This is a genomic window from Cuneatibacter caecimuris (genome assembly GCF_004216775.1).
Classification (GTDB): Bacteria; Bacillota; Clostridia; order Lachnospirales; family Lachnospiraceae; genus Cuneatibacter; species Cuneatibacter caecimuris.
The window spans coordinates 260567-318237 of the sequence record NZ_SGXF01000003.1 but is presented as its reverse complement, the minus strand read 5'-3'; the positions used below and the strand labels follow the sequence as shown (position 1 = coordinate 318237).

At 51.8% G+C, this 57671-nt stretch carries 51 protein-coding genes (2 of these 51 running past the window's edge); 12 read left to right on the top strand and 39 right to left on the bottom strand.

Going from position 1 to position 57671, the window contains the following annotated elements:
* Window positions 1-453: the end of a chloride channel protein gene (locus tag EV209_RS09700; RefSeq protein ID WP_130435254.1), read on the top strand. It extends 831 nt beyond the left edge of the window; 453 of the gene's 1284 nt are visible here — the last part of the coding sequence; its start codon lies beyond the left edge, outside the window; its stop codon occupies window positions 451-453.
* A 24-nt stretch (window positions 454-477) separates the two neighbouring features.
* Here EV209_RS09700 and EV209_RS09695 read toward each other — a convergent pair whose 3' ends face one another.
* The 21 genes from EV209_RS09695 to EV209_RS09595 all read right to left on the bottom strand — a co-directional run bounded on the left by EV209_RS09695 (window position 478) and on the right by EV209_RS09595 (window position 30424).
* Window positions 478-1002 carry an adenine phosphoribosyltransferase gene (locus EV209_RS09695; protein ID WP_130435253.1) on the bottom strand — a complete coding sequence of 175 codons (525 nt, stop codon included), beginning with the start codon at window positions 1000-1002 and terminating at the stop codon, window positions 478-480.
* Window positions 1003-1021: 19 nt separating this feature from the next.
* A complete protein-coding gene (locus EV209_RS09690; RefSeq protein WP_130435252.1) occupies window positions 1022-1861 on the bottom strand; it encodes a sugar phosphate isomerase/epimerase family protein in 840 nt (279 codons plus the stop codon).
* Entirely contained in the window at window positions 1862-3421 is a 1560-nt protein-coding gene (locus EV209_RS09685; RefSeq protein ID WP_130435251.1) for a glycoside hydrolase family 28 protein, read from the bottom strand.
* Window positions 3411-4526, bottom strand: a complete 1116-nt coding sequence (locus EV209_RS09680; RefSeq protein ID WP_207220596.1) for a glycoside hydrolase family 88/105 protein — start codon at window positions 4524-4526, stop codon at window positions 3411-3413. The genes EV209_RS09685 and EV209_RS09680 overlap by 11 nt, the downstream gene beginning before the upstream one ends.
* Window positions 4527-4546: 20 nt before the next feature.
* Complete coding sequence (recJ, locus tag EV209_RS09675) at window positions 4547-6280, bottom strand: single-stranded-DNA-specific exonuclease RecJ (RefSeq protein WP_130435249.1); 1734 nt, start codon at window positions 6278-6280, stop codon at window positions 4547-4549.
* The gene (locus tag EV209_RS09670) at window positions 6277-7521 is read right to left on the bottom strand and encodes a DUF1015 domain-containing protein (protein WP_130435248.1); all 1245 of its coding nucleotides are present in this window, start codon (window positions 7519-7521) and stop codon (window positions 6277-6279) included. Before EV209_RS09670 ends, recJ begins: the two co-directional genes overlap by 4 nt.
* A gap of 97 nt (window positions 7522-7618) precedes the next feature.
* Complete coding sequence (locus EV209_RS09665; RefSeq protein WP_130435247.1) at window positions 7619-8365, bottom strand: class I SAM-dependent methyltransferase; 747 nt, start codon at window positions 8363-8365, stop codon at window positions 7619-7621.
* Window positions 8366-8381: 16 nt separating this feature from the next.
* Complete coding sequence (locus EV209_RS09660; protein ID WP_130435350.1) at window positions 8382-9731, bottom strand: replication-associated recombination protein A; 1350 nt, start codon at window positions 9729-9731, stop codon at window positions 8382-8384.
* 7 nt (window positions 9732-9738) lie between these two features.
* Window positions 9739-10386: a hypothetical protein gene (locus EV209_RS09655; protein WP_130435246.1), complete on the bottom strand. Its 648-nt coding sequence runs from the start codon at window positions 10384-10386 to the stop codon at window positions 9739-9741.
* Window positions 10387-10649: 263 nt separating this feature from the next.
* A complete protein-coding gene (locus EV209_RS09650) occupies window positions 10650-11768 on the bottom strand; it encodes an Ig-like domain-containing protein (RefSeq protein ID WP_130435245.1) in 1119 nt (372 codons plus the stop codon).
* Window positions 11765-18328: a S8 family serine peptidase gene (locus EV209_RS09645; RefSeq protein WP_165388888.1), complete on the bottom strand. Its 6564-nt coding sequence runs from the start codon at window positions 18326-18328 to the stop codon at window positions 11765-11767. Before EV209_RS09645 ends, EV209_RS09650 begins: the two co-directional genes overlap by 4 nt.
* Window positions 18325-18975 carry a hypothetical protein gene (locus EV209_RS09640; RefSeq protein ID WP_130435243.1) on the bottom strand — a complete coding sequence of 217 codons (651 nt, stop codon included), beginning with the start codon at window positions 18973-18975 and terminating at the stop codon, window positions 18325-18327. Before EV209_RS09640 ends, EV209_RS09645 begins: the two co-directional genes overlap by 4 nt.
* Window positions 18976-19406: 431 nt before the next feature.
* The gene (locus EV209_RS09635) at window positions 19407-20564 is read right to left on the bottom strand and encodes a phosphoglycerate dehydrogenase (RefSeq protein WP_130435242.1); all 1158 of its coding nucleotides are present in this window, start codon (window positions 20562-20564) and stop codon (window positions 19407-19409) included.
* Between the two features lie 17 nt (window positions 20565-20581).
* Entirely contained in the window at window positions 20582-21667 is a 1086-nt protein-coding gene (gene serC / locus EV209_RS09630; protein WP_130435241.1) for a 3-phosphoserine/phosphohydroxythreonine transaminase, read from the bottom strand.
* A 134-nt stretch (window positions 21668-21801) separates the two neighbouring features.
* Window positions 21802-23490, bottom strand: coding sequence for a biosynthetic-type acetolactate synthase large subunit (gene ilvB, locus EV209_RS09625; protein ID WP_207220595.1), 1689 nt, complete (start codon window positions 23488-23490; stop codon window positions 21802-21804).
* A 14-nt stretch (window positions 23491-23504) separates the two neighbouring features.
* On the bottom strand, window positions 23505-25166 hold the full coding sequence (ilvD, locus tag EV209_RS09620; RefSeq protein WP_130435239.1) for a dihydroxy-acid dehydratase: 1662 nt from the start codon (window positions 25164-25166) through the stop codon (window positions 23505-23507).
* A gap of 15 nt (window positions 25167-25181) precedes the next feature.
* Entirely contained in the window at window positions 25182-26264 is a 1083-nt protein-coding gene (gene leuB, locus EV209_RS09615; protein WP_130435238.1) for a 3-isopropylmalate dehydrogenase, read from the bottom strand.
* Window positions 26265-26413: 149 nt separating this feature from the next.
* On the bottom strand, window positions 26414-27328 hold the full coding sequence (locus EV209_RS09610; protein WP_243647563.1) for an AEC family transporter: 915 nt from the start codon (window positions 27326-27328) through the stop codon (window positions 26414-26416).
* A complete protein-coding gene (locus EV209_RS09605) occupies window positions 27325-28128 on the bottom strand; it encodes a helix-turn-helix domain-containing protein (protein ID WP_130435237.1) in 804 nt (267 codons plus the stop codon). The genes EV209_RS09610 and EV209_RS09605 overlap by 4 nt, the downstream gene beginning before the upstream one ends.
* Before the next feature lie 16 nt (window positions 28129-28144).
* Window positions 28145-29167: an ArsR/SmtB family transcription factor gene (locus tag EV209_RS09600; protein ID WP_130435236.1), complete on the bottom strand. Its 1023-nt coding sequence runs from the start codon at window positions 29165-29167 to the stop codon at window positions 28145-28147.
* Between the two features lie 21 nt (window positions 29168-29188).
* Window positions 29189-30424: an MFS transporter gene (locus EV209_RS09595; protein ID WP_130435235.1), complete on the bottom strand. Its 1236-nt coding sequence runs from the start codon at window positions 30422-30424 to the stop codon at window positions 29189-29191.
* Window positions 30425-30670: 246 nt separating this feature from the next.
* On the opposite strand from EV209_RS09595, the gene arfA reads away from it, so the two are divergent.
* From arfA to EV209_RS09580, 4 genes are all read left to right on the top strand, one after another.
* A complete protein-coding gene (arfA, locus tag EV209_RS09590; RefSeq protein WP_130435234.1) occupies window positions 30671-32179 on the top strand; it encodes an arabinosylfuranosidase ArfA in 1509 nt (502 codons plus the stop codon).
* A gap of 78 nt (window positions 32180-32257) precedes the next feature.
* Window positions 32258-34417 (top strand): 1,3-beta-galactosyl-N-acetylhexosamine phosphorylase, encoded by a 2160-nt coding sequence (gene gnpA / locus EV209_RS09585; RefSeq protein ID WP_207220594.1) that lies wholly within the window; start codon window positions 32258-32260, stop codon window positions 34415-34417.
* Between the two features lie 18 nt (window positions 34418-34435).
* Window positions 34436-34747, top strand: a complete 312-nt coding sequence (rhaM, locus tag EV209_RS16500; protein ID WP_207220593.1) for an L-rhamnose mutarotase — start codon at window positions 34436-34438, stop codon at window positions 34745-34747.
* Between the two features lie 329 nt (window positions 34748-35076).
* Window positions 35077-36216: a glycerate kinase family protein gene (locus tag EV209_RS09580; RefSeq protein WP_130435233.1), complete on the top strand. Its 1140-nt coding sequence runs from the start codon at window positions 35077-35079 to the stop codon at window positions 36214-36216.
* On the opposite strand, the gene EV209_RS09575 is transcribed toward EV209_RS09580, so the two are convergent.
* The 13 genes from EV209_RS09575 to EV209_RS09520 all read right to left on the bottom strand — a co-directional run bounded on the left by EV209_RS09575 (window position 36213) and on the right by EV209_RS09520 (window position 43527).
* Window positions 36213-36497, bottom strand: coding sequence for a hypothetical protein (locus EV209_RS09575; RefSeq protein WP_130435232.1), 285 nt, complete (start codon window positions 36495-36497; stop codon window positions 36213-36215). The two genes, EV209_RS09580 and EV209_RS09575, sit on opposite strands and share 4 nt — an antisense overlap.
* A complete protein-coding gene (locus EV209_RS09570; RefSeq protein ID WP_130435231.1) occupies window positions 36494-37270 on the bottom strand; it encodes an ABC transporter permease in 777 nt (258 codons plus the stop codon). The genes EV209_RS09575 and EV209_RS09570 overlap by 4 nt, the downstream gene beginning before the upstream one ends.
* Window positions 37267-37983 (bottom strand): ABC transporter permease, encoded by a 717-nt coding sequence (locus EV209_RS09565; RefSeq protein WP_130435230.1) that lies wholly within the window; start codon window positions 37981-37983, stop codon window positions 37267-37269. The genes EV209_RS09570 and EV209_RS09565 overlap by 4 nt, the downstream gene beginning before the upstream one ends.
* The gene (locus tag EV209_RS09560; protein ID WP_130435229.1) at window positions 37980-38735 is read right to left on the bottom strand and encodes an ABC transporter ATP-binding protein; all 756 of its coding nucleotides are present in this window, start codon (window positions 38733-38735) and stop codon (window positions 37980-37982) included. The genes EV209_RS09565 and EV209_RS09560 overlap by 4 nt, the downstream gene beginning before the upstream one ends.
* 331 nt (window positions 38736-39066) lie before the next feature.
* Window positions 39067-39729, bottom strand: a complete 663-nt coding sequence (locus EV209_RS09555; protein WP_130435228.1) for an ABC-2 transporter permease — start codon at window positions 39727-39729, stop codon at window positions 39067-39069.
* Window positions 39722-40579, bottom strand: a complete 858-nt coding sequence (locus tag EV209_RS09550) for an ABC transporter ATP-binding protein (protein WP_130435227.1) — start codon at window positions 40577-40579, stop codon at window positions 39722-39724. Before EV209_RS09550 ends, EV209_RS09555 begins: the two co-directional genes overlap by 8 nt.
* On the bottom strand, window positions 40576-40953 hold the full coding sequence (locus EV209_RS09545; protein ID WP_130435226.1) for a GntR family transcriptional regulator: 378 nt from the start codon (window positions 40951-40953) through the stop codon (window positions 40576-40578). Before EV209_RS09545 ends, EV209_RS09550 begins: the two co-directional genes overlap by 4 nt.
* A 91-nt stretch (window positions 40954-41044) precedes the next feature.
* Window positions 41045-41308 carry a hypothetical protein gene (locus EV209_RS09540; protein WP_130435225.1) on the bottom strand — a complete coding sequence of 88 codons (264 nt, stop codon included), beginning with the start codon at window positions 41306-41308 and terminating at the stop codon, window positions 41045-41047.
* A gap of 28 nt (window positions 41309-41336) precedes the next feature.
* Window positions 41337-41582, bottom strand: a complete 246-nt coding sequence (locus EV209_RS09535) for a hypothetical protein (RefSeq protein ID WP_130435224.1) — start codon at window positions 41580-41582, stop codon at window positions 41337-41339.
* Window positions 41583-41624: 42 nt separating this feature from the next.
* Complete coding sequence (locus EV209_RS09530; protein WP_130435223.1) at window positions 41625-42110, bottom strand: hypothetical protein; 486 nt, start codon at window positions 42108-42110, stop codon at window positions 41625-41627.
* Window positions 42111-42172: 62 nt separating this feature from the next.
* A complete protein-coding gene (locus tag EV209_RS09525) occupies window positions 42173-42886 on the bottom strand; it encodes a hypothetical protein (protein ID WP_130435222.1) in 714 nt (237 codons plus the stop codon).
* A 24-nt stretch (window positions 42887-42910) separates the two neighbouring features.
* Window positions 42911-43081, bottom strand: a complete 171-nt coding sequence (locus EV209_RS16350) for a hypothetical protein (RefSeq protein WP_165388887.1) — start codon at window positions 43079-43081, stop codon at window positions 42911-42913.
* Window positions 43081-43527, bottom strand: a complete 447-nt coding sequence (locus EV209_RS09520; RefSeq protein ID WP_165388886.1) for a hypothetical protein — start codon at window positions 43525-43527, stop codon at window positions 43081-43083. The genes EV209_RS16350 and EV209_RS09520 overlap by 1 nt, the downstream gene beginning before the upstream one ends.
* Window positions 43528-44106: 579 nt before the next feature.
* Here EV209_RS09520 and EV209_RS09515 point away from each other — a divergent pair.
* From EV209_RS09515 to EV209_RS09495, 5 genes are all read left to right on the top strand, one after another.
* Window positions 44107-44814 carry a response regulator transcription factor gene (locus tag EV209_RS09515; protein ID WP_130435220.1) on the top strand — a complete coding sequence of 236 codons (708 nt, stop codon included), beginning with the start codon at window positions 44107-44109 and terminating at the stop codon, window positions 44812-44814.
* Window positions 44814-46211 carry a sensor histidine kinase gene (locus EV209_RS09510; protein WP_130435219.1) on the top strand — a complete coding sequence of 466 codons (1398 nt, stop codon included), beginning with the start codon at window positions 44814-44816 and terminating at the stop codon, window positions 46209-46211. Before EV209_RS09515 ends, EV209_RS09510 begins: the two co-directional genes overlap by 1 nt.
* Before the next feature lie 105 nt (window positions 46212-46316).
* Window positions 46317-47282, top strand: a complete 966-nt coding sequence (locus tag EV209_RS09505; RefSeq protein ID WP_165388885.1) for an aldo/keto reductase — start codon at window positions 46317-46319, stop codon at window positions 47280-47282.
* Window positions 47283-47303: 21 nt separating this feature from the next.
* Complete coding sequence (locus EV209_RS09500; RefSeq protein ID WP_130435217.1) at window positions 47304-49325, top strand: beta-galactosidase; 2022 nt, start codon at window positions 47304-47306, stop codon at window positions 49323-49325.
* Complete coding sequence (locus EV209_RS09495; RefSeq protein WP_130435216.1) at window positions 49325-51361, top strand: beta-galactosidase; 2037 nt, start codon at window positions 49325-49327, stop codon at window positions 51359-51361. The genes EV209_RS09500 and EV209_RS09495 overlap by 1 nt, the downstream gene beginning before the upstream one ends.
* A 7-nt stretch (window positions 51362-51368) precedes the next feature.
* Here EV209_RS09495 and EV209_RS09490 read toward each other — a convergent pair whose 3' ends face one another.
* From EV209_RS09490 to phoU, 3 genes are read right to left on the bottom strand one after another with little or no spacing between them, the layout of a single operon-like run.
* Window positions 51369-53027: a sensor histidine kinase gene (locus EV209_RS09490; RefSeq protein WP_130435215.1), complete on the bottom strand. Its 1659-nt coding sequence runs from the start codon at window positions 53025-53027 to the stop codon at window positions 51369-51371.
* A complete protein-coding gene (locus EV209_RS09485; protein WP_130435214.1) occupies window positions 53024-53710 on the bottom strand; it encodes a response regulator transcription factor in 687 nt (228 codons plus the stop codon). The genes EV209_RS09490 and EV209_RS09485 overlap by 4 nt, the downstream gene beginning before the upstream one ends.
* A 12-nt stretch (window positions 53711-53722) precedes the next feature.
* Entirely contained in the window at window positions 53723-54367 is a 645-nt protein-coding gene (phoU, locus tag EV209_RS09480) for a phosphate signaling complex protein PhoU (protein ID WP_130435213.1), read from the bottom strand.
* Window positions 54368-54658: 291 nt separating this feature from the next.
* Between phoU and EV209_RS09475 the strand changes: the two genes are divergently transcribed.
* Entirely contained in the window at window positions 54659-55177 is a 519-nt protein-coding gene (locus tag EV209_RS09475; protein ID WP_130435212.1) for a CarD family transcriptional regulator, read from the top strand.
* 108 nt (window positions 55178-55285) lie between these two features.
* Here EV209_RS09475 and EV209_RS09470 read toward each other — a convergent pair whose 3' ends face one another.
* Entirely contained in the window at window positions 55286-56662 is a 1377-nt protein-coding gene (locus EV209_RS09470) for an MATE family efflux transporter (protein ID WP_130435211.1), read from the bottom strand.
* Window positions 56663-56908: 246 nt separating this feature from the next.
* Here EV209_RS09470 and EV209_RS09465 point away from each other — a divergent pair, with 246 nt between their 5' ends.
* On the top strand, window positions 56909-57343 hold the full coding sequence (locus tag EV209_RS09465; protein WP_130435210.1) for a MarR family winged helix-turn-helix transcriptional regulator: 435 nt from the start codon (window positions 56909-56911) through the stop codon (window positions 57341-57343).
* Window positions 57344-57359: 16 nt separating this feature from the next.
* On the opposite strand, the gene EV209_RS09460 is transcribed toward EV209_RS09465, so the two are convergent.
* Window positions 57360-57671, bottom strand: the end of a protein-coding gene (locus tag EV209_RS09460; protein ID WP_130435209.1) for a flavin reductase. It continues 339 nt past the right edge of the window; only the last 312 of its 651 coding nucleotides appear in the window; the start codon falls outside the window, past its right edge; the stop codon is at window positions 57360-57362.

The window sequence follows — 57671 nt, the reverse complement described above, 5'->3', positions numbered from 1 at the left end:
TTCCTTTCAGGAACCAGGGACTATAACGGTGTGGGAATGAACATCATTGAAGGCGCCATTCACGGCAAAGCTGTGCGCCCGGAAGCCTTTCTTCTGAAATTACTTTTCACCGCGGTGACATTGGGCTGCGGATTTAAAGGAGGTGAAATCGTTCCTGCCATGTTTGTGGGCGCAACGTTCGGCAGCCTTTTCGGAGGCCTGCTGGGCATGGATACCGGCCTGGCCGCCGCCATCGGGCTCACCGCCCTTTTCTGCGGAAGCGTCAATTGCCCGGTGGCTTCCATCCTGCTGAGCATCGAACTGTTCGGTTCCTCCGGCCTCTTGCTGTTCGCGATCGCCTGCGCCGTCAGCTTCATGCTCTCCGGCTACTACGGGCTGTACAGCAGCCAGAAGTTTGTCTATTCCAAATTCCGGGCGAAATTCGTAAATAAATCCGGGCCGAAAACCCATTAAAGGGTCCGGCCCGGAAGCAATTATTTATTTCCCCTCATAAATGATCGCGCTGTCCACCGGACAGCCTTTCAGTTTTTCCCGGCCATTCAGCCCGGCCAGCTCCATGACAAAGCATGCCTTCACAACTTCGCCGCCCAGCCGGCTGATCAGGCGGATGATCGCCTCCGTAGTCCCGCCGGTGGCCATCAAATCGTCGATGATCACCACCTTCTGTCCTGGCTTGATGGCGTCTTCATGAATTTCTATTTCAGCAGATCCATACTCCAGCGCATAGCTTTCCGAAATGGTTTTCCGCGGCAGTTTCCCCTTCTTGCGCACGGGGACAAAAGATTTTTTCAGGTTATAGGCTACCGGAACTCCAAATATGAAACCTCTGGATTCCGGGCCCACCACCACGTCGAACTCCGTATCTTTCAGGAAATCCTGCAGCTGGTTTACTGCAAGCTGGAGTCCGTCCGGGTCCTGAAGGATTCCGGTCACGTCTCTGAAAATAATTCCCGGTTCCGGGAAATCCGGGATGCTGATCACATATTCCTCTAAATGTTTCACTTCTCTTTTCCTCCGTTCTTCAGGCTTCTTCGTATTTTTTCAGCACATAATCCCTGGCAGCAAGGGCGTTTTCCGGCACGGAATCCTCCAGGGTTACATGGATATGGGGCTTCATCTTTTTCACATAGTGCATCAGAAGGCTGTAATTCAGCTGACCGAAGCCGGAAGCCACGGACTCAAACTGCCCGTCCGGCCCGATCCTGTAGTCTTTGGCGTGGATTGCCGCGATCTCTTTGCCATACAAGGAAAAAGCCTCTTTGATGAGATCCTCATGGCCTTCGCAGTTTTCCGCGTTCAGCTGGTTTACAGGGTCGAAAATCACCTGCAGGTTGGGAGAGTTCACCGCGTCCAATACCCGTCGGCACCGTTCTCCATTGCAGACAATATGGGACCATACCGGCTCGATGGCAAAGATCACGCCCAGCTTCTCCGCATACTCCACCACCGGCTTCAGATTCTCAATAAAAATCTGAAGCGCTTCCTCAGATCCGTTGGCGGGCTCATAGCGGTATTCTGTATTCACTGCTCCCGTCTCTGTCCCCACCATTCCGCATCCCAGCAGGGAAGCAAATCGGATATGGGCTTTGTAGCTCTCAGTGATCTCCGCCAGCTGGGCGGGGTCCGGATTGGCCAGATTTTTATAGCAGCCCAGAATCGCCACATCCACCTGGTTTTTCTCAAATACCTTTTTCATGTACATCGCCAGTCCCGGCGTCATGGCCGCTGTGTCCACCGGAAAATCCCGAACGGCGCGGTACAGCGCCAGATGGCAGCACCCAAAGCCTTCTTCATGAATTTCTTTCACCAGTTCCTCAAAAGGAAGCGGCTTAACGTCATGCGCCCTGATTCCAAGATTCATTTAATCCTCCTTCTGCAGGCAGTCGATCTGATCCAGGATAAAATCCTGTCCTTTCTGCCCGCTTATCCGCACATTTTTTAAGATCAGTTCGTGAATATTCCGGGCAAATACCCCCATTCCCGTACAGGGCTCCACTCCATCCAGCATAGCCGGCACATCAGCCCTGGGCCGGGAGGCATAGTTCACTGAGACATTCTCCATGAGCACTCTCTCAATTTTTTTCTCAGGCAGCCCGTCCATAAATGCAGCGGCCACATGGCAGTTGTCAGCCCGGATGTCCTGAAACGCCAGGTTTTTGATCTCAGGCGTGCGCTCATCCGCCGGAAGCGCCTCATGGGCCCGCACATATTCCGTATGCCCGTCCGGATCGCAGTAGTAAAAACAGTTAATCACAAAAGGGGTCATTACTTGATCCATCCTGATGTGTTCAAACACAATATGATCAATCACCGCATCTCTGCCCCGGCCCCGCCTTGTCTTAATCCGGAGCCCCCTGTCTGTATGCAGGAACAGGCAGTCCTTTACCATGACGTTCCTGACTCCGCCGGCCATCTCGCTGCCGATGGTTACGGAACCATGACCATCCCTCATGCAGCACTGGCGGACATTAATATTTTCAGAAGGGGTTTTATACTTCGCTCCCATGTATATTTTGCCGGATTTTATGGCGATACAGTCGTCGCCAAGAGAAAAATAAATTCCGATAATATCCACATTTCTGCAGGATTCCGGATCCAGGCCGTCCGTATTGGGAGAAACCTTTGGATTGAGAATCCTCAGATTCAGGAATTTCAGGTTTTCGGAAAAATACGGATGGATATTCCAGCTGGGGCTGTTGGTTACCGTTATGCCTTCCACCACTACGTTTTCGCAGCGGTTCAGAAAAATCTGCCTCGGCCTCCAGGCTCCCTGCTTCTTCTTATGATCTCTCCACCAGTTATCATAAGAGGCATTGCCGTCTATGGTTCCCTGTCCATAGAGCACCGCGTCCTTCACATGAATCCCGGTAATGACGGAAGCATACATATCCAGCGGATTACCTTCCCAGGTGCCCAGGTTAAATTCCGACTGTTCATCCCAGCTCCGGACCATCCCCGGAAGCACAGGATATTTGCTGCGGTCGGGATCGGCGGCAAGCACCGCGCCCTCCGCCAGCTCCATTCTCAGGCCGCTTTTTAAAAACAGGCTGGTGATCCGGTAAATTCCCCGGGGCACCAGAACCCTGCTCTCCGGCGGGCAGGACAGAATAGCCGCCTGGACCGCCTGGGTATCGTCAGCCTTTCCATCCCCTCTGGCCCCGAACTTTCTCACATTCAAGGTCACAAATTCCCGGTCCGTACAAAATTCCGCAAAGGCTGCCTCTTCCCCCGGCTTTTCCACAGCCAATTTGTATTCCGTATCCGGCTGCAGCCCATACAGGCTCTGGACCGTACGCCGGCTCTCCTGCACCAGGCCACCGTCCAGAAACACACGGTAATCGCTTTCCGCCTCATAGATCTCCCCGTCCAGAATCTCAAACACCACATTTCTGGCTGTATGGAATAAAATATTAATCTCCATCGCGCAGCTCCTCCCCAATGCTCTTCTGATACATCAGCAGCTGGGCATAAGCCATCATAAAGGCGCCGGACCCCTTGTGGTCCTCATAGACCACCGGTTCAGACAGGTAGTATTCAATGCTGCCGTCCCGGGCGCTTCCCGGTCCCAGGCCCGCAACAGAACAGATGCCCCCCAGCTGCAGGCGGCCGTCTTTTTCTTCCAGCCTCCGATCCTCCAGGGAAAGAAGAATTTCTCTGCCCACATGGCCGTATTTCTCTTCTGAAAGAGCGCCCAGCCTGCAGCCCTTGAGCAGCGCGCAGGCCACCATGGCGGAGCCGGAAGTCTCCAGATAATTGCCCTCTGCCTCCGGATGATCCACCACCTGCCAGAACAGCCCAGTCTCAGGGTCCTGATACCGGAGAATCCCCTTTACGGCTTCCCGGAACAGGTCTTCCAGCGCCCGGTAATGCTCATAAATTTCTTCGGACATTTCATCCATGGTGTCGATCAGCGCAAGAAGGTACCATCCAATGGAGCGCAGCCAGAAGTTCGGGGATTTTCCCGTATTTTTATCGCACCAGAGCTGCGCTTTTGCTTCATCATAGGCGTGGCAGTACAGCTGTTTCTTCTCATCAAACAGATATTTCCGCACGTTCCGGAACTGCCTGACAATGTCACCATAATTTTCTTTCTGGTTATACTTTGTCTCATACATCATATAGAACGGCTGTGCCATATACAGGCCGTCCAGCCAGATCTGCCAGGGATATATTTTTTTATGCCAGAAATTCCCGCACTTCGTTCTGGGGTGAGTCCGCAGCTGATCCATCAGTTCTTCCACAGCCCTGCGGTATTTTTCTTCCCCCGTCTCTTCATAGAGGAAAAACAGCGCTTTCCCGGAATGAATGCTGTCAATATTATATTCTTCCCTGCAATATCGGTCTATGGTCCCATCTTCCCGTATAAAACCATCCATATATTTAATGATAAAATCTTTGTAAAATTTGTCTCCTGTGGCCTGATACATCATCACGCAGCCCATCAGCACGCAGCCGTCTTCATAGTTCCATTTATCCCCTGGAACAAAATACGACAGATGGTCCCGGATATACTGTTCAAATTTCAATTTTCTTTCCTCTTCTCTTGTTATAGGTATCGCTGGATCACAATCTGGATTCTCCGTCTGCCCTGATAGCAGTTGATATCCGGATAATATGCCACCATCAGACGGAGACTGTTCCTGTCTCCCCGGAATGCTTTCTCCACCTCTTCCCCTCCGAATTTCTCCCCATAGTATGCGCAGAATGCATCCCCGTCTCCAAAAAACAGCCCTTCCAGTTCCGCTCCCGAAGCATCGGAAAGGCTCAGCTTCAGCATGTTTCTGGACTTTCCGATCCTGCTCATCCTGTTTACCTGCACGTTCCGCGCGGCAAACACTGGTTTTTCATTCCCGTTCCCAAAGGGCTCCAGCAGTCTGCACTGCTCCGTCAGCTCCTCCGTGGCATAAAGAAAGGGCAGCTCCATATCGATCCAGACCGTAGGAACCAGGTCCTCTTCCCCCAGCCCGCATTCCTGGTTCAGCCTCTTTCGCAGTTCTTCCAGATTTTCTTCTTTCAGGGAGAGCCCTGCAGCCATGGGATGCCCACCGAATTTGGTCAGCAGTTCCCGGCAGCGGTTCAGCCCCTCAAACATGTGGTAGGCCGGAATGGACCGCCCGGAACCTTTCAGTCCCTCTTCTGTCCTGGTCAGTACAAACGCAGGGCGGCTGTACCGCTCCCGCAGCCTGCCGGCAATAATCCCGGCCAGGCTCTCGTGGCAGTCAGGCAGAAACACCACCAGCACCGGGTCCCGGAGCAAAGATGATTGTTCAATGATGCCCACAGCCTGTTCCAGTCCACGCAGCGTCATATCCTTCCGCTCTTCATTGAGTTCCCTTAATCCTCTTGCAAGAACCGGCGCCTCTTCCTCTCCGGCCAGCAGCACTTCCACCGCCCTTTTTGCGGTATCCAGCCTTCCCCCCGCGTTCAGGCAGGGCCCGATCACAAAGCCCAGATGGTAGGCGCTCAGATTCTCCGGCAAAATTCCGCTGCAGTCCATCAGCGCCCGCAGCCCGGGATTCGCGGTACAGCGCAGCTTCTTCAGCCCTTCCCGGACAATAATCCGGTTCTCACCCTGCAGGCTCATCACATCCCCTACTGTAGCCAGCGCGGCAAATTCCAGGTAATCCTTTGCTTTTTCTTCCATTCCCCTGCGGGCGAAAAGCACAGTCACCAGCTTCCAGGCCACTACGGCTCCGCAGATTCCGGGAAAGGGATATTGGTTATCCGCACGTTTTGGGTTCACCACCGCATCGGCAGCAGGCAGCTCTGCCTGCACCTCATGATGATCCGTCACCACCACGGCCATTCCCAGCTCTCTGGCTCTGGCGATCTGTTCTATCGCCGCAATCCCATTGTCACAGGTGAGCAGCGTATCGATCTGATCCGCTGCCGCTTCCTCCACCAGGCGCACATTCAGCCCATAACCGTCCTGCACCCGGTGGGGAATCCGCCAGTCCGCCCTGGCCCCCAGCTCTTTCAAACCCCTGTACAAAATATAGATGGAACAAACCCCGTCTATATCATAATCTCCGATAATCCGTATTGCTTTTCCTGATGCGATTTTTTCTTCCAGAAGCCCGGCGGCAGCTTCCATATCCGGCAGCAGCATAGGATCATTCAGGTCATCCAGTCCGCCGTTCAGATACTGCCTGATCTCTTCAGCCTCCGTCAAGTCCCGGTTTCTGATCAGCCGCGCCACGATGGGGCTGATCCCAAACTCTTTGCCGATTCTTTCAAAATCAGCCTTTTTTCCCTGCACTCTCCATTTCTCTTGTTTCATTCCTGCTCTCCCAGGCTGTGGATCAGCAGGCCGCTGCGCAGCTTCGGTTCAAACCAGGTGGACTTGGGCGGCATCAGAAGCCCCGCGTCCGCCACGGCAAACAGCTCCTGAATCGACGTGGGATATGTGGAAAATGCCACTGCCATATCTGTATGTACCCGCCGTTCCAGCTCCTTCACTCCCCGGATTCCGCCCACAAAATCAATTCTGGCATCCAGCCTGGGATCTCCTATCCCCAGCACCGGATGGAGCAGGAAGTCCTGGAGCAGGGAAACATCCAGCCCCTTTACCGGATCGCAGGACAAAATCTCCTGTTTTGCCGTCAGCAGATACCACCGGTCCTTCAGAAACATGCCAAACTGCCCTTTCTTCCCGGGCTCCACCGCGCCGTCCCGTTTTTCCACATCAAATACTTCTGAGATCCGTTCCAGAAACCCAGCTTCTGTCAGGCCGTTTAAATCTTTCACCACACGGTAATAAGGTAAAATTTTCAATTCTTCTTCCGGGAACAGCACGGAAAGGAAAAAGTTGAATTCTTCCTCTCCTGCATAACCCGGGCGCTCTTTCCTGCGTTTCAGCCCCACCTTCACCGCAGAAGCTGCCCGGTGATGCCCGTCTGCAATATAAGTACAGGGAATCCCTTCAAATCCCTCCCGGATTTCCTTAATCCGGCTCTCCTCCGAGATCCTCCATACCCTGTGGCGGATTCCATCCTCACTGACAAAATCGTACAGAGGATCTCCCTCCTTCACAGTTCTGACCACATTGCTGATCTTCTGATTCGAACGGTAAGCCAGGAATATAGGGCCTGTCTGCGCATTACAGGCGTCCACATGCCGAATCCTGTCCTGTTCTTTCTCTTCCCTTGTGTTTTCGTGTTTCTTTACTATCTGGCTGCAGTAATCATCAATGGACGAGCAGGCGCCGATCCCTGTCTGTGTCCGGCCGTCCATGGTCAGCTCATAGATATAGTAGCAGGGCTTTTCTTCCTGTACATAGACGCCTTCACTGATCTGCCTGGCCAGCAGGTCATGGGCTTTCTGATACACATGATCCCCATACATATCTGCGCCTTCCGGGTACTGCGTCTCCGGCCGGTCAATATTTAGAAATGATAACGGTTTTCCCTGTACTGCAGCTCTGGCTTCTTCCCTGTTATATACGTCATAGGGCAGGGCCGCCACCTGTTCCGCCAGCTTTGCGGCAGGACGGATTGCCCGGAAGGGCCTTACGATCGCCATATCTTTACCTCCTGTAATTCGCACTGATTTTCTGACTGCAATCTGCATGAAAAGTATATCATAGGCTGCTGCGCTCCGCAACAGGCAGACGCTTTGCTTATTTTTCTGCCAGGCTGGCCCAAAAACTGGGAATTCCCATCTCATGCAGATAACCGGAGCCATTGGTATCTTCATAGAGATCCAGCAGGCGGAACCCGGCCTTCAGCTGGCCCCGCAGCTGTTCTTCCATCGTATGGGAAAACTGTACGCCCCCATTCTCCTTTTCCAATTCTTCCATCAGGGCCCGGTCCTTCAGAGGGTTAAAAGGCAGACGGTGTACAATTCTTTTCTCAGTTTCATCCACAATATAGTTTATTCCATTATCCATTCCGGCCAGAAGCCGGCCTCCCGGCCTCAGAACGCGGTAGCATTCGCGCCACACCGGTTCCACTTTCTCAATATAGCAGTTGGATACCGGATGGAAAATAAGGTCAAAAGAACCGTCCTCAAATGGCAGCGGGTCTGTCATACTGGCCCGCACAATCTGAATCTCATATCCCTCCTGCCGGGCCATCGCCCTTTCGCTCTCCAGCTGTTTCTTGGAATAATCCAGGACAGTGCATTTTGCCCCAAGGGCCGCAAAAACAGGCATCTGCTGTGCTCCTCCTGCCGCCAGTCCCAGAATACGGCAGCCTTTCATTGGGAAAAACCACTCTTTGGGCACTGGTTTTACGGCAGTGAGCACCACAGACCAGCTGCCGGCCAGTGCTGCTTCATAGACTTCGTGAGAAACAGGTTTTCCCCATTCCCAGCCTCCTTCCACCCAGCGATCAATTGTTTCGGCATTCATATCTATATAATCCATTTCATCTCCTGTTTCTTCATGATTTGCTCTGCTCCTCTTCTCCTTTGGAGCTGCTCTCTGCTTTCCAGCCTTTTATTCTCTCCAGTTTCTCTTTGACCGCCCTTTCAGCCCCTTCTGTTCCCGGCCTGTAATAGACGCGCCCCGTCAAAGAATCCGGCAGGCACTTCATTCTGGCGACCTTTTCCTCCGTATCATGGGCGTATACATAGCCCTTCCCATAGTGCAGCTCTTCCATCAGCTTCGTAGGGGCGTTCCGGATGTTCAGGGGAACCGGCTCCGCCAGCATTTCCTGGGCGTCCTGTTTCGCCTGGCCGTAAGCCATGTAAGCAGAATTGGACTTCGGCGCCATGGAAAGGTAGATTACCGCATGGCTCAGATGCACGTTGCATTCCGGCATTCCCAGAAAATGGCATGCCTGATAAACAGACACGGCCAGGGTCAGCGCCTGGCTGTCCGCCATGCCGATATCCTCGCTGGCAAAACGCACCAGGCGCCTGGCTACATACAGAGGATCTTCTCCCGCTTCCAGCATCCGCGCCAGCCAGTATACCGCTGCGTCCGGGTCCGAATTGCGCATGGATTTATGCAGGGCGGAAATCAGATTGTAATGTTCCTCGCCCTTTTTATCGTACAGAAGGCTCTTCTTTCCAATACACTGCTTCAGGGTTTCCATGGTCACCGAAGTTTTTCCCGCTTTGATCTCTCCGTTGGTCACAGCCATTTCCAGGGTGTTCAGCGCGCTGCGGGCGTCTCCGTTGGCAAATTCCGCAATCATATGAATCATTTCATCTGAAATATCAATATTCAGATATCCATAGCCTTTCTGGCTGCGCAGCGCCATCTTCAGCAGCTCACATAAATCCTCCGCCGACAGGGCCTGAAGGACAAAAACCCTGCATCTGGACAGCAGCGCGCTGTTGATCTCAAAGGAAGGGTTTTCTGTGGTCGCCCCGATCAAAATAATGCTGCCTTTTTCTACATAAGGCAGAAAAGCATCCTGCTGGGCCTTATTGAAACGGTGAATCTCGTCCACAAACAGGACTGTCTTCAGCCCCATCCTGCGGCTGTCTTCGGCCTGGACCATCACCTCTTTGATCTCCTTGATGCCGCTGGTAACTGCGCTGAAGTTGATGAATCTGGCATGGGTGCGGCGGGCGATGATTCCGGCCAGCGTTGTCTTTCCCACTCCCGGAGGGCCCCAGAAAATCATGGACGGGATTTTATCCTGCTCGATCAGCTGCCGCAGAAGCTTCCCCTCTCCCAGCAGATGACCCTGGCCCACAAATTCATCCAGGTCTTCCGGCCTCATCCGGCTGGCCAGGGGATGGTAGACCTCCAGTCCATCAAATAATGACAACTGATCCATCATCTTCTCACCGGCTTTCCTGGTCAGACGGAGAAGCGGGATTTGCTACCTTCCAGGCATATCCCTCCAGCCCTGTGTCTACCTCGGCCCAGAGCACCCAGGTTGCCATGTCGGCGGTGCCCATTGACGCGCTGCTCCTGGACAATGTAATCCAGATATTATCTCCATCCATTTTCATAGATTGAATCTCTATTTTCACTGAGCCACTGTTCACTGTATCTTTCACCAGCACAAGGGCGTGATCCTGAAAGAAACTGTCGTCGTATTTTTCCAGCCCCTCTGCTTCTGCATATTTCTTTAATTCTTCTGCGGAAGAAATATATACTGCCGAATTCTCCCTGCCCCTGTAAGCTGTGCGCGCCTTACCTGTCCCGCCATAGGCCACGGGCGTTCCTTCTTTTCCTGCCCCGCTTTCCCCGGGAAAAGAAGGAACGGGGACAAAACGGCTGCCCTGCGCAATGGGTTCCAGAGCCGAAGTACCCTGCCACGGCGCTGTTTTGTCAGTATTTTTCATTTCCGTCTCCTCTTCATAACTGCTTTCCTCATTCTGATCGTTTCCTGTAATTACAGCAGATACCCCATCAATATCCCGGCTTCCGCATCCTGCCAGAAACAGGCACAGGCAGCATATCCCCAAATAAGATTTTTTTTTCACAGAACTCCTCCTCGCTGGTTGCTCCGGGTTTCCGTTACATTTTTATTATACTTCCAATATGAATGAAACACAAGTTTTTGAATTGGGAAGTTCAGAGATCTTTCCTGTTTATAAGCAAAACCCTTATCGGATTGTATTCATTTCCAAAGGACTTTCACTCAGCCAGAAGAAATTTTCTATTATTTTAAAGAAGATCCGGGGCGGCCTTGCGGCACGCCCCGGATCATCTACCTGCAATCTGCCATTATCCTGCAGATTCATATTTATTCTGTTGCTTCTGTCTCAGACTCTGCGGATTCTTCTGCTGTTTTAGTTTCAGCATCAGGCAATGATTCTCTTGTGCTTTCTCCAGAATCTGTTTCAGCTTCAGTATTTACCGCACTGGTTTCCTCAGGAACGGCTGTCTCTGAAGGTTCCGGCCGGTCTGTTCCCAGGATATCCGAAAACAGCGCATTTACCTGGTCTTCCAGCAAGACCAAATCCACCATGTTTTTGTTATAGGCAGCTGCAGCCAGTTTCCTGAACTTACCCGTGGAAGGATCAAGCACATACAGCGCCATAGGGTGTCCGTGATATTCATCGATCGTGGCGATAAATGCCAAATCCATCTTCTGGCTGTAGACCATTCCCATCTTGCTGCCGGCTGCCAGATCAGACTGTACCCAGGCTACTTCGCCTGCGGAATCTCCATCTTCCATAGACAGATCCGCTTTATAAATCTTATCAATATATCCGTCATAGATCAGAAGCCCTGTCTCTCCGGCAAATACAAATTCCCTGGGGCTGACAATGTTCATCGGCACATGCAGCGCTGCCGCGGCAGCACCGCTGGTCAGATCCAGCTCATAAATATAGTATTCCTCATAGATCATGAAATCCATCTCAGATGCGCCCACAACCATGGCGTACACTTTGCCTGACACCGGGTCCGCCGTCAGGTCCACAACAGAAGGAACACCGTAACTGCTGTCAAAGACATCCCCGTTATCCAGCATTTCCCCGATCCGTTTACTGCTGATCTTTTCAACTGCGCTCATGTCCTCTGTAAACCTCCACAGGTAACCGGAGGTGTCCACTGCATAGAAATACCCGTCGCAGTAAGTGGCTTTAGCAATTTCCAGGCCGCTGTCTGCCGGAGTTTTCTTGCTTTCAGAAATCTTGCCCGGCTTCAGCAGAGGGGATTTTTCCCATCCTGTGGAATTCAATGCATAAATTACCTCGCTGTCGCCTGCAACAAATACCTTGCAGACTGCGCTGGCTTTTCCGCATTCCACCTTAATTTCTGCTTCTCCTTCGTCCTTTGCCGTCACCACGCCGTTCTTATCTACTGACGCGATTTCAGGATTTAGAGATGTAAATGTAAACTCCGCTGATTCAGTCATAACGCTTTGGCCTTCAGCTCGCCGGTTTCACCGGGATAGAGCATTATGGAAGCGCTGTCCAGGAGCACGTTCGTCACTTCTGGGGTCTGAACCGGTATTTCTTTCTCCGGCAGAGTATGCAGCGCAGAAACCAGGCAGCCATTTGTGCCGATCTGTCCCAGATTAACTGTTGACGCATCTTTGGGGTTCACAATCAGCAGCGAAGCGGTGGTAGCCCAGGTCATGGGATCATTATAAGCCTGTGACCAGTAAATATTTCCTGTGTTATGGTCATATCCCATGGACTGATACTGGTTGGCAGAATAGCCGGTAGACCCGATTTGAATCAGGCTGCCGTCATTTTTCCCAATCTGATACAGCATACCTTCACTGTCAATTCCGTACAGTTTTCCATCTGCAGAGCAGGTCATGGCAACCATCCGTGCAGCCAGTTTTGCAATCAGATAAACCTGACCGTCATTCAGATCCACCGCATACAGAGAAGTATTTCCCTCTGTGTTCTTTACGCCGCCAAGAGCGTACATGGAACCGGTGGAATAGTCGAAGGCCATATCTCTCATTTCCGGATAATCTCCAACCACTGTTTTCTCAATCTTAAATGTCTGGGCGTCAAATACCATAAACTGGCCCGCATAAGTAGAATTATCAGTGCCGTATCCGTAAACTTTGCCGTTGTAATATTCTCCCGCGGTCAGCGCATAGGCGGAACCATCCGCCAGCCCCTCGCCCTTGGAAAGGTCATTGTCTTTAAATTGGCCCCAGAAATCCTGTGCTCCGCTTCCCAGGTCCGCCAGAACAAAACCTCTGATATTTCCTCCGGACTTCATAACCTGTACAGTAAACTGTACATCCTGCTGTCCCGACAGGCTTCCGGACACCTTTGTGGTTCCCGGCTTCTTCGCAAGGATTATGCCATTCTCGATTGTGGCAACATCGGGGTTTTCAACGGTCCAAACCGCATTTCTGTCCGTAGCATTAAAGGGCAGGATATCTACCGGAACGCATTTCTTCGCACCTTCCAGCATCACCAGGGGATCCTCTGACACTGTCATGCTTTCCACCGGAACCTTCTCCCGTTCAGGAACATTTTCCGGCACCACATAGAGGGAAGAAATCTGCGCTCCGCTGTCCACAGCGCCCAGCGCCAGCGCTTTTCCGCTGTCCGGATCAATGTACATCAGTCCTACCTGTCCGCCGTTTGAAATCATGGACCAGTAAATTCCGCCGCCATTGTGGTCATAGGCCATACTCTGTGTATAGGAAGAAGCGCTGTAGCCGGTGGCTCCAATGCTCTCCATCTTCTCCAGCCGGGCGTTCCATTTGTTAAGGACGCCGGATTCAGAAAGAATATAGATCGTGCCCTCTGTCGATATTGCCAGAGCAGTGGCGGGATAACCATTATCATCCACCAGTGTTCCCACGGTCTGCATTTTGCCGGTCAGCACATCAATGGCCACCAGCTTAGGCTGGCCTGTTGCAGTTTCCTGCGCGATGCCGTACAGATATCCATCCGCATAATTATATGCCATATCGGCCATTACAAAGTCTGTTCTGGGGGCAGAGATCCTCTCTGCTTCCATTGTTTCTGCATTGATTCTGTACAACTCTGTGGCCGCGCTGTAGGCATAGACATACCCGTCCAGGTATTCGCCTGCATAGTAAGCCAGTATGCCGTTTTCTGTCAGTGCCTTTGCCTGTTCTGTATTGCCGGCATTAAAGGAAACCCACTGATTAAACATAGTATTTCCAGTCATTACAAACCCGGTAAGATCTGCCTGCGGATTCACTACCTTAATTCTGCAGACCGCCTGAAGTTTCCCATCCGCTGTTTTTACTGTTACTTCGGTTTCACCCACTCCATTAGCTGTAACATTTCCATATTCGTCCACCTCTGCCACATTAAGATCAGCAGAACTCCAGACCAGATCTCCAGTCACCGCATACCAGGGAGTTTTAACCACGTTCAGCTGCTGGCTGCCTCCGGGCAGCAAGCTCACGCTCTTTTGCTGCAGGCTGATCTTTTCCGCAGGAGCTTCAGCAGGAAGGCTGAACCCTCTTCCGTCCAGCTTCAGCAGACCCACTACCTCAGCATTGCCGGCAATGGTTCCCACTCCGGTCACAGCATAATTATTGAGAACATCAATTTTATAAAGAGTGCCGCTTTCTCCTACATAAGACGCCCACAGGAGGCAGTCCTGCTCATCGTCATAGACCATGGACTGTGCGTAGGACGGGTAGCCGCCAACGACAGCAGGCAATTCAAGCAGCTGATCCGACCATTCTCCGCTGGCTGCATTGATCAGTTTCAAATTGCCCATGGTATCAATACCATAGAGCTTACCATCCTTGCCAAAAGCCATAGCCACCGCAGTGTCCATAAAGCCCATTTCTGAGGTCAGCCTGACGGTTTCCCCAGTATAGATGTCAATGCTGTACAGAGCATAATCCGAACCGCTGTAGGCGTAAAGCTTCTCTGTCACGGGATCAAAGGCCAGCTCTCTCACAGAGAATCCCAGTGAAGCAATAGAGTTTCTTTCGTCCCAGTATCCCGGCTTAATGCACAGCAGTTCTTTGTTCGCATCCACTGCCACGATATACCCGCCGACATACTCAGCAGCTGTCAGCGCATAGTCCATGTAGTACTCGCTGTCCAGCACTTTAGCTTCAGCATTCTCCGGATTAATTGCCAGCCAGCCATATACACTGTCATCGCCGTACTGGTCATCATGAACACGGTAGCCGTACAAAGCGTTCTCATCCAGTACCGGATCATTATTTTCCGTTCTGATGACGTATGCGTTTTCATTCAGCGCATAGTCGCCCGGTATCACAGTGAATTCGTTGCCAAAACCGGTGATATCAAACAGCATTGTGCAGTCTTCTCCGGCAGGAGTATCCTCAACAGGATACTGGGCCAGGATCATGGTGCCGCTCTTATTCAAGAAATTCATTCCGGCTACCGCCACATTGTCACTGAAAGTCAGTTCCAGATACTGCTTTCCGGTTCCTTCTTCTGCATAAACTACTGCGTCTTTGATTACCGGCGCTTCTGTGTCAATTGTAATCGGAATCTGCCACTTATCGCTTAAATTGTTCTGGGCATGCTCCCTGTAGTCCAGGTTCATCTCGATATTCAAAGTGAGCTTGGTGTTATTGGGCAGAACATTTCCCTCTGCATCCGTCAGATCATAACCTCTTCCGTACAGGGAGTATACAAAAGGAATGATCATTCCCGCGTCATCCCGGTAGAAAGATTTCGCCACATTCTGTATCGTTTCTTCAAAATATACAGTGCCGTCGTCTCCTACATAGGAAACTTTCATTGCAGCCACATTCCTCAGCAGAGAAACATAAATGTCCTCAATGCTGTCTGCATAGGAATCTCCGTTGGGGGACAGAGAAATCTTATCCGGATCAAATTCTATGTTAAAATAGGGATTGATACCAGGAGCCCAAACACTGTTCTCATCCTCGCCGAACTGCGTCAGCAGCGTATTCGTATACTGGCTGTACTCAGTTTCATCCTCGCTTTCCCAGTAAAAACCGGAATCCAGAATCGGAGCCTTCGTCCAGTCGCCGTAGAAACCCATATAAGGCAGGGACAGATCCACACCGTTACGGTTCATAGCTTCCAGCTGAGTAAAGCCTTCTACATAAATGCCATTCTCAAAATTCGCGTCCATGTACGCCCTGCCGGCGTCGGATACCTGTACATTTACTGTAACAGAAGCAGTTTCACCAGGGTTTACCTTCAGAACCTGCGCGCTCAGATCAACGCCTGTTGTTTTTCCTGTCAGGGCGTCCAGATATGCCTGCACGTCGTCATTGTCCGCATTCTCGTCGCCGTCCAGATTGTAACGGAAGAAATCATCCGCGCTGTCCGCTTCGCCGCCGGGAACCATGAGATACAGCTTGCGGGCGTCAGATGTATTCACCCGGCCGTTCTCATTATAATCATAAGTATATACCATGCTTTCAGAGGTTTCGGAAGAGGAGCCGTCCAGAGCAGCAGGAGTCATGGACATAAAGTTCTTCCCCAGAGCCTCATCGTGCATTACGCCTTCTGTCTGCAGGAGAGTGGACAGATCATAATAAGCTGCATGGCTGGTGATGCTTGTCACCTTAAATGTATAAGAATAAGTACCGCTCTTCTGAGGATCATCCATCAGCTGTGCTTTCGGCATATCCACGCCGTCTACGGACAGATACGCCCCAGTATTCACTGCGTTATAGGCGTTTGCAAGCCCGGACCCCTGTCGGCGGGGAGAAAACATCACGCCATCGCCGTATTCCAGAGGGCTGGATGTGCTCATCAGCAGGGTGTTTACAAAGTTGTGCATTTCCGCATCGGACATTTCCGGATACTTCTCTTTTGCATACTGCGTTACCAGCGCAGCCATACCGGCCACATTAGGAGACGCCATAGAGGTTCCGCTCATCAGTCCATAGGTTCCGTTATCTCTCGTAGAATAAATATTACCGCCCGGAGCCGTGATATCAGGTTCCAGGGACAGATCAGGAGATACGCCCCAGGATGAGAAATCGCTCATCTGGTAAGCAGTCTCGCTGGGCACCACCGCCTGGTCCGTGGAGAAGAGGATCACTGCAGAGGGATTTTCTTCCTTGGCAGATACCAGGTATTCTCCGGCCATCTTCGTGATGGAAGCACAGGGAATCATAGAACTGCTGGAGCTCATATCCATATTGATGGTGCCGGCTGTATTATTGTAAATCAGACAGGCAATCGCACCTGCTTCTTCAGCCAGCTGACATTTCTCCGTGAACGCAGTAACGCCGCGCTGAACCACTGCGATCTTACCGGCCACATCTGCGGCAAGAAAATCATCAATGGTCTGTCCGAAATTTTCCACCAAAGCATAGTCAAGCTGCTGCCCTGCCAGGTTCATCATCGGCTGATTGCTTCCGTTCTGGCCCTCAATGTAGGACATCTTTCTGCCGGCTGTTTCAAAATAATAGCCCTTAATGCCCACATTGTCCACGCTGGCCACAGAGGTGGCATTCACATAGGTTGAAGGGGAGCTGACCGTGCTGTTGTCAGGATTGCTGGCAAGGTTGGAATTGGTTCCCCAGGCATTGCCCTGGCCCAGAGTCGCAGAATTGCCCGCAGCAATCGCCAGGATGGTGTTGGTTTCATTTACCCGTCCGTAGATATCATCAAAAAATTCACCGTCAGATGTAAATCCGCAGGGAGAACCCAGACTCATATTGATCACATCAGCGTCCAGAATCAGTGCGTCTTCAATGGAAGCCAGCACGTCCTCCGCATAAGCGCTGCCGATCCGGCCGAATACCTTCATCACATACAGCTGGGCGTCGGGGGCAACGCCTACCGCCTCTCCGTTGTTCAGGTCGTTTGCCGCAGCAATTCCGGCCACATGGGTACCATGATCTCCCTGAGAATCGGTGCTGTGATTGATTATGAGGTTCGTGTCTGAATAATTGAAGCCATAGGCTATTTTATTGCTGTAGTATACGCTGTCAACCGACAGTCCCGGGTATCTGGAGGCAGCGTTCAGCTGGCCCAGAACAGAACCGATCGTTTCCTGCGTGGCTGAATCTGCTGTCAGCCGGTCTGCCGCCATGGCAGCAAAATTCTGATGGTCTTCATCGATACCAGTATCAATAATTGCGATCTTAATTCCCTTGCCGGTATATCCGCTGGCCCAGGTATCCTCACGGCCAATCATCGAACCGTCAGAGATCGTATAGGTATCCGCGCCCTTATCCATCAGCTGGTATGAAGGCTGCAAAAGCACCTTGTCCACTCCCTCAATGGATTCAATGGCGTCGATCTTCCCATAGGGCACCTGCGCGGCCACGCCGTTAAGCAGCCAGGTGTAGTGGTAGCGGATATCGACATCCCCGCCGTCCAGAACATCATCTTCGATCTTGGAGACTACCGCGTTCTGGCCTGCTTCCAGGAAGACAGACTTCAGTTTTGTCATGGCGTTCAGCTCAGCTTTGCTGTTGCCTTCAATGACGGAATTTCCATCCATCACAATAATAACGCGTACCAGCTCATCCTCTGATACATTTTGATCTTTTAAAGCTTCGCCCACCTGATTGGAGGAACCTTCCTGTTTCAGGTCCACATCCAGGGACTCTCTGTCAATCTTTTCAACAGAAGCCTTCCCTTTATTATCCAGAGAAGCGCTGTCCTTCCCCTGCTCATCCCCCGCAGTTTTATTGCCTGCGCCTGCGGATTCATTCTGGGGCTTCATATCTGAAGTAGTGCCAACGCCATCCGATTCACCGGTTACAGGAGTCAGCTTTTCGGGATCCGCAATATTATCAGGATTTTCCTTTTCCTCACCCTGATGCGTTTCTGAAGCATTGTCGCTTCCGGTATATTTCTCCGGGTCCAGACCTGCTTCTGTCCTGTCTGTTATCGGGCCTGAGGGTTCCTCAGCAGTGGTCTGTTCCGCCGCAGACGCGCTCTCCGGCTGCGCATATGACGCAGTCCCGTCAGCGCTCACCAGGGAGGAGGACGCGAACAGGCAGAATGTCATTATTAATGCTGCTATACGTTTCCGTCTCATTTTGTACCTCTCCTCTCTCTGGATCTTCTCTGGGTCCATACAGCTGCCGCGCATCCGGCCGCGCCGATGCAGATCAGCAGAATGTAACCGCCAAAGTGAGTGGCGTCGCCCGTGCCCGGGGTGGACTCGGTATTCGGCTCAGTCACATCTGATTCCGTAGTCTGTGTTTCCGGCGCCTCTGTTTCTGATTCTGTTGTGGATTCCTCCGGCCCCGGGACATCGTCGCCCACGGTCAGCGCGCCGCCGTCCTGGTCGAAAGCTTCTCCGCCCAGCGCCACGTCGCCTTCTTTATATTCTGACTTTACTGTAAAACCAATTTCCAGCAGCGTTCCTGCAGGAACCGGTTCTCCGGCCAGCCAGCTGATTTTTACTATGCCTTCCTCTGCTGCGTTTACAGAAAACATATCCACTCCGGATGCAAACGTCACATCCTCTTCTTTGCAGGACAGGCTCTTAGAATTATATGTAACAGTCAGCAGGCCGTCAGTAGCCTTTCCGTTTGTTTCAACGGAAACTGTCACCTGGCCGGCGCTCACTGCAACATCAGCGTCAATCCAGATATCCTTTGATTCTGTCTCTGCAAAAGCTGACACGGCGGTGGTTACCATAAGCAGCGCCGTCAATAGCAATGCAGCTAGTTTCTTCATATTTTCCTCCTTAAAATAATCACTTGTATAATAAGGGATCTTTCCGCAGGCCCTTCTCCCTGATTTCTTCATCTCCTCCCCGTTTCCAGGAGAATATCTCCGTCAGCGGCAGCTCCCGTTATACACTTTCCAGCGCCTTTTCTTTATTGCTTTACCGCGTAAAATTCCCTAAAAAAAGAAAATTGAAATCTGGAAAGGGCCAGACTTCGATTTTCTTCTGTCATTCCTTATAAGCAAATTGGTAAAAGCACTAGTTATAATTATAGCTTTTCTTATGACTGTGTCAAGATATATTTTAATATTCAAAATATTTTCCCGAATATCAATATATTAAAAAATTATTATGGTTTTTTCTGTTTTGCCCCGAAGATTCCCCGGCGGGTTCCCGGCCGGAAATACCGGAACGGAATACCCGCCGTCTGCGTCTGAAATCACTGCAGGATCCGCACCCTCAGCACGCCCTCCAAAGCCTGGGCCCGGGTCAGAAAACCAACCGGCGGCTCAGTATCCAGATCAAACATGGCGTAGGCATATTCCCCGCGGCTCTTGGAAATCATATCCGCAATATTCACGCCCGCCTGGCCGCAAAGAGAGGTGAAGCTGCTGATCACATTGGGCATATTCCGGTGCAGCACTGTGATCCGGGCCGCTTTCCTCAGGCCGCCCAGAGAACAGGAGGGAAAATTCACTGAATTCTCAATATTCCCGTTTTCCAGATAGTCCTTCAGCTCTCTCACTGCCATAACCGCGCAGTTATCCTCCGACTCCTCAGTGGAAGCGCCCAGATGCGGCATAGCGATTACGCCCTCCATAGCTGCAGTGCGGGGATTTGGGAAATCCGTTACATAACGGCGCACGCTGCCTGAAACGATTGCTTCCTCCAGCGCCTCTTCATCCACCAGCAGGTCTCTGGCAAAATTCAGCAGCACCGCGCCTTTCATCTGCGCCAGGGCTTCCTGGTTCACCATTTTCCTGGTGCCTTCTGTCAGAGGCACATGGATCGTAATATAATTACAGTTCTGATAAATTTCTGAAGGGTCTTTCACCAGGTGCACATGACGGGACAGAGACAGCGCATGCTCCACATTCAGATAAGGGTCGCAGCCATAGACGTCCATCCCCAGGGAGGTGGCTGCATTTGCCACCAGCACGCCGATGGCGCCCAGGCCGATCACACCCAGTTTTTTGCCCTGGATCTCCGTACCTGCGAAATTCTTTTTGGCTTTTTCCATGGCCTTGGAGATGTTTTCATCCCCGCTGTTCTCCTTCACCCAGTTCATGCCTCCGGCAATATCCCGGGCCGCCAGCAGCATCCCCGCCAGAACCAGTTCCTTAACCCCGTTGGCGTTTGCGCCGGGCGTGTTGAACACCACCACGCCTTTTTCCGCGCAGGCATCCAGAGGGATATTGTTCACACCCGCGCCCGCCCTGGCCACCGCCAGAAGATCCTCCGGCAGCTTCAGGTCATGCATGGCCGCACTGCGCACCAGTACGGCGTCCGCCTGATCCAGCTCCTCCGCTATCTCATATCCCGCATCCAGCTGATCCAGCCCTACCCGGGCAATGGGATTCAAACATTTTATTTTCATTCTGTCATTCCCCCTGCTCATTTAAGATTTTCTTCTTCAAAATTCCTCATGAAGTCCACCAGGGCCTCCACACCCGCCTTGGGCATGGCGTTATATATGCTCGCGCGCATGCCGCCCACGGTACGGTGTCCCTTCAGATTCTCCAAACCGGCAGCCTTGGCTTCTTTCACAAATTTGGCGTCCAGCTCCGCGTCCCCTGTCACAAAAGGCACATTCATCAGGGAACGGCTCTCTTTTTCTACGGTACCGGAAAACATTTTACTGGAATCCAGATAATCATAAAGGAGCTTCGCCTTTTCTTCATTCCGGGCTTTCATAACCTCCAGACCGCCCATCTTCTTCAGCCATTTGAAGACCTTGCCGCAGATATAAATGCCGTAGCAGGGAGGCGTATTATAGAGAGATTCCGCGTCTGCATGTGTTTTGTAGGTCAGCATGGTAGGGGTGCCTGGAAGCACGTCTTCCGTAATCAGGTCCTCCCGGATAACCGCAATCACCACGCCGGCCGGACCGATATTTTTCTGCGCGCCGCCATAAAGCATGCCATATTTGGCCACATCCACAGGCTCAGAGAGGAAACAGGAGGAGATATCCGCTACCAGCGGTTTCCCTTTTGTATCCGGAAGCGTTTTAAACTTTGTTCCGTAAATGGTATTGTTTTCACAGATGTATACATAGTCCGCTTTTTCATCAATAGGCAGATCAGAACAGTCCGGTATGTATGAAAACGTCTTATCTGCGCTGGAAGCCACGCAGTTGGCACGGCCGTATTTCTGGGCCTCCTGGTACGCTTTTTTTGCCCACTGGCCGGTCACAATATAATCCGCCGTCCTATTTTTCATCAGGTTCATTGGAATCATGGCGAACTGCTGTGACGCCCCGCCCTGCAGAAACAGCACCTTATAATTGTCAGGGATATTCATCAGATCACGCAGGTCCTGCTCTGCTTCTTTAATGATGGTATCATATACCTTGGACCTGTGGCTCATCTCCATCACTGACATGCCGCATCCCCTGTAATCCAGCATTTCCTCAGCCGCTTCCTTCAGCACCTCTTCCGGCAGCACAGCCGGCCCCGCGCTGAAATTATACACTCTGCTCATTTCCTACCTCCTGTTCTGGCAGCCGATACGTCGATCCTCTACCATGCTATTGCTTTATCTGAATAAAGTACATGTATTGTATTCTAATCCATAAACTTTATTCCGTCAAGAACTTTTTCCGGATACCATCCTATTCATCCAAAATCCTTTTTATTCAGATCCTCTTCTGCAAAGCATTCGGAAATTGCCGCCCCCGGGGCTACCATCGGGAACACCTTGTCGTCGCAGTCGATCTGGCAGTCGATCACCACCGGAATATTCAGCTCCATGGCCTCCTTCAGCACGGGCTCCAGTTCTTCTTTTTTTGTCACCCGGTAGGCTTTGGCTCCCATAGCTTCCGCCAGCTTCACAAAATCCACCGCGTCGTTGAGCACCGTAGCGGAATATCTCTGGCCATAGAACAGGGTCTGCCACTGGCGTACCATTCCCAGAACATGATTGTTCAGCACTACCTGAATCACCGGGATATTATATCTGGTGGCAGTAGCGATCTCATTCATGTTCATCCGGAAACAGCCGTCCCCCGCGATATTAAACACAGTTTTGTCTTTCCTGCCCATCTTTGCGCCCAGAGAGGCGCCCAGCCCGTAGCCCATGGTTCCCAGCCCGCCGGAGGTGAGCAAAGTCCTGGGCCTGCTGTATTTGTAGAACTGAGCCGCCCACATCTGGTGCTGCCCCACTTCCGTGCAGATCAGGGCGTCTCCCCCTGTCACCTCATAGATCTTCTCGATCACATAAGGGCCGGTCAGCCTGGAATCATCATAGTGCAGCGGGAACTTTTCCTTCATTCCGTTGATTTCAGCCAGCCACTGGCTGTGATCCTGCTGTTCCAGCCTCTGGTTCAGCTTCTGCAGCACCACCTTCACATCTCCGATCACAGAGGCGTGGGTGCGCACATTCTTGTTGATTTCGGCAGGGTCCACATCCAGCTGCAGGACTTTTGCATGTTCCGCAAACTTTTTCGCATTGCCCGTCACCCGGTCGCTGAAGCGGGCTCCCACAGTGATCAGCAGGTCGCACTGCGTCACGCCGTAATTGGAAGTCTTTGTTCCATGCATTCCCAGCATACCTGTGTAGAGAGGATCGTTGCCGTCAAAGGCGCCCTTCCCCATTAAAGAATCTGTCACCGGGCAATCTGCTTTATGCGCGAACTCCCTCAGTTCCTGCCAAGCCTCGGAAATCACTGCCCCTCCGCCCACATAGAGGAAAGGCTTTTTCGATTCCTGAATCATGGAAACAGCAGTTTCCAGATCCTCTTCTCTGATCCTGTCCGTCACCGGAAGCACTGATTCCGGAGTTTTCGCCGTATATTCTGTGGTGTTGGCCGTCACATCCTTCGTCACATCCACCAGCACCGGACCCGGCCTGCCGGATTTTGCGATAATGAAAGCCGCACGGATGGTATCCGCCAGTTTTGTAACATCTTTTACAATGTAATTATGTTTGGTGATAGGCATGGTGATGCCTGCGATATCCACTTCCTGGAAGGTATCCTTGCCCAGCAGGTTCACCGCCACATTTGCTGTAATCGCCACCACCGGCACAGAATCCATATAAGCTGTGGCGATTCCCGTCACCAGGTTGGTGGCCCCGGGCCCTGAAGTAGCCATGCACACGCCCACTTTTCCCGTAGCGCGGGCATATCCGTCCGCCGCATGGGCCGCCCCCTGTTCATGTGAGGTCAGGATATGGGTAATTTCATCAGAATGTTTATAAAGCGCATCATATACGTTTAAAATCGTGCCTCCCGGGTAACCGAATACGGTATCCACACCCTGTTCTTTCAGGCACTCAATAATAATTTCAGAACCAGTCAGCTGCATATTCATCCCTCCTGTCATTTTTTTAAAATCGCGCCTCGGCTGGCATCTGTCACCAGAGACGCGTAGCGGGCCAGATATCCCGTGGTTACCTTGGGTTCCCTGGGCTGCCATTTCTCACGCCGCGCAGCCATTTCTTCCTCAGAAACTTTTACAGTCAGCGTATTGGCGGGAATATTGACCTGTATCAGGTCCCCCTCTTCCACCAAAGCGATGGGGCCGCCCACCGCTGCTTCCGGAGAAACGTGGCCGATGCTGGCCCCTCTGGAAGCCCCGGAGAAACGTCCGTCCGTGATCAGCGCCACTGTGGAACCCAGGCCCATTCCGGCAATGGCGGAGGTGGGATTGAGCATTTCACGCATGCCCGGCCCTCCCTTAGGGCCTTCATAACGAATCACTACCACATCCCCGGCAATAATCTGCCCGCCCTTAATTGCCGCAATCGCGTCCTCTTCACAGTCAAATACTCTGGCGGGCCCTTCGTGAACCATCATTTCCGGCGCCACAGCCGAACGCTTTACCACCGCTCCTTCAGGCGCCAGATTGCCCTTCAGCACTGCGATGCCTCCGGTCTGGCTGTAAGGGTTTTCCACAGGACGGATCACTTCGGGATTTTTATTCACACAGCCTGCGATGTTTTCCCCAACGGTCTTCCCTGTCACAGTCATACATTCTGTACGCAGCAGCCCCTTCTTGTTCAGTTCGTTCATCACCGCGTATACGCCGCCCGCTTCGTTCAGCTCTTCTATGTAAGTATGGCCAGCAGGCGCCAGATGGCACAAATTAGGGGTTTTCGCGCTCAGTTCATTGGCAATTTCCAGATTCAGCTCCACCCCTGCTTCATGGGCGATGGCGGGAAGGTGCAGCATACTGTTGGTGGAACAGCCCAGAGCCATATCCACAGTCAGCGCATTATAGAAAGCTTCCTCTGTCATGATATCCCTGGGGCGGATGTTCTTTTCCAGCATCTCCATCACCTTCATGCCGGCATGCTTCGCCAGCGCCAGCCTCTCGGAGTAAACTGCCGGAATGGTGCCGTTGCCTTTCAGGCCCATGCCCAGGACTTCGGTCAGGCAGTTCATGGAATTTGCCGTATACATGCCGGAACAGGAACCGCAGGTGGGACAGGCATGCTGCTCAAAATCCCGCACGTCCTCTTCACTCATCTTACCGGCAGAATAAGCGCCCACTGCCTCGAACATGGAGGACAGGCTGGTCTTCTTCCCTTTCACATGGCCGGCCAGCATGGGACCGCCGCTGACAAATACGGTGGGCACATTGATTCTCGCCGCCGCCATCAGAAGCCCGGGCACATTTTTATCGCAGTTGGGCACCATCACCAGCGCGTCAAACTGATGGGCCAGAGCCATACATTCCGTAGAATCCGCAATCAGGTCCCGGGTCACAAGAGAATACTTCATTCCCACATGGCCCATGGCGATCCCGTCGCACACCGCGATTGCGGGGAATACCACCGGCACGCCCCCCGCCATGGCCACGCCCATCTTCACGGCATTTACAATCTTATCAATATTCATATGGCCGGGCACGATTTCATTATAAGAACTGACGATCCCCACCAGAGGTTTTTTCATCTCTTCTTCTGTAAATCCCAGCGCATGGAACAGAGACCTGTGAGGCGCCTGCTGCATTCCGCATTTCACTGCATCACTTTTCATTTGAACATCCTCCTGTCATACACGGGCCGCGATCAGGTCGCCCATTTCAGCGGTTCCCACCTTTTTCGTTCCTTCAGAATAGATATCGCAGGTGCGCCATCCTTCTTTCAGCACCTGTCTGACCGCAGCCTCCACCGCGTCCGCTTCACGGTCCAGATCAAAGGAATACCGGAGCATCATCGCTGCGGAAAGAACCGTGGCAATGGGGTTGGCAATTCCCTGTCCCGCGATGTCCGGGGCCGAACCATGGCTGGGCTCATAAAGCCCCAGTTTTCCCGCCCCCAGGCTGGCGCTGGACAGCATGCCGATGGAGCCGGTGACCATGCTGGCTTCATCAGAAAGAATATCGCCGAACATGTTTTCCGTCAGGATCACGTCGAACTGCGCCGGGTCCTTCACCAGCTGCATGGCGCAATTGTCCACCAGCATATGGGTCAGCTTCACCTCCGGATAATCCGCCGCCACTTCTTCCACAACCTTTCTCCAAAGGCGGGAAGAATCCAGCACATTAGCCTTATCCACGCTGATCACATTTTTGCGGCGCTTCATGGCAACTTCAAATCCCTTTACCGCAATGCGGCGGATCTCTTCTTCATTATAATTCAGTACATCCGTGGCCTTTCTGAGGCCGTCCTCTTCTTTTGTCTCATGGACGCCGAAATACAGCCCGCCGGTGAGCTCGCGCATAATCACCATATCAAAGCCTTCCCCGATAATCTCATCCCGCAGAGGGCAGGCGGCTTTTAATTCTTCATATAGGTATGCGGGGCGGATGTTGGCGAACAATTCCAGCTCCTTGCGGATCTTCAAAAGCCCCGCCTCCGGACGCAGGCCAGGCGCCACCGAATACCATCTGGAATTGCCCACGTCACCGCCCACAGCGCCCAGCAGCACTGCGTCAGACGCCTTTGCCGCCGCCACCGCTTCCTCTGTAAGCGGAACCCCGCAGGCATCTATGGAACAGCCTCCCATCAGCAATGTCTCATAAGTAAACCGGTGCCCATACTTTACCGCTACCGCATCCAGCACTTTCCTGGCCTCAGCCACAATTTCAGGTCCAATCCCGTCCCCGGGAATCAGAGCAACACGAAAATCCATCGGAATATCCTCCCCTGTCTCAAGTTATGTATCCTTCATAGTACCTTATTTTCCTTCATTTTGCAAGGAAATCCGCCCTCTGCAAGTATACAGGTTTGGAATCCTTTTAATAACTTCAAGTTATAATGTATACAAAGGTTATAACCTGACTACAGAACAGCATCCAGAACCAGGCACCAAACGGGAATCGTTATGAGAGAAAGCACTGTAGAGAGCGTAACGCATTTGGAAGCGAACACCGCATCGCCGTCATAGCGCGCAGCCAGTATCGCCGTGGTGCTTCCCGCCGGCATGGCTGCCAGCAGAACGGAGACTCCCGCCACCAGCCCGCCGATCCCGAACAGGCGGCAGCCGAGAAGAGCCAGGCCCGGGATCACCGCCAGCCGGACCGCCGAATAAAACAGCGCGGTCTTGTCCAGCAGCTCTTTGATGTGCACCTCGGCCAGAATAGAGCCGATCAGGATCATGGACATGGCCGTATTGCAGCCTGAAATGCTCTTTACCGTATCTCCCAGGAACTCCGGCAGCGGAATCTGAAAGAGAAAAAGCGCCAGTCCGATTTCAACTGCAATAATACAGGGATGGGTCAGAATCTTCTTGACCACGGAGCCTTCCGATTTGCTGGTAAAACAGGATAATCCTGCGGTCCACATAACAATCCGCTGCGGCACCAGATAAACGGAGGCCATCATCAGCCCCTGGGAACCGTATACCCCTTCCGCAATGGGATTGCCCATAAAACCGGCATTGGAACAGACAGTCCCATACTGCAGCACCGCCCTTTCTCCCGGGTCCTTTGCCCGGTAAAGCACTTTTCCCAACACCCAGCAGACCAGCTGCACGCAGACCGCCACCCCAAAAATCACTGCAAACTGCATCAGCACCGACACGTCAAATTCCAGCCGGAAGGATTGAATAATATTACAGGGGAGGATCACATCAATCACCAGATCCGTCATGCCCTTTCTCACTTCTTTAGTAATAATCTTTCTTTTCTGCAGAATGATGCCGATGAGCATCATCAGAAACATCATAGCCTGCAATTTAACCAAACTGCCGTTCATTTTCCCTTATTGTCCTTTTCTTCCTGTCTTTTGGCCGCCGCATAGGCTCCCGGCGGGCAGCCGCACCGTTCTTTAAAATACCTGTTAAAATGGCTGATGCTGGTAAATCCGCACAGCTCCCCCACCTGCTGCACCTGCAGCGCCTGATTGGTCAGGAGATTTTTCGCTTTCTCAATTCTGGCGTCGATCAGGTCAGCCTTTGGAGAACGGTTAAAAAAGCGTTCATAATACACATAATACTGGCTGCGGCTCAGGCTGACCAGACGGGCCATCTGCTCTGTAGTCCAGTCCTTTCCGCACTCCGACAGCACCTGATACCTGGCCTGCCGGAACCGCCGGAAAAGATCGGTTTCTTCCTGATTATCGCTCCCCCTGGAATGCACCGCCCTGCCCAGGCAGACCATCAGCTGCCGCATCAGCGCATCCAGCGCTTCTTCATAAAATTCCGGCCTGGTCAGATATTCAGAATGTATCCTGGCCAGAATTCCGTCGGTTTCCTGTTCCCCGCAGGGATAAAACACCTCATTGACCGGAATCCCATACCTCTGCCCCAGCCCCGGCGGTCCGTCAAAATGAACATAACTATTGCGGAATCCCTTTACCGCCTGGTAATGCTGCTCCTCTCCCGGCGTATATAAAACACAGGCCCCCGGACGGGCGATTTCCATCTGCCCTTCCCGGTAGACCTTCATAGATGTGGCAAAATATAAAAAAAGATAATCCCCGCTGCCGGTGGGACGGTAGATCAGCTCCCCGTCCCGCTCCGACACATGGTAATCGCAGTAATGTATCTGAAACATATTATCTCCTGTGAATTTACAGATTCAGATGCCGTTTTGTTTCCTCCAGCACATTCCGCACTGTTTCGGGATGGATACTGTACCAGACGCGCTTGGATTCCAGATCCGCCTGAGCCTGGACCATCCCCTTCTGCAGCAGAGCGTTCAGATGATGATTCACCGTGGGGACGGAAAGTGACAGCTGTCTCGCCAGTTCTGTCTGATAAGACGGGGCTTTGGAAAGGATGTTCAATATCTTCAGTTTCGTGGGATCTCCCAGCAGCTTCAGCCGCTCTCCGGTTTGCTGCAGATCCAGCGGCCCCACATCAAACACTTTGATGACAAAAAACAGCAGCCCCACCCACAGCGCGCTCACTTCCTTTTCGATCACGTACATGGCGGCTCCATTGAAAGAGGCCAGACAAGGGATACAGTCCCTGCACTCCTCACAGGAAACGCGGAGACGCTCTTCCAGTACCCGGCCTGCATCCTCCTCCCGGAAAAACCTGTCCGCAGATTCATAAAGCGCCGCGGACTTTTCCAGCACCGGCATAATCGCTTCCGCCACCTGTTCCAGCACCGAGACAAACTGTTGCACAACTGCTTCATCCAGCAAAAAGGTCAGAACCGTACTTTTCTCTTCCCCGGTCAGGCTGCTGCGGAGAATCCTGGCGGCAGGGGAAACGCTGTCCTCCCCCAACTGGTCCTCCTGTTCTTCTTTCAGCAGGGATTTTACCATGGTCATACCGCTGTCTTTTTGAAATTCTTTCAGCATATCCTGCGGTCCGGCCCCTGTCTCCGGATTCAGGTATGCGATCATAAAATAAAGAAAACAGGGGCCTTCTTCTGAAATAATTTCATCATAAACAGGGCCTTCCGGCACCAGCGGTTTTGCAAGCCGCTCCATCTCTTCCGCGGCATCCGCCATTTCCGTCACTTCCGGGGTATCCCGGTATTTTTTCCGGATGCTGGCAATGTCGCTGTTTCCCATCCGGGTTCCCACCACGCGCAGGATTGCCCCGCAGGCTTCCAGGTATTGATTTGGCCTCAATAATCTCATGTTTTTCACCTCTGGGTTCCATTATATCTGTTCATCCAGCAAATTGCAATCAGGAACGCGGGCGAATATCAGAAGCACCGCAAGTGACAGCGCCAGACATCCGCCCAACAGGGGCGCCATTCCTGTCAGATTCACCAATCCGGCTACAGCCAGAGAGGTGAGCGGGGCCATCATACAGCCCAGAGAATTAAAAAGTGCAGCGGCCCGGCCCAGATATTCTTCCTCCACCGCAGTGACCATTTTCACACTGATCTGGTTTCCAAAAATTCCGCTTAGCGCGCCAAAAAACAGCCAGCCGGCACACCAGGCTGCAAAAAGCGGAATCCCGCCCATCAGAGGGAAAAGCAGCAGCAGACCGTAGATCAGGACAAGGGAACCAAATCCCAGATATACAAACTGGCGGCGCTGGGTAATATGTTTGGAAATCACCGGGTAAAAATATACCGCCGCCAGACCAGCCACGGTGCTGGCTACCGATACCGCTGACAGATAGAATGCGTCTTTGTGAAGCAGTTCCTGAATATAAGGAGCCAGCAGGCCGGATGCCACTGCGCCAAGACTGTTGTACACCAGGGCTCCGGCCACCATCAGCCGGAATACCCTGTTTTTCCCCAGATAGGACATTCCCCCTCTGAACTGCTGCCAATAACCCGTTCCATGCTCCTTCTGAGCCCTGACTATGGTTTCATCCACCCGCATCCATAGTATCAGCAGGCCCGAAACCAGAAAAGCGCCCATATCCACGGCCAGAGCCGCCCCCGGGCTAACTGCAATAAGCAGGCCGCCGGCCGCGGAGCCCACAATCGTGGCAGTCTGTGAAACCGCGCTGTTCAGGCTTACCGCTTTTTCTCTTTGCTCTCTGCCGATCAGCTGAGGGATCATGGATACCCCTGCCGGCACGCGGAATGCTTCCACAGAATTCACCAGCACAGTGAAGGCGATCATCATCCATGGCTGCAGGCTTCCCAGAGCAAACAGAATCAGAAATACGCCGGTCAATGCAGACCGGACACAGTCGCAGGCCGCCATCACAGGTTTCTTTTTCAACCGGTCCACAAACGGCGCGAACAGCGGCTGAAGCAGCACCGTGGGAAGCAGGTTTACGGCAAACACCACTGCGCTTAAACTGGCGCTTCTGCTGATCTCATACGTCAGCCAGGTAAATACCAGAGCGTCCACACTGTCTCCAAACCGGCCGAATACATTGGCCGCCGCCAGCTTTCTGTAATTTTTGAAATTCCATAATTCTTTATACATGGCTTCCTCCTATTATATTAGTTATTCATCTAATATTATATTAGATATTATACTCGGTATTTCTTGTTTGTCAACTATATATTAGATATATATCTAATATACTTCAGCCAGAAAACCCGCTTACTGAAATCTTCGGAAAAAACATCAATTACGCCGGACGAAAAAATATAGGCTTATCGCACCATTTTCTATATATTAGACCTAACAGAAAACCAGCCGCAACGGCTTTTCGCAATGGAGGGACTCATGAAAAAATCCGAATTGATTATTGACAAAAACTTTATTACCGGACAGATTGACCGCAGGATATACGGCTCATTCATCGAACATCTGGGGCGGGCGGTCTATGAAGGCATCTATCAGCCGGACTGCCCTTTTGCCGATGAACAGGGCCTGAGAAAGGATACCCTGGCTCTGGTCAGAGAACTGCAGGTTCCCATCGTGCGCTATCCCGGGGGGAATTTTGTTTCCGGCTACCACTGGGAAGACGGCGTAGGCCCCAAAGACCAGCGGCCTGCCAAAGTAGATCTGGCCTGGAGCGTTATTGAAAGCAATCAGTTCGGCCTCAATGAATTCGCGGACTGGGCAAAAAAAGCCAATACAGAAGTGATGATGGCAGTGAACCTGGGCACCAGAGGCACGGACGACGCCCGCAATGTCCTGGAATACTGCAATTTAAAGGGAGGCTCCTACTACAGCGACCTGAGAAGGAAGCATGGTTATGAAGAACCCCACAACATCAGGCTGTGGTGCCTGGGCAACGAAATGGACGGCCCCTGGCAGATGGGCCACAAAACCGCGGAGGAATATGGCCGCGCCGCAGAAGAGGCCGGACGGATCATGAGAATGATGGACCCTTCCATCCAACTGGTGGCCTGCGGCAGCTCCAATTTGGATATGCCCACCTTTGCTTCCTGGGAAGCTACTGTTCTGGATCACTGCTATGAACAGGTGGACTATCTGTCCCTCCATCAGTACTATGGAAACGCGGCGGACAACACCCCGGACTTCCTGGCCAACAGCGTGGGTATGGACCAGTTCATCTCCTCTGTGGTGTCCATCTGCGACTATGTGAAGGCAAAAAAACGTGGAAAGAAACAGATCAATCTGTCCTTTGACGAATGGAACGTGTGGTATCATTCCAATGAAGCTGATAAAAAGCTGGAGAAATGGGTGCAGGCCCCCCATCAGCTGGAGGATATCTATAATTTTGAGGACGCTCTGCTGGTGGGCAGCCTGCTGATCACACTGCTGCGCCATGCCGACCGAGTTAAAGTAGCCTGCCTGGCCCAGCTGGTAAATGTCATCGCTCCTATCATGACTTCCGATACCGGCGCATGGCGTCAGACCATTTTCTACCCCTTCATGCACGCCAGCACCCTGGGACAGGGAACCGTCCTGAACACGCTGGTGAAATCTCCGGTATACGACAGCGGGAATTTCGGGGACGCGCCTTATCTGGACGCAGTCCTGGTCATGGATGAAGAAAATGAAGCGCTCACCGTGTTTGCAGTAAACAAGGACCTGGAAGAGGATATGGAAATCACCTGTGATCTGCGGCAGTTTGCAGACTACCGCGTCACAGAACATCTCTATATGACTCACCCGGACATGAAAGCGGTCAATACCGAGCAGAATCCGGATGAAGTAAAGCCCTGCTCCGGAGGCATTTCCAAAGTGGAGGGCGGGCGCCTCACCGCTGTGCTGGGCAAGCATTCCTGGAATGTTCTGAGGCTGGAAAAAAATAGAAATTAACTTGTCACCCCCTCCGGTCTGTGGTAAACTTACCTACAGATTCAGAGGGGGTTCCCTCAATATTTCAGGAGGATATGTATGTCAAAGAAAAATGGTGGTTTCACTCTGCCCGGCGAGGCGGGGTATGAAAAATTAACATTGGAAATGGCGGAAAAATGGGGCGCAGATGTGATCCGGGACAGCGACGGGACCGTTCTTTCAGACGAGATCCTGGGAACAGGCTATGGGATCTATTCCACCATCTGTATGATCCGCGACCATAACGAATGGGCGAGACAGAATCCGGACAAGCTGCAGCAGACCTTCCTCTGCACCCGGCCTGTTACAGCGGAACGGAACATCCTGATTATTTCCCTGATGAAGGACTTTTTCCAGCAGCAGTTCCGCATCAATGCCAGCGACCCGGCCATGCGCTACTGGCAGGTGTATGACCGCACCACCAACGAGGTAGTCCGCCGCAAGAAATGGTTTTATGATGAGGAAACCGGAACCGTCACGATCACAGAAGCCATTCCCTGGCATAAGTATACTGTGAGCTTCCTGGCCTATCGTATCTGGGAAGAAATTTCCATGTACAATCACACCACGAACAACTGGGACAAGGAACACCTGATGCAGATTGACCCCATCTACCAGGAAACCCAGGAATTTCTGCTGGACTGGATGCGGGACTGGTGCGAAAACCATCCGGATACCACTGTAGTGCGCTTTACTTCTATGTTCTATAACTTTGTCTGGATCTGGGGAAGCGATGCCAGAAACCCCTATCTGTATTCTGACTGGGCATCCTATGACTTCACCGTCAGCCCCCTGGCGCTGGACCGTTTTGCCCGCCAGTACGGCTACCGGTTAAATGCGGAGGACTTCGTCAACCAGGGCAAGCTTCATGTCACCCACATGCCGGCCAATTCCAGAAAACTGGACTGGATGCAGTTTGTCAATGATTTTGTCATCCGCTTCGGTAAAAAACTGATCAAGCTGGTGCACGACTACGGCAAAAAAGCCTACGTGTTCTATGACGACAGCTGGATCGGCGTGGAGCCCTACGGACGCAATTTCCACAAATTTGAATTTGACGGCCTGATTAAATGCGTATTCTCCGGCTATGAAGCCCGGCTGTGTTCCGGGGTGGACGTGCCCACCCACGAACTGCGCCTGCATCCTTACCTGTTCCCGGTAGGCCTGGGCGGAGCGCCTACTTTTATGGAAGGCGGGAATCCTACCCTGGAGGCAAAAAAATACTGGAACAGCGTGCGGCGGGCACTGCTGCGCGAGCCGGTGGACCGCATCGGGCTGGGCGGCTATCTCCACCTGGTAGAAGGTTTTCCGGATTTCTGCGACTACATAGAAAAAGTAACGGATCAGTTCCGGGATATCTGCGATTATCATAAAGCAGGCAGACCCCTGGCCTTTCAGACCCGGGTGGCAGTGCTTCATACCTGGGGAAGCCTCCGTTCCTGGTCCCTTTCCGGTCATTTTCATGAAACTTACATGCACGATCTGATCCACATTAATGAAGCGCTTTCAGGCCTTCCGGTAGATGTATGCTTCCTGAATTTCAAGGATGTGCTGGCCGGAGCTCTGGACCATGTAGATGTGGTCATCAACGCTGGGTTTGCGGGTTCCGCCTGGAGCGGCGGCGACGCCTGGGAAGATCCGGAAGTGGTCAGCGAACTGACCCGCTTTGTAGCCGAAGGCGGCGCGTTTATCGGCGTCGACGAGCCTTCCGCCACTCCCGGATATGATACCTTTTTCCGCATGGCGCATGTGCTGGGCATTGATGAAGATACCGGGGACCGGGTGTGTCACGGGAGATGGGCTTATGAACTGGAAACCATCCCAGGGCTGCTGCCCGACGGATATTCCATCGAAGGCCGCCCCGGGCTGTACCTTACGGACGGCAAAGCCAAAGTTCTCGCCGAAAGAAATGGCCTTCCCGCGCTGACAGTCAACAAATTCGGCCAGGGAATGGGGATCTACCTCTCCCATTTCTCTGTCACCCTGGAAAATACCAGAATGCTGCTGAACCTGATTCTGATGGCAGGCGGAGAACCGCTGGACCGCACCTGGCTCACTGACATCCCTCAGGCTGAATGTGCTTATTATCCGGCCAGCGGCAAGCTGGTTGTGATGAATAACTCCGGAGAAACCCAGACTGTTACGGTATACACGGAAACCGAACCCGTCACGCTGACTCTGGAAGCTTACGATTCCGAAGCGGTAGATGTGATTCCATAATATAAGGAGGATGATGAGATGATCAAAGGATTTAAAATGAAACTGTTTCCCGGACAGGAAGCGGAATATGAAAGGCGCCACAATCTTCTGTGGCCGGAAATGAAAGATATGATCCATGAACATGGCGGGAAGAATTACACTATTTTTCTGGACCGGGAAACACTGACCTTGTTCGGGTATATCGAGATCGAGGATGAAGAGCTGTGGGCGAAAGGCGCGGATACTGCCATCAACCGCAAGTGGTGGGATTTTATGGCGGATATTATGGAGACGAATCCGGACAACAGCCCTGTAAGTGTTGATCTGCAGACTGTGTTTCATTTGGACTGATTGGGCGTGGTGTGGAGCTGCTTTGCAGCTCCTTTTTTCTTTGCGGAGGGGCGGGGGAGGCGGCAAATAAGTCGCGGGGAGGCGGCAAATAAGTCGCGGGGAGGCGGCAGAAGAAACTCCGGAGGATCGATGCCTGACGGCTATATCCTCCTCCGTTTGTTCTGCCGTCTCCCTGCCTGGGCTTTTTTCTGGCCGGGAGGAGCAGCCGGGAATATCTGGGGAATCCAGGCGGTCTGGCTGCTGTGGGTTTCTGGTGATTAAGGCTTGTGCGCTTTCCGCCTTAATGTTATATTGGACATAAGTAAAATTTGGTAAGGAGGTATCTGGCTGTGAATGTTGTGATTGCCATTGATTCGTTTAAGGGGAGCCTGACTTCGCTGGAGACGGGAGAAAAGATTAAAGACGGGGTGCTGCTGGCCTGGCCTGAAGCTGCTGTGGCCGTACGCCCGCTGGCTGACGGGGGGGAGGGCACGGTAGAGGCGCTGACCCTGGGGATGGACGGGGTTCTGGAAACTGTCCGTGTTACCGGGCCTCTGGGCAGGCCTGTAACTTGTACTTATGGCCTTGTGGAGAGGGGGTCAGAAAAGCTGGCTGTGATCGAAATGTCCGGAGCCGCCGGGATCACGTTAGTATCTCCGGAAGAACGGAACCCGCTTCATACCACCACTTACGGCGTGGGTGAGGTGATATTGGACGCTATAGAAAAAGGCTGCAGGAAATTTCTCCTGGGCATCGGCGGCAGCGCTACCAATGACGGCGGAACCGGTATGCTCCAGGCCTTGGGCTTCGGCCTTCTGGACCGGGAAGGAAACCCTGTCTCTCCCGGGGCAAAAGGCCTGGAACAGTTGGTCTCCATCACAGACGCCGGCGTCAATCCGCTTTTAAAGATGTGTTCTTTCCGGATCGCCTGTGATGTTTCAAATCCTCTCTGCGGGCCTCGGGGCTGCAGCGCAGTCTACGGCCCGCAAAAAGGGGCGGACGCTGCCATGATCCGCCAAATGGATGAATGGCTGTCCCGCTATGCTGCTCTCTGTCCGCAAGCTGATCCCAATTTTCCAGGAGCAGGCGCGGCAGGAGGCCTTGGGTTCGCGTTTCAGGCTTTTACCAACGCGGTGCTGGAACCGGGAGCCGACATTGTGCTGGATGAGACCGGGCTGGAAGAATATATTCAGGGAGCAGATATTGTGGTAACCGGAGAAGGCCGCCTGGACAGTCAGACCGTCATGGGCAAAGCGCCTGCGGCAGTTGCCTGCCTGGCCAAAAAGTACGGAAAAACTGTCCTGGCATTTTCCGGCTGCGTTACAGAAGACGCCAGGGCCTGCAATCAGGCCGGAATAGACGCTTACTTTCCTATTCTGCGCAGGCCTTCCACCCTGGAAGAAGCCATGGTAAAAGAAGCCGCGGGCCGGAACCTCCGGGATACTGCGGAGCAGGTGTTCCGTCTGGTAAACGCCTGTAAAGGATTTTAGAATATTTTTCCCGCTGCCATCATCACTGCCGCTGCCGCGCCTACGACAGCATACACAATATGTATGACCAGGCAGAGTTTCATCCAGCTGTTCTGCACCTTTCCGGCAGCATAAGCCAGTAAGGTGAACAGGCAGCCCAGAACCATCAGGGCCGCGTAACAGCCGATCACAATTTCCGCCCCGGGGGATTCCAGCGCCCAGGTCTTTTGGCGGAGAATAAAAATGGACCAGGGCGCGGCCAGCAGCACCGTGCTGACAGCTGTACAGATTCTTTCTTTCATAAAGCTCTCCTCTCCGCCCGCCCGAAAAACAGGCAGGCCATAAATAAACTCATTGCCGTAACCGCTGCCGCCACGGGAATCCAGGGCAGCAAAGCGGCGGGCGTATATTCCATAGCAGCAGCGTACCTGTTCAGTTCTCCTGCTGCAAGATAAAAAGGATAGCACATTGGATAGAGATACCATACCTTTGTATTGATCATCAGCACAGACGGCACGATCAGCGCCAGCCCTGCGCCTGCCGCAAAAACCGGTGTCCTGACGCATACAGCCAGCAGCCAGTAACAGGCTGCCATGGGAATGGAGGCCAGATACAAAAACCCGACCTCCTTCCACACCAGAAGAGGCGGCAGCATGAACTGGTAATCCTGCATGCCCGAGGCGACGGCGGCGCAGGGAAAATACAGCGCTCCCATCAGGAGCATCTGCAGGCCGGACAGGATGAGAAGCACAATAAATTTTGCCATGCACAGCTTCGCCGGGTTTACCGGCAGCGTCAGCATTTTCAGCATTCCCCTCCCTCCGCGCTCCGTCTGGTTCAAGAGCACGGTTTCCACCACCAGGCTGGCGGGAAACATGAACCAGGCCAGCCCCATCAGACTCTGCACCAGAAAGTTGTGTTCCGGCGAAATCCCCTCCGCCTGCATATTAAAATTCATGCCTGAATTGATCACCATGGGAATCCACAGCACAAGCAGCGGCGCCAGCAGTAGCCAGAAAATATGTGACCGGCGCAGTTTTTTCATTTCTATCCCAATCAGAGAAAACCAGCTCATCGAAACCTCCTCCTTATGCACAGATACCCTTGCCCAGCCGCAAGGATAGCCGCAGTTTCTGCCCCAGCCGCAAGCAGGAGCCTGCCGTCTGTCCATGCCGTTTCCAATGGCAGCAAAAAGGGAAATAACTGCAGAATATGGTTCTGCCTTCCGGCTCCTGAAAGAATCAGGGCGGCAAAAATCCCTGTCACTCCAACACCTAAAGTAATCCACAGATTTTCACTGGCTGAAGAAACTGCCAGCATCAGGGCCAGGGCCGGCAGCATTTTGACCAGCAGACAGCCCATCTGCCTTCCCAGTTCATTCCACATCCCTTCTGTCATGCCGAACCAGCAGATGCTGACCCCGGCCAGAGAAGCCGCCTCCAGTGCAAAGGCCATCAGAATTACTGAAACCAGCACCAGATATTTCCTGATAAACATCCCGAACATGCTTTGAGGAAGCGTTTCCATTCTGAGGAAAGCTCTGTCCGCGAATTCCATGTGGTACAGTACAGAAGCTCCTGCCAGAACCAGAAACAAATTCAGCATGCCCATCATCTGCCAGTTCGCTTCCAGCAGAATGGTGAGCGGGGTCTGCGGCCTGTGTAAATATAATTCAGACCGGAAAAACATATTCATGGCGGGAACAGCTGCCGCCAGCAGGCCGCCGGCCAGAAAAACCGGGAACAGACCGCTGCGCCTGCACTTTTTATATTCACAGACCAGACTCATTGCCTCATCCCCCTTTTCAGGTTATCTTCCTGGATCAGCGCAAGAAAGGTCTCCTCCAGATTGTCTGTGGGAAGCCCTTCAAATCTGGCCCTGTCCCTGAGATCCGTCAGCGTCCCCTCAAATAATAGCTTCCCCCGGTTCAAAATGCCAACAAGGTCGGCCATCAGCTCTATTTCTGAAAGCAGGTGGGAAGAAACCAGCACTGTGCAGTTATATCGGCTGGGCAGTTCCCGTATCATAGTCCTGATCTCATGGATGCCCACCGGGTCCAGCCCGTTTGTGGGTTCGTCCAAAATCAGGATAGGCGGTCTGCCAATCAGCGCGGAAGCCAGACCCAGCCGCTGTTTCATACCCAGAGAATATTTTTTTGCCAGCCGCTTTTTGTACTCTGCCAGACCCACCATTTCCAGGGCTTCCTCCACACTTTCCCGGGGCAGCCCCAGCAGCCGCCTGACAATATCCAGGTTTTCCTCTCCCGTGAGGTTTCCATAAAATGCCGGGGCCTCAATAAAAGAACCTGTTTTCTTCAATATTTCCATCCTGTCCTGAGGAAATATTTTTCCGTCAATATAAAATCCCCCCTCCGTAGGTCTGGTCAGCCCCAGAAACATTTTCATGGCAGTGGATTTTCCCGCCCCGTTAGGGCCCAGGAACCCGTATACTGTTCCCTGGGGAATGTGCAGATTCAGCTCTGAAACCGCAGTGAAATCTCCATATCGTTTGGTCAGATGGTCCGTTTCTATCATATTCATGTGTCTCTCTCCTTTCTCCCCATGCCAGTATCTTACCAGCCCAACCTTGCGCCAGCCTTTCCCCTCCCTTACATTTACCTTACATTCAGCCGGCGGCGCATATGGTTGTCCTATGCAATGAAAAAGAGTCCCGCTCGCGGGATTCTCCGCCTGCGGCGTGTCGCTTTAGCGACGTGATTCCTTACGCCGCAGTGCGATCCCCCGGAGGGTTTTGTTGCATAGAGAATGCAGTTTCCTATGCAATAAAAAAAGCCCGGCAAAAAATACTGAAAAATGTATTTTCCGCCAAGGCTTCAATGTTTTTCACTTTTTGCTTCCAAAATCCCTGTGTTCAGAAATCCCGACTGGAATACGATTTTTTTGATATTTTATAAGAAGTAAATAGGAGAACTGCCGACAGCAAAATAAATCCTCCGCTGACAGCCAGCAAATTTTTATAAGCATATTCCATCAGGTTAAAAGACAGCAATTCATTCCCCGGAAGGTTTGAAACTACCGCGTATCCTCCATATAAAAGAGAAATAAATACCAGAGGCAGTATAAAACCCCAGAATTTCCCTTTGCTGTATCCCAGTTTGAACAGTATGGGAAACATGGCAAGATTTAAAAAAGCGATCAGCAGCAAACTCACCGCTACAATTGAGAAATACCAGGCCGTCGGGCCGTAATACTGGGAAGCCGCATAGGGGGTGATCAGCAGCATGACAGGGATGCCGGTCAAAATTCCAGCCAGCCCCATCGCTGTGGAAAAAATGAATCTTCCCATCACAATAGAGCTTCTTGGAATCGGAAGCGTCAGATACAGCCTGTTCAAATCTCCCTTTTCCTCCACTGCAAATACATTGATGGAAAAGAACAGAAACATCACCGCACTGGTGGGAATCACCAGCAGCGGATTATACATCCCTATTGCGGCGGCGAATACAGGCAGCAAAAAAATCCTAACCTGATAGCATTTCATTGCCCGCCAGTCCATCTCGATCTGCCTAATCATTTCTTCCTTCCTTTCTATTCATGTAAACCATAATATCCTCCAGTGTAACCGGTTCCGCAATAACGCCCTGAGGGAAACCGCCGAGTTCTTCCGTTTCTATCAGCCCTTCAAAGCCTTCCGGATGTTCCCGCAGCCCCAGAATCCTGTTCTGTTTCTGCACCGGCAGCTCCTCTTTTCCTCCCCGGATCAGGCAGTACTTCTCCAGCAATTCCTCCTTCGGGCCGCTGTACAGAATCCTGCCCCGGCAGATATAAGTGATATAGTCCGCAATTTTTTCCAGATCCCCGGTAATATGGGTGGAGAAAAAAATGCTTCTGCCCTCCTGTACCATATAATCACGAAAAATATCCAGCATCTCATCGCGCCCCGCCGGGTCCAGGCCGGAGGTGGGTTCGTCCAGAAGCAAAAGCTTCGCGTTGTGGGACAACGTGACCGCCATGCCCAGCTTTGTCTTCATCCCCCGGGACATTGTCTTGAACTTCTGCTTTGGGTCAAGAGAAAATCTGTGCAAATACTGGTGAAAAACATGAGTGTCCCATTGGGAATAAAAAGGCCCCACAGCCTTCTCCACATCCAGCGGCGTCCAGTCCTCCTGGTAATAGGGCTGTTCGAAAAGTACGCCGATCTCTTCTTTCAGAGCCACTTCCTCAGCCGGTTTCCCAAACAGCCGGAGATCCCCCCCGTCTTTTAGCGCCATGCCCAGCATCAATTTCAGCGTAGTAGTTTTACCCGCTCCGTTCTCCCCGATGAAACCGCTGACAAACCCGCTTGGCACGGAAAAACTGATATTATCTAAATGGAACTTTGGGAATCTCTTGGTTAAATTTCTGACTTCCGCTGCATTGTTCATTCGCCGTCCTCCTCTGCTGAATCCAGCAGTTCATGTATTGCCTCCATAGATAAACCAGCCAGTTTCCCATGCCGCACAGCATTTTTTAATGAAGCGTTTACTTCTTTGATATGCTGTTCTCTGATAAAACCAGTGTTTACTTTTTTTACATAAACTCCCTTCCCCGGCATGGTATGAACAAAACCTTCTAATTCTAAATCCCCATAGGCCCGGGTGGTGGTGATCAGACTGACTTTCAGATCCCGGGCCAGCTGCCGCAGGGATGGGAGGGGATCGTCTTCACACAGCTCTCCGGATAAAATTGAAGCCTTTATCTGATCCTTTATCTGCTCATAAATCGGTACACCGGATTGATATGAAAGAACAATTCTCATTTTTTCCTCCCATTGCCATAATATCATTCTGTACATATATAGTATATACAGTATAACGTGACCTTTTCCTTTTGTCAAGAACATTGGGGGTTCAGCTTTCAGAAAACCAGTCTATGGCGTTCTGGGCCCTCTGTCTCACATAACTGTCTTCATCCAGCGCCAAAGCATCCAGCACCGCCAGAGCATTTTCCGGCTTCCGCCGCAGCAGGATCTCCGCAATCTGCCAACGCGCCTCATGCTGCATATGGCTGACGCCTCTTTCAATGATTCTATGTACAAGCTCGTTGCTGGCATAGCTGACGATATCATCCAGAACAATTTCTGATTCATTGTCCAGCGCCATAACCGTTAACATATTGTCAAGGGTCTGGTCATCTTCCGGATCAAGCTTCAGTCAGTTTCCATTCAAACGTTTCCTTAAAATCCTCATAGCAATCTTCACATATCCATTTGTACCTGTCCAGAGTACAGTATCCCTTATGTAAATCGCCGTCATACACGCTGAATGTTTCCCAGCAGAATTCACAATGGTCATGGTCGTTGCCCGGGGTGGGAACATAGTCGCTCAGAAGCAAATCCACGCCCTTCATATACTTCATTTGATTTACTAATCTCCACTCGTCTTTCATGGTATTTACGGCCCCCTTTACGGCATGTAAATTTAAGAATGGTCATACTTTTATATCTTCGTTATATAAAAATAAGTCCCGGCTTCCGGGAAACTTTTCCATAAAATCCAATACAATTTCCTTTTTCTTGCTCACAATGAGAACGAGGCTGCTGTCCCAGCAGACAATCTCCAACGTCGCCAACGGGTTTTGCAAAGTTAATGGGGTTTTCCAAAGGTCTGGATTTTCATTGGCATAAGGCAGCGGATATTTCATAATCTCAGAATATGATACTTCAGGCTTAAACCCTGTAAATACTCCCCACATCCATTGCATTGACGAGTACTGGGTTATAAACTTTGTTAATTCATTCCCGGACATCCAGCAGAAATCATTCTGCAGCTCTGGAATTTTTTCATTTATAGCATTCGTTTCAATATCTGTAATCAGCCAATTGTACTCTAATTGTCTTCCCTTTAAAGATTGAACCACTTGAAACATGTCTGTAAAAAAGTCCATTCCTTCTTCTAATAAGATTGCACCGAACATTTTTCTCCTTTCCGGGAATGTTTGTCTCTTCCTCGTTAGGGCAACCCACTACGAATCAACATTTAAGCGAATATTCGTTTCACGATCCTGCAGCAATGAGCATATAAGGAAACAATATTTCCGCGTACAGGTAAAAAATATCCTTTATTGTCCGCATTATCTATCGCCACAAGCATCGCGGCAATACTTAAGTTGGGATCAATAATATTTTCATTTATAATACCCACTTTTCCAAATTCTTTAATCTTTTCTTTTTCATCCATACTTATCTGATCCAAATAAAGCAGTAAGATCAGGCAGTTATTCCTCTGCTTCTTCTCTATTCGGTCGAACTTCTCTAACTCCCCCTCAATCGTGCTTTCAAGGTCATTGCTGTCCGCCATACGGAAATAATATGTAACAGAGTCTTTCAGAAAAGAAAACTTCTTTATTTTATAGTATCCCTCTTCAAAAGTACATTCATTTGATTGCAGTTTTGCCTGTACTTCCTCTTTTTGCATGCAAAATAGTTCACATAATTGCATCTTTTCATATTTATCGTTCAATTTTTCTTCCTCATGCAGCATAACGGCAGGATAGCTCTTTATCATGAATATCAGACCAACCACAAGAAAGCTCAGGAATCCGGCAAGTGCCACATAATCCGTCCATACCAAGTCCAAATCTCCTGTTATTGCGCCAAATATTATAAACAAGAATGCACTCACTGATAATATGCATCCAAATATGAACTGTCTGACTCCTCTTCTAATAAAAGCTTCGTTATTCTCTTTCACCGCAGCTTCCTCCTGTTAACCTTACTATTTTTGTTTTTTATAATGTCTGACACTTACAATAGCTATTGTGATTCCAACCAGTATGAGTATTCCACTAAAAATTGTATTTCGAATAATTGGAAACTTTCCCGCATCAAATATCACTTTTTCCGTACCATCCTCTGATATTGCAATTAATCTTGTGTAATGACCCATTATCTGAGATTTTTATCAAATTTGACAGTGTACCCGCCGCACCTCATCTCCGTCCTTTCAAAAAGTTTTTTCCAATATAGATTATTTTCCGCATTTAATTCAATTTCTCCTGCCTCCAGGCACAGCCCGTTTCTATCATACATTTCTGCAGAATCTCCCCGGCAATTGGCAAGAATGATTCTGTCGCCATCCCACTCCAGAGCATAGGTTCCATAAATAGCAAATGAATAGCCATACTGGAATGCTCCCTCCAGATTATAAACTGCAATTTCTTTTCTGTCTGAACCATTCTCCAACCCAATCGCGATACTTCCCTGGGGATTGACGCTAAAACAGACAATTTGACTATTATCGCTGACATGATTAATCACTTTTAAATCTCTTGATTCAATAATATCTTTCTGGCTCTGGGAATCAATTGCTTGTGTAATAAATCCTGTTTTCATTGCAAACGATGGTACTGAAAAAGCGATTATACACACTAATACGAAAGGAAAAAATATTACTTTAAAACTGGGCATCATATTTTTTCTATCCTCCTGTTATCGTTCGTTTCGCTTTTAACATAAAAAAGACATAAAACAGTACTCAAAACTTCTTTTCATCCGTTTCAAATACACTATTTTATGCCTGATCTTCCAAGTCACTTTTCTGTCAACAGAGGAATCCCTCCATGGACTTCCTCCTCATTCTTCTTCGCGCTGTTTCGACAATTTCTGCAATTCACTCCGCAAAGAGGCCTGGCCCCCTGTGCACTTCACGTTCTTTCTCATCACTTAAGTTCAGACTAGCACAGCTTTCGCTGGATGTCAAGTTTTTTTGCTTTTTCTACTGAAAATCTTATGGTTCGACACTTTTCGACACAATTCAACACTCGAAGCATTCAAAAACCCGTTCCAAACTCAGCCCTCCTCTATTCGATCAAAATAATCCCATAAATGCTCATCCACAGTTGTCTGTCCCAGCCGTCCATGGTAAAATAAACCCAGCAACTGCCTGTCATTTTTTACAGAGAGGAATTGATTATGACTCCAGAATATCTGAAATCAAAAAAAATACTTTTAGTGGACGATGAAGCCCAGCTGCTGCAGATGCTGCAATCCATCCTCTCCCAGGAAGGATACTGTCAGCTGGCGGCAGCTTCCACCATGAAAGAGGGCCTTTTGCGGTGCAGGGAATGGAAACCTGACCTGGCCGTGCTGGATGTGATGCTCCCGGACGGGGATGGCTTTTCTCTGCTGGAACAGCTTCGGACGTTTTCCGATATCCCGGTTCTGTTCCTCACCGCCCGTGGAGAGGATGAAGACAAATTCAGGGGGCTGGGGCTGGGAGCGGACGACTATATGGTCAAGCCTTTCCTCCCCAGGGAGCTGCTCCTGCGCATTGGGGCGATTCTCCGGCGCTGCTACAAAGAAGAATCCCCCAGAATCCTTTTAGCAGACTGCCAGGTGGATCTGCAGCGCGCAGAAGTCCTCCGGGAAACTTCCGCGCTTCCTCTCACCGCCAAGGAATATGAGCTGATTTCCGCCCTGTACCGCAATGCGGGCAGGATCGTGACCATCGACATGCTGTGTGAAGCCCTCTGGGGAGAAAACCCCTATGGATATGAAAACTCTCTAATGGCCCATATCAGACGGCTGCGTGAAAAAATAGAAGCAAACCCTTCCAGGCCTGTTTCTCTGATCACAGTGAAAGGGCTGGGATATAAGCTGATGACCAGGGAGGGAAACTAGTGAAAAGTGTGCCGAAACTGATCCGCCGTTTTTCTGCGGTGCTTCTTTTCTCCTTGCTCTTGCTGCTGTTGATCAATATTCTCCTCCTGATCCTGATCACCTATCAGGAAGCAGGAAAAAGCGGCGCCTGGTCCGCCGCCTCCAGGACAGCGGACGGCCTGACCCGGCAGGAGGAGGGATATGTTCTGACCCAGGAAGCCTCCGATACCATAGAAGAATACCAGGCCTTTGCTCTGCTCATCGACCAGAGATCCCTGCAGGCCGTCTGGCACACCCAGAATCTCCCGGAAGAAATCCCCCTGTCCTATGATATTCAGGGGATTTCCTGGCTGACCAGGGGCTATCTGCAGGAATACCCCACCACGACAGCCAGCCACCCCGACGGGCTTCTGGTGATGGGCTATCCGAAAGACAGCTACTGGAAACTGGCTGACAACACCTTCAGCTACCAGCTGATCGCCGGATTTCCCCGCAACTTCCTGCTCTTTTTGGGCATCAATATACTCCTGGTTTTTGCCATCTATATGGCTGCGACCACCCGGCTGCTGCGCTCCGTACGCCCCATTGTCACCGGAGTGGAACAGCTTCCTGAAGAAAAGGACGTTCACGTCACGGAATCCGGCCTGTTGTCAGAAATCGCCCAGGCCATCAACCGCACCTCGGAAAAGCTCCAGCAGCAGGAATACGCCCTGAGGAAGCAGGAAACAGCCCGGGCCGGCTGGATCGCAGGCGTATCCCACGATATCCGGACGCCGCTGTCCATGGTGATGGGGTACGCCGGACAGCTGGAAGAGAGCCCGGAGATTTCCGAAGAAGACAGGAAGAAGGCCTCTGTCATCCGGCAGCAGAGCATGCGCATGAAAAACCTCATTAACGACCTGAATCTGGCTTCTAAGCTGGAATACAATATGCAGCCTTTAAATCTGCAACGTCTGGATCTGGTTCCTCTTGCGCGGCAGACTGCCGTGGATTTCCTGAATCTGGACGCAGAAGGCAGGTACCCCATTCAGTGGGAAACCCCGGACAGCCTCTCCTCCTGCCGGTTATGCGGGGACCTTTCCCTGCTGCGCCGGGCTGTTTCCAATCTGATCACAAACGCCCAGGTCCATAATCCTCAGGGCTGCAGCATTTATATCTCAGTACAGCAGGAAGATAGCAGTGGAAAAATCGTTGTGGAAGACAATGGCTGCGGTGTTGCGGACGAACAGCTGGAAGGCCTCAGGAACGCGCCCCACTATATGTTTTCGGACAGCAGCGACGGCAGCCCCAGGCACGGCCTGGGACTGATGATTGTGCGGCAGATCGCTAAGGTCCATGGAGGGACTCTGGTTCTGGATCACAGTGAAAAAGGAGGACTTCAGGCCACGATACAGCTCCCGCTCCTCACGGATGCCTGAGGCCTGAAAATCTTTTCGGCAAACCTCTCATTTTCACTTGACTTTCCTCTCGTCTTCTCCTAAGCTACCCTTAAAACCCCACTCATCATAAAAAGGAGCATGCAAATGGAATATACCCAGCTTTCCCTTTCTAATAAAAAAGCTTCCAGGTTTGTGTTCGGCACCGCAGCCCCCAGCATCCGGGGAAACGAGCCGGAAGCTGCCTGCGAATGCCTGGATCTGGCCCTGGAATACGGGTTTACAATCTTTGATTCCGCCCATTCCTACGGAAACGCAGAGAAAAATATGGGGCTCTGGATGCAGCGCCGGGGGTGCAGAGAGCAGGTAATTCTGCTGGATAAGGGCTGCAATCCGGGACAGGCAGGCTCAGAGGATAGCCTCTCCGCCTCCTGTATCCTTTCCCAGGTCAGGGAATCCCTGGACCGGCTTCAAACCGATTATCTGGATCTGTATCTGCTCCACCGGGACGATCCTTCTGTGCCTGTGGACGAAATCGTAGAAGTTTTGAACCAGCTGAAAGAGGAAGGCAAGATCCTTCGTTTCGGCGGTTCCAACTGGACCCAGGACCGCATCCGGCAGGCAAATGAATACGCCGCACGCCGCGGCCTGGAGGGGTTCACCGCAGTCAGCCCCTGCTTCAGCCTGGTTCCCCAGATCGGCGATCCCGCCTGCCGCAGCGTCTGCATCTCCGGCCCTGCGCATCAGAAAGAGCGGGATTGGTACGCCAGCCATAATATAGCGGTCTTTCCCTATTCCAGCCTGGCAAGAGGTTTCCTCTCCGGAAAATTCCGCACCTCCTCTCCTGGCCTGGCGGATCAGTACCTCTCCCCCACAACAGTACAGGAATACTGCTATCCCGAGAATTTCCGGCGGCTGAAGCAGGCGGAAAAACTGGCGGAGAAAAAAGGCGCTTCTGTTTCACAGATCAGCCTGGCCTGGATGCTGCGCCAGCCCTTGCCGGTATTTCCCATTATCAGCCCTTCTACAGAGGCCCATATCAAGGACAATCTGCAAGCTTTTTCCGTCAGCCTTACAGACGAAGACATGGATTTTCTGCAACAGGATGAGTAAATATTCAAAGGAGATTTGATCATGTTAAAAAAAGCGGACCGCATCTACTTCGGCGGCGACTATAACCCGGACCAATGGGATGAAGCGACCATCCTGGAAGATATGCGGCTTTTTGAAGAAGCAGGAATCAACCTGCTGACCCTGCCTGTCTTTTCCTGGGCAAAGCTGGAACCCGCGGAAGGGGAGTATCATTTTGAATGGCTGGACCGGATTCTGGACATCATCTGGTCCCACGGCATACGTGTCTGCCTGGCCACCCCCACCACGGCCCAGCCCGCATGGCTTTCCAGAAAATATCCGGAAGTGCTGCCCGTGGATATCGAAGGCAGAAGGCGCACTCACGGGATGCGGGTATTTTTCTGCGTCAACAGCCCCAAATACAGGGAACGGGCCGCCGCCATCGCGGAAGAAATGGCCAGGCGCTACGCCCGTCATCCGGCCCTTGCTGTCTGGCACGTTTCCAACGAATATGGAACTTATTGCTATTGCCCGGTCTGCCAGGACAAATTCCGGGGCTGGCTAAAAAAACGTTACGGCAGCATTGAGGAGCTGAACGCCCGCTGGCATACGGCTTTCTGGGGCCGCACCGTCTATGATTTCGACGAAATCATGCTGCCTACGGAGCTCAATGACGATTACCGCTTCCAGCCCAATGTGGAGCTGGATTATCTGCGGTTCATGACTGACTCCACCGCTGAATGTTTCCGAAACGAGGCGGATATTCTGAAGAAATACAACCCGGATATTCCGGTTTCCACCAACATCTCCGGGTTTATCAAAAAACTGGACCAGTTTGAAATGCTCAAACACATGGATGTGGCCGGCTGGGACAATTATCCCTGGCCCACAGATCCCCCCGATCTGGTGGCGTTCAAACATGATATCATGCGGGGGCTCAAAGGCGGGCAGTCCTACATGATGACAGAACAGTCCCCCAACCAGCAGAACTGGCAGCCCTACAACAAACTGAAGCGCCCCGGCGAAGTACGCAAGATCAGCTATCAGGCGATCGCCCACGGAGCCGATACTTGCCTGTTTTTCCAGATGCGCCAGTCCATCGCCGGGCAGGAAAAATTCCACGGCGCCGTGATCAGCCATGCAGGCCATGGCAGCACCCGGGTCTTCCGGGAAGTCAAACGCCTGGGCGCAGAGCTGAAAAAGCTGGGAAGCGACCTGATCGAAGGAAGGATCTCCTCCCGGGTGGGAATTCTCTTCGACTGGAACAACTGGTGGGCCCTGGAGCTGGCCAGCGGGCCCAGCAAAGATATGGACTATCTGAAAACTGTATCAAAATACTACAGGGCGTTTTATGAAAAAAATATCCCTGTGGATATTCTTTCTGTGGACAGTGACCTGGATTCCTACGATCTGATCCTGGCCCCGGAACTGTATATGACAAAAGAAGGCGTGGCAGAACGGATCACGGAATTTGTCCGGAAAGGCGGGACTTTCGCGGCCACTGTTATGAGCGGCCTGGTGGATGAAAATGACCGCTGCGTATTCGGGGAATATCCCGGCAAATTAAAGGAAGTCCTGGGAATCTGGGTGGAGGAGACGGACGCCCTGCGCCCGGAAGAATTCAATTACATGCTGACGGACGCCAGGGCAGGCCTGCCCGCATCCCGTTACCGCTGCGGCTTTCTCTGCGATATCGTCCATCCCAGGAAAGCAGAGACCATGGCGGTATATGAATCCGATTTTTACCGCGGAGTTCCCTGCCTGACCAGAAACAGCTTTGGAAAGGGAACCGCCTGGTATATCGGCACAGAGCCGGAGGACGCTTTTTTGTCCGATTTCTTCGGCTCTGTCTGCAGCAGTCTCGGCATACGGCCGCTCTATCCTGCTGCCGCTGGGGTGGAACTCACCAACAGGGTCTCCGGCCAGGCCAGCGTTGTATTCGCCCTGAATCATAATGTCTCAGAAGCCTGGGTGGATTTCGGTTCCGACCAGCTGACTGATTATCAGTCGGGAAAGACTTTTACCGGCATGGTGAAGCTGGCTCCCTGGGACGTATTGGTATTGAAAAAGAAGGAGAGAAATTAATGAAAAAAAAGATTCTGTTTCCGCAGATCAGCGGAATGATTCACGGCGGGGATTATAACCCCGACCAATGGCTGGACCGCCCGGATATACTGGAAGAGGACCTGCGGCTGATGAAGAAAGCCGGGGTCAACTGTGTCTCCCTGGGGATATTTGCCTGGTCCGCATACGAACCGGCTGAAGGGGAATTTCATTTCCGGTGGCTCACGGATATCATGGACCGCCTGTATGACAACGGCATCTATACTGTGCTGGCCACACCCAGCGGAGCCCGTCCCGCCTGGCTGGACGCTGCTTACCCGGAGGCCATGCGGGTGGCGGAAAACGGGCTCAGGGACCGCCACGGCCTGCGCCATAATCACTGCATGAGTTCGCCGGCCTACAGAGAAAAAGTAAAGATTATGGATACCAGGCTGGCAGAGGCCGCGGGCCGCCACCCCGGTGTCATCCTGTGGCATATTTCCAATGAATTCGGCGGAGAGTGCTATTGCCCCCTGTGCCAGAATAAATTCCGGGAATATCTGAAAAACCGTTTTCACAACAATATAGAAGAACTGAACCGCCAGTGGTGGACCTCCTTCTGGAGCCACACCTATACCGATTTCAGCCAGATTGAACCGCCCTTTTCCAATGGGGAACGCTCTGTCCCCGGCCTTCTGCTGGAATGGAGGCGTTTTACCACCTGGAACACCACAGACTTCATGCAGCAGGAAATTGATGCGGTCCGCAGAATCACGCCGGATATCCCGGTGACCACGAATCTGATGGAATTATATGAGGGCCTGGATTATCACGAGTTTTCCAAGCCTCTGGACCTGGTGTCCTGGGATTCCTATCCCAGATATCACAATGATCAGGAAACCCTGGAACAGACCGCCGCCAGAACTGCTTTCCAGCATGCTTCCATACGCGGCCTGAAGCAGGAGCAGCCCTTTCTGCTGATGGAGAGCACGCCCAGCCAGGTCAACTGGCAGCCTTTCAACAAATTAAAACGGCCCGGGGTACATAAGCTCTCCTGCCTGCAGGCTGTGGCCTGCGGTTCCGACTCCGTCCAGTATTTCCAGTGGCGCAAAGGCCGCGGCGGCGCGGAGCAGTTCCACGGCGCGGTGATGGACCACCTGGGCACGGACAACACGCGCACCTTCCGTGAAGTGGCGGAGGTCGGCAGGCTGCTGCAGAAGCTGGCTCCTGTCACCGGAAGCCCGGTAAAAGCACAAGCCGCCATACTCTATGACTGTGACAACCGCTGGGCGATAAAAGACATGCAGGGTCTGTCCCAATCCGGCAAACAATACGAAGAAACCTTATATCTCCAGTATCAGAGTTTGATGCAACTGGGGGTGGAGACTGATGTGATCTCTTCTTTAGAAGATTTCTCCGGCTACCGCCTGCTGGCAGCCCCTATGCTCTATCTGCTCCATGAGGGGGTTGCCGAACGCCTGATCAAATTTGTGGAGCAGGGAGGCCAGCTGATCGCCACCTACCTCACCGGTTATGTCAATGAGCATACGCTGTGTTATCTGGGAGGTTTTCCCGGCGGCGGCCTGCGTCGGCTTTTCGGCCTTTACAGCGAGGAAATCGATACGCTCTACCCCACGGATACAAACAGCGCCCGTTTTGCAGACGGCGACTGCTCTGTGATCCATGACTTTGCGGAAATCCTGAAACTGGAGGGCGCGGAGGTTCTGGCCGAATACACGGATGATTTTTATGCCGGAAGCCCCGCGGCTGCTAAAAACAAGTTTGGAAGCGGCACAGCCTGGTACGTCGGCGCACGGCTGGCTCAGGCGGGAATGGAAAAGATATACCGCATGGCTCTGGAAGACGCAGGCATAGAAATTCCCGCCCTGCCCCGCCATGTGGAAATGCACCGGCGGTCGGACGGGAAACATAATTTTGTCTTTTATTTTAATTACGGAAGCCAGAACGCAGTGATCGAACACTGCTTGGGGACAGATCTGCTGACTGACCGTAAGATAAACGGCACATTGGTTCTCCCGCCCATGGAATGTGCTGCAGTGATGCAGCCCCTCCGCTGACGCCAGGCTATACAAAGGGGAAATCCACCTGTATCCTGGTCCCCTTGCCCGGCTCGCTGTCCAGGCGCAGCCGGGCATTGTGGATCATTGCACCATGTTTCACGATGGACAGGCCCAGCCCTGTGCCGCCCATCTCCCGGGAATGGCTCTTATCCACTCTGTAAAACCGTTCAAACACCCGCTCCTGGTCCTCAAAGGGGATGCCGATTCCGGTATCCTCCACCACCAGACGGGCGCCCTTTCCGATCCTGCGCACCTGAATCAGGACGCTGCCCCCCTGTTTATTGTACTTTACCGCATTATCGCAGAGATTATAGATCATCTCTTCCAGAACACGGGGGATTCCCCTGACCGTCACAGGCTCTGTCTCCAGCTTTATGGATATCTCTCTTTTCTGTGCCGAGGCAGACAGCGGCTCCGCCACCTGAGCGGCCAGAGCCGCCAGATCCAAGATCTCCATTTCCTGCCCGGCCCCTCCGGCGTCCAGCCTGGAAAGCTCGATCACATCCCCCACCAGCGCCATCAGCCTCCTGGCTTCATGGTAAATCCGCTCCGCCATTTCCCCCATATCCTCCGCCGGAACAAGGCCTTCCTTCATCATTTCCGCATACCCGGAAATCGAAGTCAGAGGGGTCTTTAGTTCATGGGAAACATTGGCCGTAAATTCCCGGCGCAGAGAATCCCACCGCTCTTTTTCCGTGACATCCAGAACCAGCAGCAACATCCCTACGATCTCATCATTGCGGCTGACCGGATTGGCGATCAATTGATACACGTGGCCGTCCAGTTCCAGATTCTCTTCACAGTGCTGCCCCTTCTGGGCTTTCTCCACCGCGTCCCGCAGCGCCTGGCTCCTGTTCCATACAAAAACACTCTGGCGTTTCCCCGTGTATTCCATGCCTAAAATTTCCCTGGCGCTCCTGTTATATGAAATGATCTCCGCCGCAGGTGAAAGCACCAGCAGTCCTTCGCTCATATTGTCCGTGATCTCTGAAAACTCCTGCTGTCTCTGTTTCAATTCCTCCATCTGTTCCCGGATCAGCCGGTTCTGGCGCGCAATCCGCTGTAAAAGCGGGTCCAGCTCGGGATAGGTCTGAGCCATATCCGGATGCTCCGGATCAATATCATTAATCGGCCGCACAATACTTTTCGCCAGACGGGCTGCCAGTATTCCGGAACCCACCAGCACAAGAAACGCCACCACAGCTACCGGAGAGAGCATGCCCATAATGATGGAGAAAATGCTGAAATCAGTCCGGGACACGCGCAGCACCGTGCCGTCGTTCAAGCGGACCGCATAATTGTAGGTTTCCTTTGCCAGAGTAGAAGAATACCTGCTGCTCTCTCCGGTTCCGTTTTCCAGAGCCAGACGGATTTCCTGCCGGGTCCCGTGATTCTCCATTTCCCCCACATCCGCCTGATTGTCAAACAGCACCGCGCCGTCACCGGCAACCCAGGTGATCCTGGTATTCCCTTTTCCCGCGATATTCAGATAATTCAAGCCGTCCGCTTCCACACCGGCCGCCAGATATGCGGCTTCATCGTGAAGCTCTCTGCGCTGTTCACCTGTAAAGTACTGATACAGGACTGCTGTTGTCAGGATCAGCACAGCCGCCAGCGCCGCGAAGGAAGTAGCAAAAACAGCCTTGAAAATCCTTCTGGTCATCTGTCCCCTCCGATCTTATAGCCCACGCCCCGCACCGTCTCTATATAAGCGCCGCACTCCCCCAGCTTTTGTCTGAGGGTACGGATATGAACATCCACCGTCCTGCTCTCCCCATCAAAGCTGTATCCCCACACCTGGTTCAGCAGCTGGTCTCTGGTCAGAACCATCCCCGCGTGCTCCAGCAGAAGGCATAACAAATCAAATTCTTTTAATGTGAGCGTCACCGGCTTTTCCCTCACCAGGGCCTGGTGCTGCCCCCGGCTCACCCGGAGCTCCCTGTATCTCAGTTCCGCAGACCCAGGCTCCTGCTTTTTTCCGCCTCCGGCCCGCCTCATCAGGGCCTTGACTCTGGCCACCAGCTCCATTACGCCAAAAGGTTTCGTCATATAGTCATCCGCGCCCGCATCCAACCCGATCACCTTATCATACTCCGCGCTTTTTGCTGTCAGCATCATCACCGGCAATTCTTTTGTCTCCTGCGCAAGCCTGAGCTTCTGCAGGATCTGCAGACCATCCTCTTCCGGCAGCATAATATCCAGCAGGACCATATCCGGAATCTCCTGTTCCATCGCCTGCCAGAATTCCGCCGGACGCCCGAACCCTTTGGCCGGCAGGCCCGAATGGCTCAGCGCATATACCACCATTTCCCTGATACTCAGATCATCTTCCACCAGATATATCATTGAACTCTCCTGTCACCGGGCGGCATGTTTTCCTGTGATGGAATATTCCACCCATTCTGTAATATTCACTGCGTGGTCCCCGATCCTCTCCAGATATTTGGCGACCATCAGAAGATCCACACATGTTTCCCCCCAGGATACGTCCCAGGCAATCATTCCGGTCAGTTCCTGCTTGACCTGGTCGAAAAGCCCGTCCACAACATCATCCGCCTGCTGCACTTTCCGGGCCAGTTCCAGATCCTTCTTTACAAAAGAATCTACGCTGGAAGTAACCATTTCCGAAGCTGCAGACGCCATTTCCCCAATATGAATCCTGCTTTTGGAGAGATTTCCTTTCAGATATCCGGCAATCTCCGCAATATCACAGGCCTGGTCCCCGATCCGTTCCATATCAGAAATCATCTTCAGGGCTGAAGAAATCAGCCGCAGGTCCTTTGCCACCGGCTGCTGGCTCAGCAGCAGCTTCATACACAGCCCCTCGATCTCCCGCTCCTTCTGATTGATCTTCTGCTCCGTATCATTTACAACGTCCGTCAGCGTATCGTCGTCTTCTATCAGCACGCCCACTGCTGCCGATATCGCGTCCTCACACAATGCGCCCATCCGGATCAGCTCCAAATTCAATTTATCCAGCTGTTCGTCAAACCTGTTCCGCATCTTCAGGGCCTCCTGTTTTACAGTATACTTTGTTTTTTGAATGGCGGCAAGCAAATCCGCCTGAAATCATTTTATCCCTATCTTGATTATAGTATAAAGAATATGTGTAAAATTTAATATCCCGGCTTTGTTAAATCCCTGTAAAACGGGTTTTTCGCATATTCTCTGATTCCCGGAATAAATTTTACGGAAACCTGCACAAAAACACTATAATATTTTTCGTAGAAATTTCCTCTGTCTTTTCTTCTCCGAAAATGTTATAATAGAAGTATTCGAACAGGAGGTAATTATATGTACCATGAAAATGATCTGGTAGTCTATGGAACCTATGGAGTATGCAAAATCATTGAGATCTCTTCTAAAGCTCTGATGGGAAAGCCGCAGGACTACTATGTTCTGAAGCCGGTGGAAGACGAAAGGGCAACCGTTTTCGTCCCGGTCCGCAATGAGGCCCTGGTTACAAAAAATATGCGTCCTGTCCTTTCAGAGGATCAAGCCTCTGAACTGATTGAAGCGCTCCAGCAGGCACCTTCCATGTGGGTGACTGACGGGCATGAGCGCCGGGACAGATACCAGCGTATCATCTCTTCCGGCAACTGCTCTGAGCTTTCCCGGCTGGTGAAAACTCTGTATCAAAAGAAATTACAGCTTTTAAAGGAAGGAAAAAAGCTGCACACCTCAGATGAGCAGTTCCTGCGCTCCGCTGAAAAGATGCTGACAGATGAGCTGGCAACCGCTCTGCATCTGGACCGGAAGAGCATTCCGGAATTGATCCAGGCGCAGATGGCGGCGGAAACCGACGATCTGTAATCCATATTTCCAGTTTTCCTATCGCCGCAGTGCGATTCAATAAAAAAAATCCCGTCCTGCAAGAACACTATCGCTCTGCAGGACGGGATTTTTTCATGATCAGGGGAATCATTCCTGCCGCTGTTTCATCGGATGGATTTCTTTTTTATATACATGCCGTACAAACAGCAGGCACATTGCCAGCGAGAACAGCTCCGCGATAGGAAAAGACCACCATACCGCATGCAGGCCCCCGGCTTTGGACAGGATAAACGCCGCGGGAAGCAGCACCACCAGCTGGCGGACAACAGACACCGCGAGGCTTAAAAAGCCATGGCTCAGCGCCTGGAAAACTGAGGAAGAGATAATACAGAATCCGGCGAACAGGAAGCTGAGGCTGATAATCCTGAGCGCGTAATTTCCGATTTCCAGCATTTGTTCCGAAGCGTTGAATATCATCAGCAGCTGATTGGGCAGGAACTGAAAAATCGCAAAGCCGATGACCATGATGACCATGGCATAGATGATGCTCAGAGTCATTACCTTGGTGATACGTTCCGGCTTTTTCGCTCCGTAATTATAGGCAATGATAGGCACCATGCCGTTGTTCAGCCCGAAAACCGGCATGAACACAAAGCTCTGGAGCTTGAAATACACGCCGAACACCGCCGTGGCCGTGGATGTGAAAGCAATCAGGATTTTATTCATCCCAAAGGTCATCACGGAACCGATGGACATCATGATGATAGAAGGTACCCCAACCAGATAAATCCGCTTGATCATTTCACCGGAGGGCCGGAATTTCCGGAAGGAAACATGGATCTCCTTATTGACTCTGTGGTTCAGCCACATTGCCAGCAGCCCGGCGCAGATCTGGCCGATCACTGTGGCCAGTGCGGCTCCCGCCACTTCCATCCTGGGAAAACCGAACAGCCCGAATATCATAATCGGGTCCAGGATAATATTGATGATCGCCCCTACTGACTGTGTGATCATAGTATAAAAAGTTTTTCCTGTGGACTGCAGCAGTCTTTCATATGTAACCTGCATAAACATACCAAATGACATAATGCAGCAAATCTGAAGATAAGAAGCCCCATAGCTCACAATCTGGCTGTCATTCGTCTGCACTTTCATGAATATCCCCGCGCAGGTAATGCCCAGGATCGCAAAGGCAATATAACTCAGCGCTGCCAGAAACACCCCGTTCACTGCCGAACGGTTTGCCTGTTCCGTATTTCTCTCACCCAGGCTCCGGGACAGCAGCGCATTGATTCCCACACCAGTGCCCGAGGCTACGGCAATCATCAGATTCTGGACCGGAAACACCAGAGAAACCGCCGTCAGCGCATTCTCATTGACCTGGGCGACAAACATGCTGTCCACTACATTATAAAGGGCCTGTACCAGCATTGAGATCATCATGGGGACAGACATGGATATCAGCAGCTTATTGACAGGCATGACGCCCATCTTGTTCTCCCTCACTTTTTCTGTTTGACTCATTATACCTACTCCTTTCCTTTAGTTGCCAATGCAACCTTTTCTATTGTAATACATTTTCCGCTTTATTGTCAATTACTGTTTTAACAAACAAAATTAAGCCCGGATTAAGCCGGGGCGTTCACTGAATACGCTGCAATAATTTGCTTGACTTCCTCTTGACATACTGGTAAATTTGTAGTGAATATAACTTCAATTATAAAATTCAAAATTGTTGGAATTGCAACGAATAGATGAAAAGAGGTTTTTATGGAAATCACTGTGGATATTATTAAAATGATTTCTCATCTCCATAGGAAATCACAGATGTATCTGAATGAAAAGCTGGAGCCTCTGGGGCTGACCGCAGGCCTGGTGCCCTTTCTCATGATCTCCTGCGACCATCCCGGCGTCCCGCAGCACAGTTTCTGCCAGTTTCTGGACATGGACAAGAGCACAGTGGCTAAAATGCTGGCAAAGCTGGAAATTCAGGATTATGTAACCCGCCGGCCCGACCCGGAGGATTCCCGGTCTGTCAGAGTTTACCCTTCGCCAAAAGCCAAAGACCTTTATTCCACCCTGGATGGCCTGGGGAAAGCCTGGACTCTGGAATTGACGAAGGATCTCACTGAGCTGGAGCGCACCGTATTAATGGAAATGCTCCGGCGCGCTTCCCAAAATGCTTCTGACTATTTTACCGGCTGAACAGCTGGCCTTCCGCTCACTCCTCTTTCTTAAATTTTTCCGCCCCCACGCCGCAGACAGGGCATACGTAATCTTCAGGCAGTTCTTCTCCTTCATAAACATATCCGCATACCTGGCAGACATAGCGGTTCAGTTTCTTTTCCCCATCCTTTGCCGTTTCCGGCTCCTCCTGCAGATATGTAGGAGCATTCTTGGGGCTCTTTCCTTTAATCACCTGGTGATAATAAGCGTAGGTCATGGCCGGCGCAGCTCCCGCATAAGTTCCTGTCCCGATCACCTCACCCAGAAAAACAGTATGCGTGGAGGTTTCCATCTTGTTGATAATGCG

Bases quoted from the DNA above. Each gene is read 5' to 3' on its own strand.
- recJ (WP_130435249.1), bottom strand. From the start codon at position 6,280: ATGAAACAAGAGAAATGGAGAGTGCAGGGAAAAAAGGCTGATTTTGAA.
- EV209_RS09565 (WP_130435230.1), bottom strand. From the start codon at position 37,983: ATGAGTCTGGTCTGTGAATATAAAAAGTGCAGGCGCAGCGGTCTGTTC.
- EV209_RS09520 (WP_165388886.1), bottom strand. From the start codon at position 43,527: ATGAAAACAGGATTTATTACACAAGCAATTGATTCCCAGAGCCAGAAA.
- EV209_RS09500 (WP_130435217.1), top strand. From the start codon at position 47,304: ATGTTAAAAAAAGCGGACCGCATCTACTTCGGCGGCGACTATAACCCG.
- serC (WP_130435241.1), bottom strand. From the start codon at position 21,667: ATGAGCAGAGTGTATAATTTCAGCGCGGGGCCGGCTGTGCTGCCGGAA.
- EV209_RS09600 (WP_130435236.1), bottom strand. From the start codon at position 29,167: ATGAGATTATTGAGGCCAAATCAATACCTGGAAGCCTGCGGGGCAATC.
- leuB (WP_130435238.1), bottom strand. From the start codon at position 26,264: ATGGATTTTCGTGTTGCTCTGATTCCCGGGGACGGGATTGGACCTGAA.
- EV209_RS09690 (WP_130435252.1), bottom strand. From the start codon at position 1,861: ATGAATCTTGGAATCAGGGCGCATGACGTTAAGCCGCTTCCTTTTGAG.
- arfA (WP_130435234.1), top strand. From the start codon at position 30,671: ATGAAAAAATCCGAATTGATTATTGACAAAAACTTTATTACCGGACAG.
- EV209_RS09595 (WP_130435235.1), bottom strand. From the start codon at position 30,424: ATGTATAAAGAATTATGGAATTTCAAAAATTACAGAAAGCTGGCGGCG.
- EV209_RS09470 (WP_130435211.1), bottom strand. From the start codon at position 56,662: ATGAGTCAAACAGAAAAAGTGAGGGAGAACAAGATGGGCGTCATGCCT.
- EV209_RS09505 (WP_165388885.1), top strand. From the start codon at position 46,317: ATGGAATATACCCAGCTTTCCCTTTCTAATAAAAAAGCTTCCAGGTTT.
- EV209_RS09535 (WP_130435224.1), bottom strand. From the start codon at position 41,582: ATGAAAGACGAGTGGAGATTAGTAAATCAAATGAAGTATATGAAGGGC.
- EV209_RS09640 (WP_130435243.1), bottom strand. From the start codon at position 18,975: ATGAAGAAACTAGCTGCATTGCTATTGACGGCGCTGCTTATGGTAACC.
- EV209_RS09555 (WP_130435228.1), bottom strand. From the start codon at position 39,729: ATGATTAGGCAGATCGAGATGGACTGGCGGGCAATGAAATGCTATCAG.
- EV209_RS09570 (WP_130435231.1), bottom strand. From the start codon at position 37,270: ATGAGCTGGTTTTCTCTGATTGGGATAGAAATGAAAAAACTGCGCCGG.
- EV209_RS09660 (WP_130435350.1), bottom strand. From the start codon at position 9,731: ATGGATCAGTTGTCATTATTTGATGGACTGGAGGTCTACCATCCCCTG.
- EV209_RS16350 (WP_165388887.1), bottom strand. From the start codon at position 43,081: ATGGGTCATTACACAAGATTAATTGCAATATCAGAGGATGGTACGGAA.
- EV209_RS09610 (WP_243647563.1), bottom strand. From the start codon at position 27,328: ATGAACGGCAGTTTGGTTAAATTGCAGGCTATGATGTTTCTGATGATG.
- EV209_RS09605 (WP_130435237.1), bottom strand. From the start codon at position 28,128: ATGTTTCAGATACATTACTGCGATTACCATGTGTCGGAGCGGGACGGG.
- EV209_RS09575 (WP_130435232.1), bottom strand. From the start codon at position 36,497: ATGAAAGAAAGAATCTGTACAGCTGTCAGCACGGTGCTGCTGGCCGCG.
- EV209_RS09465 (WP_130435210.1), top strand. From the start codon at position 56,909: ATGGAAATCACTGTGGATATTATTAAAATGATTTCTCATCTCCATAGG.
- EV209_RS09685 (WP_130435251.1), bottom strand. From the start codon at position 3,421: ATGGAGATTAATATTTTATTCCATACAGCCAGAAATGTGGTGTTTGAG.
- EV209_RS09650 (WP_130435245.1), bottom strand. From the start codon at position 11,768: ATGACTGAATCAGCGGAGTTTACATTTACATCTCTAAATCCTGAAATC.
- EV209_RS09475 (WP_130435212.1), top strand. From the start codon at position 54,659: ATGTACCATGAAAATGATCTGGTAGTCTATGGAACCTATGGAGTATGC.
- EV209_RS09665 (WP_130435247.1), bottom strand. From the start codon at position 8,365: ATGGATTATATAGATATGAATGCCGAAACAATTGATCGCTGGGTGGAA.
- EV209_RS09490 (WP_130435215.1), bottom strand. From the start codon at position 53,027: ATGACCAGAAGGATTTTCAAGGCTGTTTTTGCTACTTCCTTCGCGGCG.
- phoU (WP_130435213.1), bottom strand. From the start codon at position 54,367: ATGCGGAACAGGTTTGACGAACAGCTGGATAAATTGAATTTGGAGCTG.
- EV209_RS09550 (WP_130435227.1), bottom strand. From the start codon at position 40,579: ATGAACAATGCAGCGGAAGTCAGAAATTTAACCAAGAGATTCCCAAAG.
- ilvD (WP_130435239.1), bottom strand. From the start codon at position 25,166: ATGAAAAGTGATGCAGTGAAATGCGGAATGCAGCAGGCGCCTCACAGG.
- EV209_RS09545 (WP_130435226.1), bottom strand. From the start codon at position 40,953: ATGAGAATTGTTCTTTCATATCAATCCGGTGTACCGATTTATGAGCAG.
- gnpA (WP_207220594.1), top strand. From the start codon at position 32,258: ATGTCAAAGAAAAATGGTGGTTTCACTCTGCCCGGCGAGGCGGGGTAT.
- rhaM (WP_207220593.1), top strand. From the start codon at position 34,436: ATGATCAAAGGATTTAAAATGAAACTGTTTCCCGGACAGGAAGCGGAA.
- ilvB (WP_207220595.1), bottom strand. From the start codon at position 23,490: ATGCAGCTGACTGGTTCTGAAATTATTATTGAGTGCCTGAAAGAACAG.
- EV209_RS09645 (WP_165388888.1), bottom strand. From the start codon at position 18,328: ATGAGACGGAAACGTATAGCAGCATTAATAATGACATTCTGCCTGTTC.
- EV209_RS09530 (WP_130435223.1), bottom strand. From the start codon at position 42,110: ATGTTCGGTGCAATCTTATTAGAAGAAGGAATGGACTTTTTTACAGAC.
- EV209_RS09515 (WP_130435220.1), top strand. From the start codon at position 44,107: ATGACTCCAGAATATCTGAAATCAAAAAAAATACTTTTAGTGGACGAT.
- EV209_RS09540 (WP_130435225.1), bottom strand. From the start codon at position 41,308: ATGTTAACGGTTATGGCGCTGGACAATGAATCAGAAATTGTTCTGGAT.
- EV209_RS09495 (WP_130435216.1), top strand. From the start codon at position 49,325: ATGAAAAAAAAGATTCTGTTTCCGCAGATCAGCGGAATGATTCACGGC.
- EV209_RS09560 (WP_130435229.1), bottom strand. From the start codon at position 38,735: ATGAATATGATAGAAACGGACCATCTGACCAAACGATATGGAGATTTC.
- EV209_RS09635 (WP_130435242.1), bottom strand. From the start codon at position 20,564: ATGAAAATAAAATGTTTGAATCCCATTGCCCGGGTAGGGCTGGATCAG.
- EV209_RS09485 (WP_130435214.1), bottom strand. From the start codon at position 53,710: ATGATATATCTGGTGGAAGATGATCTGAGTATCAGGGAAATGGTGGTA.
- EV209_RS09670 (WP_130435248.1), bottom strand. From the start codon at position 7,521: ATGGCGATCGTAAGGCCCTTCCGGGCAATCCGTCCTGCCGCAAAGCTG.